We start from the raw sequence: 57,671 nt of genomic DNA on the forward strand, positions 1-57,671 counted from the left end.
TCGTGCGGCTCTTGAGACTTATTGGGCTGACTCCAAGTTCGAGGAAGAAATCGGACGCAAATCCGCCATTCTGGCTGAGGAGCTCAACTTAATCATAGACGATTTCCCCAACCTCGGCCTGAGTGTACGGGGCCGCGGACTGATGTACGGACTCGTATTTCAAAAGCACCACTCATTACCTGTGCAAATCTCGCGGGAAGCTCTTCGTCGCGGCTTGGTGATCGAGACCTGTGGCGAACAGAATGAGGTACTGAAATTCCTTTTTGCTCTCACCATTGCCGAGGCTGACCTGCGCCGCGGTCTGTCAATTGTTCGCGACAGTATCAGCGCGGTGAAGAACACTATGGCGAACGCCTCACCGAAGCGACTCCACGGCATCGAACATCGATAGCTAGCAGCGCGACGTGCTGGCGGATCCGACTGAGCGAGTCCTTTAAGAGAGCCATCAACGTAGCGACGTCAGTTTCTGCGTAGAGCATTGTGAGAAATGAGACATGAGCGGGCTCACTCGTCTTCCGCGCCCCAGGAACCGAGATGCAGGTGGGAAGACTATGTTCCGGAACCGTCGCATCGGCCAGCTTTTGGATGGCTCCTCATTCGGCTTCCGGCCGCGCTGCACCAGTAATGCCCACCTCAAAGTCGACGGCGAGGATCGATCCCGCTCGCTTACGAGAGTCGCTGTTCTCGCCGCAACTCGCCTTGGCCGGGAAACTGCCACCCTACCAATACGCGTGGGGGATTTTAGCCAAAATACGCGATATACACTGTGTCGCTGTTCGACGCGCATCTCAGATGGGCACCTCGAACCGTCAGCGACCCCGAGCTGAATCGCCGTACCGGTGTTTGCGCAAAGCCGGCAGTTCGGCACGGCTGAGCTCTGGGACATGCTCATACCTTAGGGGGGAGGCGAGCCCTTAAACCAGTGAGTATATACTCATCCTAGATCGACCTAAACACATCTACAATGGCTCGCAACGTGGTAGGCAATTCACAATTGGTCAAAACTCGATGGATATGCGGAGATTGGACAGCTATTCTTGGAAACCACGAACGGATCGAACCTCCGGCCGGTGCGGTCGAAGTAGAGGCCGAGCTCTCCTGGATGAGCTTCTCCATTCCCCGAGTGGACTAAAGATCCTGCTAGAGCCCCGTGCCGCCCAACCCTTTTGGTTTGAGCGAAAGCCACGGTCTGAAGCGCGGATTAGTTCCTGAGTCACCCACTCGGCTTGCCACGTGGCCAGTTGTATTAGCGATCACATGAAGTCGCCGAACACACGCGCGGCCTGACACTTCTCCAGGGCGCAGAAAACGGGGGACCGTCTTTGTTATTCGATTATATAATTGTGGGTGGAGGTTCTTCCGGATGCGTCATGGCGAACAGGCTATCGGCTAATGGAACTCGGGTCCTGCTCATTGAGGCTGGTCCTGACTTTTGCCCCGATGCTATCCCTGATGATATCCTCGATGGCGACCCTACGAGGGCTTACTACAACCCGCGTTATCAGTGGCCCTCGCTCAGCGCAACCATAGTGCAGGATGTCAGCAGGCGTACACACTATGAGCAAGCCCGGGTCATGGGCGGGGGCTCTAGCATTAATGCTCAAGTAGCTAATCGGGGAGCCCCCGGAGACTATGACGAATGGGCGTCTTGCGGTGCGACGGGCTGGGACTGGGAAGGTGTCCTGCCATATTTCCGCCGACTAGAGTGCGATCTGGATTTTAATAATGAATTTCATGGCAACGACGGTCCATTGCCGATTAGACGCGTGAGCAAAGCAGAATGGTCCGGATTTATTCGCGCCGCTTCGAACGCTTTGGAAGATAACGGGATACCCTTTCGACCAGACTTTAATGGCGAGTTTGGAGATGGTCACTCAGTTGTTCCATTGACGAACCTCAACCGTCATCGCGTCTCAGCTGCAATGGCTTACTTGTCGCAGAGCGTCCGAGCTCGACCCAATCTGACAATCCTGCCCCGGACGACGGTGGTACGTTTAACCTGTTCAGGACGTCAAATAACTGGCGTCGAGACCGAAAGTGAGACCGGGAAGCCCTCATTTAGCGCGTCAACGGTTATCCTATGTGCCGGCGCCATCCATTCGCCGGCCTTGATGATGCGATCCGGGATCGGCCCAGCTGAACAGCTGTTAAACGTCGGCATCCCGGTCGTCGCAGATATAAAGGGTGTCGGGAAAAATCTTCAAGAGCACCCGGGCGTCGCCATCTCGGCGTATTTGAGGCAGGACGATCGCATGGCGCCTGTCGCGACCGGCTACATTCAGATGCATGCTCGTTACTCGTCAGGTTTCGAGGGCTGCCCGTCGAGCGATATGGCTATCTCAGCCCTCGCCAAGTCCGCGTGGCATCCGATCGGTAAACGCCTCGGCACCTTGGCTTTTTGGGTCAACCGCGCCTACTCGACGGGAACGGTTTCGCTCAAGAATTCTTCTCATGCTACTGAGCCGGAGGTGAACTTCAATATGTTGAGCGACAAGCGGGATGCTGAGCGGTTGAAGGAGGCGTTTCGGTTCGTAGCACAGCTGCTTCAGCACAAGGCGCTGGTGGCGCTCGCACTTGACCCATTTCCTTCTACCTGGACTGGGCGAGCAAAGCGGATTAGCAAGTACAATCGCCTTAATTTCGGGCTCACTTCCATTGTCGCCACGCTTATGGATAGTACCTCGTGGTTGCGTCGAAGCCTCATAAGATCTGTAATCACCGATGGTCATAGCGTATCAGACCTCCTCGAGAGCGACGGGCTTCTCGACCACTTTATACGCCAGAATGCCTTTGGAAACTTCCATCCGACTTCGACCTGTCGAATGGGACCTGCTCTGGAGCCAACTAGTGTCACGGATCCGTCTGGGCGCGTTCACCGAGTGTCGGGCTTAAGAGTCGCCGACGCGTCGGTGATGCCATTCTGCCCTAGAGCAAATACGAACATCCCAACAATTATGGTCGCTGAAAAGATCTCTCACGCCATACTGAATGAGCGCTAATCGAGACGTGAATGCCGTAAGGGATAGCATTATTCGGCGGAGCATTCCCAGACGTTCTGGCGCCTATCCATTGGCTCGGCGTCAGTCGGCCCTGCTCGGGACAAGTCTATATACCGCTGTGCCTAGGCCTTCATGTTCGCGATCTGTATCGCGGCACGGTAGTCGTCAGCTCTGACAAATTGCGGGGCGGGTTACTAACCCCTGCGATGCTTCGGGCAAGCAGCAGCCCTCCTGTATCAGGGATTGGAAGAGATGAATGACCTGAAGCTTCTAGCAGAAATGGAGGTGTCGGCAATTCGTCGGTCTGCCGATCGCGAACGGAAGGATCGTGGAGGGCTCAGGTTCAAGTGAACCAAGAGGCACTCCGCAACTCCGTCAGCCTTGGGCAATAGAGGTGATCGGATTAGCCCGCTGTCACAATGATTGGTTGGGCGACTTCGGGTTCGTGCTCATGGGAATCCGACACGTGAAGGAGCGCTCGAGGCGATACCGGTCAAGATGGATCGCCAGAATGCAGATACGTTGGCTTCGCGTATACGCTAATAGGGCACAAGTCTCTCAGGTTGGCCAAAGGTCATGCAGAACTCTCGGAGTTGCAGCCTTGGCCTCTTCGATCTCTGCTGCAGACAAACGGTCCGCCAATTGGCCTAGGACGGAGCGGGCGACCTCTTCCGGATCCACTGCCGGGTCGCGGTGGACGCCGTCGTGGATCCGATCGAGAAACGAATTCCGGTTTCTGGCTATGGCCCGTCGGCCGGGGTGCCAACCCTCGTAATAAAAGCCGCGCAGTAAGGCTGGCAGCTGCGCACCCATGTACACGGCCTCGTCCCGACCCAGGCAGTCGCGCAGGGCGTGCAGCGTTGCAATCAAAGCTAGGAAAACCCGCTCGCGATCATGCCAACGAAGTCTCCACGCCAGATCGCTGACCCAATTCTGGGTCGCCTGCAATGCATAGGTGAGATCATGACTCACGAACATGAGTATCTTTCTGTTCTTGAAGGTTGTCTAAGGGCTGCAAGGACCATGACTAGACGGCTTCCGTCCGCCCGCCGCCGCGCTATACGCGCGACGCGGGATTTTGCGTGAGTTCTCCCAGCGTGTCACCCCGAGGTGGTCGTCGCATGAGTTTAGGCAGCCTGAGGACACCGGACACTTTACTGCAACTCTCGGGCGCGCCCGGCGCCATTCCCTGTCTCGACTGACTCGTAATTGCGCAGCATCATTTCCGCGACACTGAAGGTGTGGCGCCCTTCCCGCGAAGTCAGGCGCGCGTCGACGTCGGGATAGATAAAGAAGGGAAGCGAAATTCGGTCGGTCAGACCATTGTGCGCGACCTGATGCGGCGTACTCTTGAAGCGGTCGTCGCTCAAAGCCTGAAGCATATCGCCCAAATTGACTACGAGACTGTCGGGCAGGCTCGGCACTGGCATCCAGCGCCCGCGCAACCACACCTGCAACGACCGGGTGGGGAGTTCCTCCTGCAGCAGCAGCGTGAAGAAGCCACCATCGGTGTGCTTGGCGCACGTGCCGCCGCGAGCTGGATACCGAATTACGCGTTGCTCGAGCGTCGGCGGGCTGAAATACCGTTGGAACCAGCCCTGTTCCAAACCGATCACGTCGGCAAGCGCGGTTCCGAGCTGCGGGACGACTTCGCGGAGCACGGTAGCCTGCAAGGCAAGCAGGCTTCGCGCGAAACCAGGAGCCAAAGCCTCATCCGGAAACAGTGTGCTCCCCGCAAACGGACGCCGATCGCCTTCGTTGTCGATTCCGAGATCGAACACTTCCTTTGGATCGCGGCCGGCCTCAGGATGCAGGATTTCGCCGTACAGCGGACTGTATCCACGTGCGATAGTGGGGTACACGTTTTGTGCGGCGTGACCGAAGCGTTCCTTTGTAGCCAGTGGCAACGCGAAGAACCGCCGGGACGCGTCGATGGCATCCGCGATCTGTTCCTTCGGGATTCCGTGCTCGATAAGGTAGAAGAACCCGGACACCTCGCATGCATTGCCTAAGCGCTGTTGCTCTTCATGTCGCGTCGCATCGGCAGACAGTTTCGCCAATGAGATTTGCGGTAGCGTGGTCATAGTCATCCTCCGTCTGTATCGGCGCCCCCTGTTGGGCTCCTGGAAAATCTCGCAACTCAGTTTCTGCCTAAGTAAAATAAAAGAATGAGACCCCCTGATCCAGTTAACTTATGGGATCAATATCACGTTATTGGGGGCCAATTCAACAAATTATATATTAAAAATATAATACAATTTCGTTATCATGTTTTGAAACAACATCAATATTGTAGGTGATTTTCGCCTACTTTTACCTCCGGGGTAGCGCCAAGTACATTTCCTGGTATGCGAAGCTTATCACGGCCATGGACTTCTGTTTCAAGAGCCAACCGGACAGGAACTGACGTTTGAGTTTTCCCGCCGTAAGACAGACTGGCAATTGCTCGCGAGGTATTCGGCCTCTCCTCTGCGGGGCGACCAGGAGTCAGGCCAGCTTTCACTCAGTCGGAGCGACCTTTCGAGAAATCCTTCAAAAACTGAGAATCTAAGATTGTTTCGTTATATTGAGCCATCTTTAAAGTGTGTCGATGGTGCCTTCCACCCAAGCCGTCAGCCGCGGATAGCGAGGCAACCATTTGGCAAGTCACGCGGGGAGATCGGTCTTGGCACGGCGAGATCGATAGTGCGTTCGACGGGAGGTGGCGCGCCATGATGCATGAGAATATTCCGGCCCAATCTCTACCGTGCTGACTTACCAGGGCAGACGCTTTACGCACGCGACGGGGCCGGAGGCGAGGGATCCAAGGCGTTCATCTCAGTGGGATGGTCAATGGCTTTTCAACCGGTCAAAGCTATGACGCCGCAGTCGTCGCGGATCGCAAGAAAGAATTCGTGCGACGATCCACATGTTTCTTTCCCTGCTTCGGAGGCCGGCCCCTTGCAAGCAACGATGTCCTCGTTGGAACTCACGCCACGAGTGATCTTCTTTCTACATCAATTAGGATGGACTCTAATTGCAGCTAGAGGAAATCACCCGTGGCAAGTCCCCCGTGACGAAGGATGCTCACGCTTTAACTGCCGGCTAAATCCGGTCGGTCGCTGCGACATTCCTATTTCAGGTCCACCAGAGAACAAGATCAGGCCGGGCAAATCCGAAAAAGCAATTCAGCAGCACGCGACGCTTTCCGTTGCCTGATTGACCGGTAACCCCGTGAACGAAGCCGCCATCGATTAGGGCGATATCCCCGGTTTTGAGCTCGAACTCGCGGCAAGGGACGGCCTCCAGATAGGCTGCCGAATAGGGATATCCAGTGGTCTCCACACCTTGCGATAGCCGGTCCGCAACCGTCGGCTTGTGGCTCCAGAGCTTCAGATTGCCGCCTTCCTCAGGCATGCTGGGATAGAAGTTGAGTGCTGCGACAGTGTTGTGCGCCACCGAAGAAAGCTCGTAATCATCGCCAGCACGTAGGACTTGAGCGACATCGTCGTGTGGATCCAAGGAAAACGTGCCTGAGCCCGACCAACTGAGAGCGCGACAAACATTGGCCTGGCCGTGTTCGGAACGGGCCAGCCGCAATTCGATGCCCTGGTTGTGAAGCTCTCGCTTCAACGCCCCGAATACTGCTCGAACCGGGTCAACCAAACTCTTAAAAAGGGCATCGACGTACGGCCGCGCGTTTTCGGCGTCTGCGAAATAGGTGGCTGCATCCTTCCTGTAGTGAGATGCGCCGACATATTGTCCGGGCACACCATCTTTACGCTCTCTGAGACCGGAGCTTCCAATAAAGTTCGTAGTGATCTCCTCGGCTACTTCGGTGCTGAAAGCTTGCTTGATGTGCAGAGCGGTGAGCTCACCTTTCAGGACCGAGATGATCTCCGCCGTGTTGATCGACCCGGTCCGTTCTTTGATCGAAACCGGCGAGATGGCTGGCACTTGAGATATCTGACTAGGCATTGTCTTGCTCCTGTAGTGCGTGTTCAAGGATGGTGATGCCACGATCGAGTTCGGCATCGGTGATGGTTATCGGCGGGAGGACTTTGATAACGTCGCGATTTGGCCCCGAGGATTCGATAAGAAGGCCATTTTCGAATGCGACATCGTGCACGCGGCCGACCACTGCCGGTGAACGGCATTTCAGGCCGGCCATCAGACCGCGGCCGCGCTTCTGTTCGATGTATCTTGGAAATTTCGCAACGAGGCGGGCGAGGTGCGTTTGCAGCCTGACGGCTGTCCGCTCGACACCTGCGGTAAATCGTTTATCCGACCACATTTTGCACATGGCTCCTGCCGTTACGAAGGCGAAATTGTTGCCTCTGAAGGTCCCGCTATGTTCTCCGGGCTTCCATATGTCCAAGTCGGGTCGAATCAGAACGATGGACAGCGGGCTACCTGAACCGCTTAGGGACTTGGAAAGACACACAATGTCCGGTTCGATTTTTGCGGACTCGAATGAAAAGAAATCGCCAGTTCGGCCGGCACCCGCCTGAATATCGTCGACGATAAAAACAATGCCGTGAGTACGGCAAATGCGCTGAATTTCCGTGAGCCAAGCTGCAGATGCGGCGTTCATGCCGCCTTCCGCCTGGATCGTCTCCAGAATGATTGCGGCAGGCTTTTCTATACCGCTCCCCGCGTCGCTCAAAACGTGGTCGATGTAACTGGCGGAATCGAAAGCTTGGCTCGGATAGCCGTCATAGGGAACACGGATCACATCGTGGCGAGCAACGCCTCCCAGTTCCCTGGTTGAGGCCGAGCCCGACACCGCCAGAGAGCCGAGCGACATGCCGTGGAACGCATTCGTAAAGGCCATGACGCTCGAGCGGCCGGTGTATTTTCGCGCCAGCGCCAGCGCCGCTTCGTTGGCGTTCGTGCCGGTCGGCCCGGGAAACTGAATCTTGTACGAAAGGCCTCTGGGTTTCAGGATCCAATCGACGAACCCTTCAATGAAGTCACGCTTTGCCGCCGTATGCATATCAAGCGACAGAAGAATGTTCTCACCGAAGAGATATTCAATCGCTGGCGCCATAATATCCGGATTGTTGTGCCCGTAATTGAGCGCCCCGGACCCAACGAGGAAGTCGATATATGCTTTACCGGTCTCGTCCCAGATGGTGGCCCCAAGTGCCCTCGCAAAGACCGCGGGGAACGCCCGGCAATAACGACGAACGTTAGATTCATGGGCCGTGAAAGCGTCGGTGTTCATATTGATTCCTCTGCACATAGTCGTTCAAAGAAGAGAGCTGTTTAATGGCTAGTGGTTTGCGGCCGATGTTCGTCGTTTAACATTGCAGCAGAATACCAGAGGAAGCTTTGGTTGGTCTGGTGATGCCGCGATCATCATCGTTGGTTGCGTTGCCCTCCATTCGGGTGCCTTCGGAGAATTTGCTCCAACAAGATGGCTTCTATAGCTTCCGCGAAAGCACCGATACTACGATATCGGGTAGTTGACGTATGCCATCGCCTACCCATAGCGTCTCCGGACAATGAATGAGTCCAAGGACGATTAGCAGGGTCGCGTCGCCAGAGGTTGTGTAGCTCGGCGGCAGCGAAGCCGCTCGCGAGCGCGCTCCTCAATAGCGCCGTAGCGAGCGAGCGGCTTTGCGGCGGTCATCAATATTCGCCGTTCAACCTCGGGCTGCGGACACCAACCTGATTCATTTGATGACCGATGACACAGCGAAAGCCGCGCTCTCTTAGAGAAGACTGCGGATTCCGATCTCTTGCGCGAGATGATTGGCCCGAGCCGCCGGATCAAGAGGGCGGGGCCGTGGGCGCCCTTGACGGAAAGCCCGTTCGTAGGCCAGGCGGAAGCAACCGGGAGAGGCGCGGGCGAAGGGCCGCATCGGTGTCGAGAACGTCCACTACCGCGACGGCAACCATCCCCGGCCGCCGCTGGGGCTGCTGCCTTCAGGCGAGTCGAAAAGGAGATCGTCTGGGAGGGTGAAGGCGTTGGTTGACGAGGTGGCCGTGAGTAGGCAATCCAGCGCTGATCGGGATCGACGAACGCTGTGTCCGTCCGACCCGAGGTTGACCAGTGAGCGGGGTTACCTCAAGGCAGGCAGGCCGACAAGCTCGGTTGGAAGGCGAAAACCACTTTCGATGAGCTCGTCTTCGAAATGCTCGAGGCCGACTGCCGCGCCTACGGGATCATGCGCGCGTCACGCGAAAACACGATGGCGTCGCGGGCAGGTGCATTTGTCGTGGGGCCATCCACATTGCCAGGCACGCCCTCTCGGCCGGCATCCACTCAGGTCCGGTCGTTAGGGTCGGCGAATTCACACATCCTGCAAAGCAGAAAACCATCCGCTCCATTCATCCGATCGACGATTTCGCGAAAAACTGGCTTTTCAAACAGCGCGGAATAACCCTCATATAGAAGGTTGCCCAATACGTGACGCCGCTCAAAATCCATGGAGCACAGGGTAACGTCGCCGTTTGGAAGAAGAACATTCCGATACTGTCGTTCGTCCACGCAGGTTAGGGCTCCGACCACTGACTGGCGTGGTGCAACGATCTTAGGGTCGACGCTTCCACCCCTACTGCTCATGGGCCGCGCTTTTAACAGTGCTTCGGTTGGAATAATGTCGGCTATATCTGGGTGGGGCTCGCCCAAAGCCACGAACCGGATCAAGGGGATATCCGCGTCGACGAGTTGACGAACCAGATCGCGATACTTGTCTCCGACCAGGCGGCTGTTCATGTAGGTGCCATCATCGAAAACATGAACCACGAATACGCCTAAGCGCAAGGCTTGCAATCGTTGCAGGTCCTGCCCGTTCATTCCCACCAGCGTCGTAAAAATCCTGATGCCATGGCCTTTGGCGAAGGCGTGCTCCACCATTTCGGTGCAGTCCGGTTTGAGCCAAGGTTCGGAGTATCCCGCAAAACCAATGTCGACGGAAGTCGGTACGCGGGCCACACCGCTTGAAATCTTCAAGACCCAGATGACTCGCATGAGACACTTTTCTTTGCCGGACCGCGAACTTGTCCTGGGGACAATATGAACATCCTACGATGCATCCCGTGGTCGTCGTTATCTCCAAAACCCTGCCGGCTGTGTTTGCTAAGCGAAGTTCCGGCAAAATCACTGGTGACGACTCCCATCTACTTACGTCGAAGCGCCACGATGGTGTGCCTTTGGCTTTCTGGCACCGCCTGCTGATCTACTGAGGCAACGCGGCCATCTACCCTTTTGGCAGCCTACGCCGCCCGGTTCGCCGATTTGCCGGGCCGACTCTTCACAAACTTCGAGCGCGTCGGACCAGAGACAGCATTGCATCTTTCGAGGCATCACTCGCTCCGGAGATGTAGCCTCAACCGTTGATCGCTGGCCCGCCGCCGAGATGCGCGCACAGCACGCTCGAACCCGCCGGAAAGAAGCTTTCTGGATGAGGTCGATCATCCCTTTCATCGAGCGAGTTCCGTGTTCTCATGCGGGTCAGCCCGCAATAGTGCCGCAGCTCAACCAGCAAAGGCCGTGCCAGTGCGCCTGGCGCGCAGTTACTGCGTGATAGGCTTCGAAAAGCCCGACAGGCTAAGACGTTCCGCTGTTTTGAACCCGACATGTTTTCTGACGGCTGTCAGATTTTGGACACACATCACTCATGCGTCAGTCGCTTAAGACGGAATGGTGTGCTGAGTTCTGCAAATTCGCTGAGAGTGGGCAGTCATGACAAGGTGGTGTTCAACGTCACCGATTCCCTGGAAGGAACGCCGCCATGATCAAGACAGAAAGTAAGACCGGCAGCGCTGCCGTCAAAGACATTCTGCTTTGGAACCGGGATAGATTGAACGAGGTGATCCGCGCGGTGATGCAGGTGCTCGAGGCCGAGATGGACGAGGCGCTGGGTGCTTCGAAAGAGCGAGCGCACGCCGGAGCGTCTCGGCTATCACTCGCGCTACTACGGGCGGAGAACTACCTGCGCACCTATTGCGGTTCGATAATCCCAAGTTTCGACGCCTTTACAGCAGCTAATGTTCTGCTGGTCGAATCCAACTTCCGCATCACGTTTTTTAGATGGAAATCTACGGTATATCGCGATATCCCTAAAATAGTTCCGATGTCCCATGACGATTTTCCTTGTGACACCAAATCAATGCACTGTATTTCTCTCGGAGACAGGTTATGAACTTGCTCCGACGCAGTCGTAGTGTCGAACTTCGTAACCATCAGATGAAACCGTAGCGCGGCCATTTGCAGGTAAGTGATCGCTCTATTTTGCAATTCGCAGTCCGAGGATTGAGCAAAACTCATAAACCTAAAGCTGTCAGCAGGGCCATGTAATGGGACGGTAACGCCTGACCTCAAGCCGAATGTTGCTGCTTCGTCCAAGACGCGGCGTCCATCTTCAGTTATGCTTTCATCGGTATACACCTCGCTCCATCGAAAGGCCCCTGCCTCCTTTCGACCTTTCTTGATGAGTGGGTCTATTTTGGCATAGCCCATTCTCAAGTAGCGCTCCTGCCATTCAGCAGGATAATTCCACATCACCACAGAATCCTGTCGGTTCGGCTTGAAAACCCTCTGTTTTGATGCGAGCGGGCCATAGGCAATCCACGGGCAATCGAACTTCAGCGCAAACGCGGACAACAGTTCGAACAACTGTTCGGATTGAGCGATATCATCAGTCATGTCGAGGAATAGACCAAACTCGAGCTCAATCCGCGGCACGATCTCTCCTTCAGTTGCTTTCTCATTGGTGCACAGCTCCAGCCCAGCATCGCAACATGCGTAGTGCGCAGGAATCGACAGCCGGAGTTTCTTCCGCACCTAAAGACGTACCCTCAAGAGTCGTGCCACCTTGCGAGCGGAGCTTTCTTCAGGTTGTAAACCGACTGGAGCAAGGTACCCAGGAGGCGAACCGAACAGCACTGTGTCGGGGAGCGCACAATCCGACAGTCGAGCATTCGATTGACGGAATATGGGCAGGAAAGTATTCGCGGCGCGTTTTTGAAATCAGCACCTAAGCCCCGAGCACTTGAGAAAGCTGCGTTGCAATTGTACTTATTTGATCGAGGCAACGTGATGCACCACGTGATTACCGGCACACGCTCCGCTTATTGGGTAGAGAAAGAACAAGTTCAACATTCAATCGATACATCGGCCCTTCTTTTCCAATCTTCCCCGAGTTGGGGAAGCCATAGCAATCGTATTCGACTGGATCGCGGCTGACTTTCTCCAGGCTCGGTAACCTGCTGAATTTGTCCTTCGGCTGTTCCCGCTCAGTTGGCACGACTTTTGAACCCCACCGTCGTGAGGCGGCAGGAGCTGCCCGCCAAAATTGATGCTGTTGTGGGGGAGGTCGAAAATTCCAGTTTTGTCATTTAACTTCTTTGGGACCGAGCGTGTCGATGCGCCCGCTTGGAAACTATGAAACGTTTCCCCGTCCATGGGCGCGACGCCACTTGTCGCGACGTTTTCGCCTTTACTGTCCGCCACTGGAGCCGGCAGCCGGTGCGGCTCGCGATCATCATGGCCGCGGTGCTTGCCTCCACGCTCGTCGACGTGCTGTTGCCGGTCTATTCTGGCCGTCTCATCGACGCTGTTTCTCGTGCTGCTAACGCGGCAGCACCAGCCCGGGATTCAGCTGTTGCAGCATTCTCTGTACCGATTGCGCTAGCGCTCGCTGCCATTGCCATGCGCCACATCGCCTTCATTGGCATTAACGACCTTTTGCTGAAGATGATGTCCGATGTCGCGAACGAAGCTTTCCATCATGTCCAGCGCTTTTCGACAGACTGGCATGCGAACAGCTTCGCCGGCTCGACAGTGCGCAAAATAACGCGCGGCATGTCGGCGCTCGACCTCCTAAACAGCACTATACTAGTCGCGCTGTTCCCGTCGTTTGTCATCTTGATCGGCTCGACGGTGCTGCTCGGCTGGCACTGGCTGGTCATGGGCGTGATCTTTACATGCGGCTCTCTGATCTATCTTGCATTCTCGATTTCGCTGTCGCTCAGCTATGTCGCGCCGGCGGCGAGCCTTGCTAACAGATGGGACACAAGGCTAGGCGGCGCGCTAGCGGACGCGGTCAGTTGCAACGCTGTGGTCAAAGCCTTCGGTGCAGAGATCCGCGAAGACGAGCGCCTTGCAAATATCATGACCAAATGGCGGCACCGCACGCGCCGGAGTTGGGTGCGGGTAACGATCATCGGCTCAACCCAAGGCGTCACTTTGGTTGCGCTCAGGGTGGCGGTGATCGGATACGCCTTGCTTCTGTGGTCGCATGGACAGGCAACGCCGGGCGAGATAGCATATGTTCTCACGTCCTTCATCGTCTTACAGGGCTATCTGCGTGATGCTGGCCTGCATGTACGCAACGTGCAGCGCTCGGTTAATGAACTGGAAGAACTGGTGGCCATCCACAATCAGCAGCTGGATGTTGCGGATCGACCAGAGGCCAAGCCGATCCGGATCACGAAGGGCCGTATCGATTTCGAGAACGTCCACTTCCGCTACGCCAACCATCCCCTGCCGATCTATAGCGAATGTTCGCTGTCGATTGAAGCTGGCGAAAGGGTTGGGTTGGTTGGACCCTCCGGTTCCGGCAAGACAACATTCGTGAAGCTCATCCAGAGACTCTACGACCTGAGCGGCGGCCGGATCCTGATAGACGGCCAGGACGTCTCCGAGGTGACCCAAGAGTCGCTCCGTTCGCAGATCGCGATAGTGCAGCAGGAGCCTATCCTGTTTCACAGGTCGCTTGCCGAGAACATCGCCTATGGCCGGCCTGGCGCGAGCCAGGCCGAGATCGAGCAAGCGGCACGGCTGGCCAGTGCGCACGACTTCATCGCGCCCCTGCCGAAGGGCTATGGGACATTGGTCGGCGAAAGGGGTTTGAAGCTCTCCGGCGGCGAGCGCCAGCGCGTGGCGATCGCGCGCGCCTTCCTCGCGAACGCGCCGATCCTTATCCTGGATGAGGCCACATCGAGCCTCGATTCGGAATCCGAGGTGCTCATTCAACAAGCGGTGGATCGGTTGATGGTGGGTCGAACCACACTCGTCATCGCACACCGGCTGTCGACAGTCCGCTCGCTCGATCGGCTGCTCGTCTTCGATCGTGGCCGCATCATGGAGGACGGCGATCATGCCGCGCTGATCGATCTCGATGGTGGCATTTACCGCCGCCTCTTCGAACGGCAGGCGTTGGAACTAGCGAAGGGCCTGGCCTGAGCGCCAACCGGGTTGCGCGATGCGCCGAGCCGTTGCCGGAGAGGCGTGTGGCAGTGAGGCCTTACCGACGAGCGGCGGGCGTTACGGCCGGCAAAACCAGCACGGCCGGAACTGTCCGCCAAGCGGGCGGGCGGGAATGCACCACGTCTAAGCTTCGGCGAATGCGCGCAGTTACACCCGGGCACCGAATTGTCGCGCCTCACGGCGAACGCACCAAAAGGGCGGGAATCTCGACGGTCATTTGGGTCCGGGAAGTTGTGCGGACCTCGCCGTTACCCACATTTCGCCAAAGGAAGCGAAGTCAACGCACATTGAAGAGGGCGGTGCTTCCGGCCGGCTGGGAGCCCTGTCGCTGGCCCACCTGCCGCACACGCCGGCCACGTCAACGCATCAAACTCCCTTCGGTTCGCAAAGTCGTCCCTCGGAGACCCGGAAGCGCAGGAGCTCCGACCGCAGTCCTCGCTCAACTCTCGCCATCTGCTCCGGGGGATTGGATTCCGTTCCCTTGCTAACAGAGTGGCAGCTGAGCACGAACTCGCCGGCCTCGTGTCTTTCTACGGCCAACGGCATAGGAAGAGATTGGATTCGCCGGCCCTCTGCGGAGCGAATGAACAGTTCTACAGATCATCGACGTCCGCGAAATTGACCTCGGCCTTTCCGGCCCAGCGCTGAACAGTGCTATGCACGTCCGGTACGGCAGGACGGCGGAATCGTAGTCTGCCGAACGTTAGCCGTTGCGAAAGGTGTAGCCGTACCCGTTGATCGCCGGGGCGCCACCGAGATGTGCGTAGAGGACCCTCGATCCATCTGGAAAGAAGCCCCTCTGGACGAGATCCATCATCCCTTGCATCGATTTGCCCTCGTAAACGGGATCGGTAATCATGCCCTCGAGCCGCGCGCACAGACGGATTGCCTCTTTGGTTTCCTCCGATGGAACGCCATAACGCGGATACGCGTAGTCCTCGAGCAATACCACGTCTTCCTCCACAAGTTCCGTCCCGAGATCGACGAGCATCGCTGTATGTTGGGCTATGCCAAGCACCTGCGCCTTGGTCTTGGCGGGGGTGGCAGAGGCATCGATACCGATCACGTTGCGATGTCGACCGTCCTTGGCGAACCCGACGAGCATGCCGCCGTGGGTTGAACCAGTCACCGTACAGACGACGATATAGTCGAAGGCAAACCCAAGCTGCTTTTCCTGGGCGCGCACCTCCTCAGCGAACCCCACATAGCCCAGGCCGCCGTATTTGTGGACAGAGGCGCCGGCCGGTATCGCATAGGGCCTGCCGCCCCTTGCCTTGACCTCATAAAGTGCCTTTTCCCAGCTGCGGCGGATGCCGATGTCAAAGCCCTCGTCAACCAGGCGCACCTCTGCCCCCATGATGCGGCTCAAGAGGATATTGCCGACCCGGTCGTAGACGGCATCATCATGTGGGACCCAGCTCTCCTGGACCAGGAGGCATTTCATGCCGATCTTGGCGGCGACCGCAGCGACCATGCGCGTATGGTTGGACTGCACGCCACCGATTGTGACGAGCGTATCGGCATCTGACGCGATCGCGTCGGGCACAATGTATTCGAGCTTGCGCAGCTTGTTTCCGCCGAACGCGAGACCGGAGTTGCAGTCCTCGCGTTTGGCGTAGATTTCCACCTTGTCGCCCAGATGCTTGCCGAGGCGGTCGAGCCTCTCGATCGGCGTGGGCCCAAAGGTGAGCGGATAACGTTCGAATTTTTCCAGCATCCTCTCTCCAGCAAAAAAGTACCTGAACCGGCTACGCACCGGTCAGCCCAAGGGTGCGTGTGATCAAAGCCACCCGTCTTTCGAAGCGGGTGCAGAAGACGTTCATCGTTATTGCAGCACCGAGTTTGTCATTGCGACAAGCAGACCGCATCCAGCGTGCTGCGATGACTCTTATGTGCCTAATCGACCAACCACCCGCATCTCCCGGCCTAAGGGCAAACCGAATGTGGTCGCGTCTTAGCCGAACACAGATTCCCTATACGATCAACTCAGTCATCAGAGGGTGACCAAAATTGGTGTGGGTCTGAGCACTGATCCTGTCATCCGCGCATCAAAGCAGCAGCACATGCTGGGCATTCGACCATAAGCCGGGACAACAGCTGAAAATTTCATTCCGCAGCTGATCAGAGTCAGGCGACTGATACCGAGCTTCCCTGGAACCATTGACATGCTGGCCCATGTGGCGAGTTCCACGAGCTCGGCTAGACCGCCAGATCAGAAAGAGCACGGTGTCGAGATAGCCGGCCTGAAGCAGCAGCGAACAGGCCAGCGTCGTGACGACTGCCACATGGGTCCAATGCGAAGCGAAGTAAACCATCGACGCATTGCTGCACAGGACCAGCCCCACGAGCCGACAAAAGATATGAAGTGCAACGCCGTTCTCCTGGTTTTTCGCCAGATCATGTTGCGAGCTCGTCGGCCGCAACATGCGTCTGGCAGTTCTTGGGGCAGACGCGGGCGCAGGCTCCGCAGCCGATGCAGCGGCCGGCATTGTCAACAACCATGATCATGCGATTGAGCTCGCCATCGAAATCGTCATCCTCGTCATTGCAGGGGCCGAGGATTTCACCCGCGTCATCGACGCCGTGAAGATGCATGACATCGCGCGAGCAGACCTTGAAACAACGGCCGCAGCCGATGCAGGTCTTGCTATCGATGAAGGTCAGGTACGACGGCATCCAAATGGAGCCGTCACGGGTGGTGAATGTGCGCATCATCCTAAATTCTTCATTGAAGCGAGTTCTCTCTTGGCAACGTCCAACTCGGCATAAACGGCGTGGGTTTTCTCGGCGACATCCTGTATGTCGGCCCACTTTTTCGGCAGACCCTCGACAAGGTCCTGCAATGCCATCTTGGCAATAGCTGCACGCAACTGGAGCTTTCGGACTTTCTTCCTCATCTTATCTAGGTCTGACATAGATCCTTCCTGGAACAATGGTTTTCTTGATGCGCGCCATCTCGGGCTAGGCTTCAGTGGCTGCAGTCGCATCGTCGACCAGTTTCGTACCGGCCTCAGCCAGTTTGCGGAAAGTCTCGAAGCCGAACCGGTGGACGTCTCGATAGAACGACCAACCGCCGGAAGCCCCCAGGGGTTTCATTCCAATTATTGGCGACGTCGACGCGCCGGAGCGCTCCTCAATCGCAAGCGCCACGGCGGTGTAAAACATGTCGAGCCTCCACAGCGCGTCAGGATCGGGATCGCCGCCAAAGGGTATCGCACATTGCTGTTGCTTGGTGATGATGAACTCGCCCAGCAGCTCGGCGTCCGAATTGCCTTCCCATAAGCCGAAGGAATCCTGAGTACGGATCAGCCGCAGAAGGCATTTGACAAACGGGGAAGCAAGGGCCTCGTCGTCCTTGTTGACAGCAGGGCCACCCGGTGCATGAGGCATTTCGTTGTTCCTCATTTCAGTCTTCGTCTTCGAGAGACGATTTCCCTTTCCTGCGATGCCCACTCCGGGCCCACTTGCGTGGCCGACGAATGGCTTGGGCGGGCCAACCCCACCCAAGAATGCCCCGTGGCCGACCTCGACATGTCCACGAGTGCGAGACCTACGGCGCGAATTCGCGGCGCACATCGTCTGCGCCGCGATCCGACCGGTGGTCAACGCAATTGAAATCCAACCTGCCCCAAGCCGCCTGCCCTTGCTGCATCGACATACTTGCTGCGAAGCGAGCCTCGATGGGCGGATTGGGCAGTGTTCAGTTCCAATTGTCATCCCCTTCGCGATATTTGCTCAGGAAGTGACTGCGTTTTGAGTTTCGGATGCCTTGTTTTGCGGAGCCACACAAAGATCCGCGTGACAGGCAGGCTCACCCGTGTAGTTGGCCAGTGCTTGGAGCAATGGGGTGAGGTAGTACTGTTTGGTATGGTCCGGCATTGGCTCCGGGTGGTCCAGCGATTTGATTGCCACCTCGATCAACTCGATCGCGCGATCCTTGTTGCCGCTCTCGTAATAATACTGAGCGACCGGGATGTACCAACGGAATTTAAGGGGCCCGTCGCCTTGCGGAGGATTAAGTTCCAGGATCTGTTCTGAGAGCTCGTTGCCCATCGCAAAGCGATCATCATGCGGAAGATGGGAGTTGTCGATCGTGGGATCGAAGAGTTGGTTCAGCGCCATGACCATCCAAGACACCGCTTCGAACTTTTTGTCGATCGCGTCCTCGACCAATTCTCGCATGACCGGCATGCCGGTCTTGATGTCGCGCAGCTTGTGAAGCAGAAGATCCGCATGAATCTGCCGGAACTCATAAGAGTCTGGCATCAAGGCGAGGCCTTCTTCGATGGCCAAGAGCGCCGCCGTCCAATCCTCGGCCTGCATCGCCGGCGTAAGTTTGGCGTATATCGGCCGGGTAAGCGACATTTCGCGCGCTGCAAGTTGGTTATGCGCGATGCGCTTTGCATCGGCGGCTTTCGCTTCATAGCTGCTGCGCCAGCTGCCGTTAAGGACTTTCGGCAAAACGTCATCGAGTTCCGCCGGGTGGCCAATAAAAGCGATGTGGCCGTCGCGGTCGACCACGAACGAGGTGGGAATCCCAATCGAAGAGCTGGGATCCATCCAGAGCTTGTTCATTTCGCCAATGTAATCGAACCCGATACGATAATTCAGATTCGGGAACTTCTCGGTCAGCCAGGCATCCACGTTGGTCCGCGCCTCGTCCGCGGTTGCAGCCTGTTCGCAAGCTGCGACTCCGATAATCTCAAATCCGCTGTCTTTATATTTCTCCTGCAGTTCAATCAAATGGGGCATGGCGTCGACACATGGTCCGCACCAAGTCGCCCAAAATTCAACGAGGTAGACCTTGCCGGGCTTAAAGTTCGTGACGGGCTCGCCACGCAGCCAGTTCTCCACTTTGATCGGAGGAGCCGGGGACCCCATACGCAGTTCCATGATGTTCTTATCCAAAGCTACCCACACCTTTCGTGGCTTTTATGCGTAGTTGGTTTCTCTGTCAGAATCGCAACACACGGATCAGGAGGCCATCGCTCGTCTTGCGCGTTTGCATGCGATTCAGCCCTCTCACAGTGTTGCCGCCCATCAAGCAGCAATGGGCGTGCCAACCCCTCTCAGCTCCGGTAAGCGGCGGGGAATGCTTTGAAAATTCTCCACGAGCCCAAACACGGCCGATTGTCGTGGACCTGACATGTCTTCTGCCGCTGTCGGGTTTCGCCCTCTTGAGCCAGCCGCTTTAGGACAGGTGAGAGCTTGGATGGCTCGCCTGTCATTAGACTGGCCGGCGTCCTCGAGCAGTGGCACTTTGGCGCCGGGTCGAAAGTGCGGGGCGGCTTGGTCCTCGTGCCGCCACCGCCGCGTGTGGATCCTTGCCTCGTGGACATAAATCACCACGCGGCTGGCAAGTCGGCGGCATTGGGCTCAATCAGCGCGGCGTTGAGCCCCGACAGCACGTAATGCTGCACCAATGTATCGGATGCCCTTCGCTGCCTCCACTTCTGCAGCCAGGCGTCGAGCGACGCTACCTGCCCACGTTCGAGCGCGACTGCAGTAATCTGCGCCGCAGGATAGCCAGCCGCCATTAGAAGGTACTTGGGTCGGATAGGCGTTCTGCCAGCAAATGAGGTCCGCTGTATTTCCTCGCGATGGATCACAGGCGTTCTCGGGTGATCGGGCACTATGCAAGGCGCGTCACGCTGACTAGCGCCTCGAACCACACCGGTAAAGACGGCGAGGCTAACACGACGGATATCGCAAGATCCCTTGAAATGTCTCGTTCCCCCGGCGGAGCGCGTCCAGCTCACCTTGCGGGCGTACCAGCGCCGAATGGGTACGCACGACGTCAACCTGCCTTTGGGCCCAGAGCCTCCTTGCCCTAGCCGCATGGCCCCGGCTGGTCGAGAATTTCTGGTCGTCGAGCAGTAGAACTCTTTCACATGATGGCGAATGCGCGGCGTCCAGTGGGAGAACACCTCGGCATAAAGAGCGTTACTTCCCGGGCCGACGGTGGTGAAGCATAGCGCCCCGGTCGGAGCTATTTGCCTGAGGGGCGGAGGTCCTCTTGCGCAAAAGACACGTCCTCCCAATCCGCAAGCGGTCCTGTTCGGCGCTATCCGATGTCCGACAACGTCGGAGGCGTAACGTAGCTGAGCAAGATCTATCGCTTTGCCTCGAACGATTCTCATTTGGCATGGCGCGTGCGCGTTGATCCGCAAACCCCGCCATGAGGCGAAATCGGAGCTGGCCGCCACTCCACTTCCTCCTACCACGAGAGCAGACGGGAAGCAGCGCCTTCAAATGAGGAACAAAATCACTTTACCTCGAATCTTGCCTCTCGACTACAACCGGACCCATGGAACCGCGTCCGCGACCATACAATGAGTGCGCCCCGAGGCAATGGCCCAGCGCAAAATGGCTACGCGCGATCACGCCATGCATCCAGGCTAACGAAGGCACCTCGGAGAGCCTCGCCGCCATCATCGAGACCTATCTAAGCCCACTTGAGCCAGCACAAAGGAATTTCAAACATGCACCAAGATACCGTCCGTGGGAGAGCTTTCGCCATGCCCCTGACCAGCCCGGCCTACCCACCCGGCCCATATCGCTTCAGCAACCGGGAGTATCTGATCATCACATATCGCACCGATCCGCAAAAACTGCGCGACCTTGTGCCGGAGCCGCTTCAGGTGTGCGAGCCTCTGGTCAAATTCGAGTTCATTCGCATGCCGGACTCGACGGGCTTCGGCGACTACACGGAAAGCGGACAGGTCATCCCTGTCTCCTTCTGCGGCCGCATGGGGAGCTACACCCACTGCATGTTTCTCGACGACCATCCGCCGACAGCGGGCGGACGCGAGTTGTGGGGCTTTCCCAAGAAGCTCGCCAGCCCAACGCTCCGAACAGAGACGGACACGCTTGTTGGCACGCTGGACTACGGCCCGGTCCGCGTCGCGACGGGTACGATGGGCTACAAGCACCGGGCCGCGGACCTTGCGAGCGTTAAGGCCTCGCTCGCCGACCCGAACTTCCTCCTCAAAATCATCCCGCATGTCGACGGCACGCCGCGCATCTGCGAACTCGTGGAATACCACCTGGAGGACATCGATCTGAGAGGCGCCTGGACCGGCCCGGCAGCCCTGAACCTCTGGTCGCATGCGCTTGCCCCCGTCGCCGAACTGCCGGTGCTGGAAGTAGTCTCGGCCGTACACCTCGTCGCCGATCTCACGCTCGCGCTCGGGAAGGTCGTCCACGACTATCTCGCGGAAGCCGAGCCTCGCCATCGGAAAGGAAGAAACCATGAACTTTCACAATGATATTTTATTGAACCAGCGCGACGGGGAGCCGGTGGCCGGCTTATCGACAAGGTGGCGGTGATCGCCGAAGCCGCGAGCGGGGTCGGCAAGGAAAGCGCGGTTCGCCCGCGAGGGAGCAAGAGTGGTCCGCGGATCTTGATCACAGCGAAGTCCAACAACGGCGTCCGGGATCGATCGATTGACGAAAAATGGTTGCCAGGGTGAGAGGCAGGTGGAACGCGGCTGATGCAGGCAATCGAAACCTTCGGGCGCCTCGATGTCCTGTCAGCAACGCCGGCGTCCAGAACGTAGCGCCGCTTGTCGAGTTCTGCCACAAGGCGCTTCCCGCCCGTGATAGGCTCCATCTCACGGGTGTCGGCGAACTCAATGTCACCAAAATCAGTGTAAGGCTCGGCCTGCTGTTCGGCGTCTGCCTCAGAGGCAGACGCTCGCCCCTGTCGCCGATATCGCCGTAAAGACTCGGCCGGCAGGGGAGGTGGACTACGACCTACCTTGAACTTTGCTTTTTACCGTCGTCAGATGAAGCGAGCCGAAATGTTGCGCCGCGGTGCTGATGACAAAAATTCTCGGCGGCTCGAACTTTACCTCTCGCGCCTCTACGAGGAGGTTGCACGAAAAGCGCGGCCTTGCCCCCTCGTCATCACAAGAGCGACACGGGCCGACATGGCGGCCGAAACGCTCACCTCATGCGCAACCTGGTTAAGAAGCTGGCGCAAACGGGGCCGAGCGAGGCGGAACTCGAGCGGACGAGGATGAAACGCCCAAATCCTCAAAGAGACGGCCCGCATCGAGAAAAGCCGTGCCTGCCGAGATCGGGCAAGGGCGGGTAGCCAACGCTACCCAGCCGTAGGGAAACCCGTGATCACGCTTTAGGCACCCAATAACGATAATGGAAAAATCTGCGCGAAACGGTCGCACCGGTATTGACATTAATTGACACACCCCGCGAACACTTGCATAAGCCACATAGCGGTAGTGACTAGGTGCATGCCGCACCCAATTTTTTCCCTAGGGCGAGGTCAGATCTATGGCGGCACTGGCAAAATTCAGACCAGTTGATTCCAGCCAACACGACAAGGACGAACTCCGCGAAATCGTCCGTGAGCGCTCTTTTCGATCCGGACGCTACACGCTCTCGTCGGGCATAGAGAGCGACATCTATTTCAATATGAAGCCTACCATGATGATGGCGCGAGGCGCGCAACTTGCCGCTCTTGAGTTCCTAAAAATCGCTGAGCAAGTGAAAGCAGAGTACGTCGGCGGCCTTGAAATGGGAGCGGTCCCCGTAATCGGATCGATGGCAGCTGTCAGCTCGGCGATGAACAAACCCATAAACACGATCTTCGTTCGCAAGACTCCAAAGCCTCATGGCACAAGGGACGTGATTGAAGGTCTTGGGCCCAAAGAAGATCTCGAGGGAAAAGTCGTCCTGATCGTTGACGACGTTGCCACAAGCGGCAAGTCGATATTGAAGGCGATTGAAGAGGTTCGCCGCGCCGGGGGCATTGTAGGTGACGCTGCTTGCCTCGTGGACCGCGACGAGGGAGCTACGGCGCTGCTAGCCCAACATGGGGTCACGCTGCATTCCGTTCTGCATGCGAGCGAATTTGTGGAACGCCACTGACAATCTCATACAACGGCTTTCCGGCGACCTAGCCTTAGAGGACATTCCGCCGCTTTGCAGCGAGTGCAGGCGCCTCGCGAGTAAGAGCGACTGCCCTTGCCCATCCTCACTGCTTTTGGTGCAACATATGCTGGCTGCCGTTCACCAGCCGCTTGACGCCATTGACCACCTTTCTGAGCAAGGCGCCATCAGACTGAAGGCTTTTACCGATTATCTGGCGACGGTCGTTCGAATGGCTTCAGAGCGCGGAGACGCGGCACCCTGGATCGATCTAGCCAGCCGGTTTAGCGCCCTTTTCGGTCCCGACGAGGTTGCCCACTAATCTAGTGCTTATCGCTTTCCATGAACTAGCAGCCTCGGCGGCATCGCGTCATGGATCGCCAGCGGCATGCCGGCCCATGATGCGAGCGTAAAAGCGCCGAGCAGCCGGTGCTGAATCTCGGACGTGACGACGCCGATTGGCGCGATGCGCGTTGGCACGGGCCCTCGTGCCCAAGCATGATGCGTTCCCATTCCGCGGCATCATGCTCGCGATCCCGTCTGTGCCGTGCTCAAGCAAGCGAGCCCGAGCGAACCGCCCTGGGTAGCGGATTTAGACAATCGTTGGTGGAGTTGGCTGGCGAATTGGCGAGTTCGGCCTTTGGTTGGAAGACCGGCTTGCGGCGGGCCAACCAAACGGGATTGGCGACACTGGAGTATGCCTTCACTGGGGTCGCGTCCTTACGCTGTAACGCGGCGGTCAGCGAAGCCGCGCGAGCGCCCCCTCGATAGCGCTGAGCGGGCGAGCGGCTTCGGGGCGGGCGCAGGGGCTGGGTAGACCGGGCCGGACTCACCTAACTCACCGGGTCCAGCCACGACATGCATCGCCAAAGGCAAGGACCCTCCCCGCTGAGCGCGGGCTCAGCCATGGCCGCTGAGGCTACCGCACTCTTTCGAGTGAACGTAAGGTCTTAACGAGCGTAGGGGAAACGTCCGCAGAATATACGATGTGCCTCAGGGCCCGAGTGCTTATTCGGTCAAGATGATCTGGGCTAAGGCTCCCGCGTTCGCCGCAACGAAGGCGTACATCATTCCCTGGATGCCACCGCCAATGAACAATAGTAGACCAGTTATATCCCGCTGCCCATTTCTTCGGCTACGAGGTCGGGCCGGCGCTCGATCAACGTACGGCTGATGAAGCCCAGATGCTCGGGATTGGTGCATGGCGGGCGCCCCAGAAGGCTGTCCAGGATGCGGCGCGCTCGCCAGGCCAGCAGGCCAAAGTTCGGATCAGCCAGCCCGCGCTGTCCAAGGCAGGCGTTCTGAACGAAAAGGCGTCTGTCTCGCGGTCCGTCCCAGTACACAGAAAAATCCTCGCCGGTGGCGAGCTCATTGCCGATCTGCTCGAGGCGATCTGCGATCGGTTCCAGGAAGTCCGGCAGCGCGTTCTCGTACCCCGTGGCCAGGATGACGATGTCCGCGGTTACTTCTCCGATGTTATCCATGCCGCGCTGCAGCGTGAGCCTGTGCCCCGCCCCTGCGTTGATGCAGCGCGACACGTTGCAACTTGGCCGCAGTGTGATGTCGCATTGGTGTGGCTCGAGAAAGGCGTGGTGGTAGAGCGCCTGATAGACCGCGCGCAACGTGCTTTCTGAAATCCCGTCGGAGGCAAGCGCGAAACGCCGCAGGAACAGCTGGCGATGCACCTCGCTCATGGCCGCAAAACGATCCGAAAAGCAAGGCGTGAACAGCTCGTTTGTGAACGGGTGGTCGTCGAAAGGCATCCCGCGCGTCAAGACCCAAGTGACCGCCGCGGGCCGCCGTTCTTTCGGCCGGCCGACAAGGTGCAGCAGCAGCTCGGCTCCCGACTGTCCGCCGCCAACCACGCAGACATGCTTTTTGTGCACCTCAGGATGGATATGCGCTAGGTCTGATGAGTGGAACAGGTTGGGTCCAGTCCAGCCATGAAACTGAGGCGGAATTTGCGCCTGCTTGCCTATGTCGATGACGAGGTTTCTCGCATCAAGGACCGCGTTGTCCGTCCGCACGCGAAACTCGCCTTCAAAGCGGATTTCGCGAACGGCCTCGCCGCCACGGACAAGCGGATTCTTCTGGAACGCCCAGTTGAGATATTGAGCGAACTCGGCTCTGAGCACCCCGTGAAATTGCGCATTGAGGAAATGGTAAAGACGCCCGTTCTCGTGGAGGTAGTTTACGAATGTGTAGGCTGATCGCGGATTGACCAGAGTAACCAGATCCTGGAAGTGGCCGACCTGGAGCTCCGCGCAATCGAAAGCGCTGCCTGGATGTCCGCGGAAATCGACCTGCCGGTCCAGGAACAGTGCCCCTTGCGCAATCTCTTCCTGTGTCTGACACGCAAGGCTCAAATTAGACGGCCCAGCACCGATACCAATGCAAAAGAGGTCCACTTATCCTTGCTCCTCTAGGAGTGTTTTCCAACTCAGCGGGATGTGCGCGGCGACCGCCAGGCATTGAGCATTGCGAACCTCACAGGCATCCTTGAGCCGCGGTCCCGAGTGCGAGGACGGCAAAAGCGTGTGCCGCCTTCCAGGTCTTGGACTCAATGTCGGCGGCATCGACAGCGGCGCGGCATGATCCGAACCCAAGAGCGGAAGGAAAGCGTGTGATGCTGTCGCGCGGCTCTTCCGGATCTTACGGCGGCATCTAGCGCCGGCCTCCACCCCAGGATTGGCTGTTTCCCAGCCACGACGGAAGCGGCGCTTTCTTTCGAGGGCGTAACCATGGATAACGGCTCTTAATGCGTTCGGAGACTCCCATGCATGCAGCGTGCCGGATAAAGAAAACGTCAAACCAACGAGTTCTCGTAATTCCAGCTCGTCTGGAACCCGACATTGTCGCACGCCCGACGATCGGGCAGAGGAAGCTCCGCGGCAGCGGCCCTTGCACACCGCAGGCCTGACAGGGGGCAGCCGCCGATTTGACCCGCGTCCGGGTACTGATCAGGGGCCTTCCAACAGGGTTCGCGCCCCGAGGCGGGGGTCCCCTGGTACACCCGCCCTGTGGCTTGGCTGCGGCCTGCTGCAGCCGTTCGTCTTTACTGCCCGTTACAGACGATCTCGCACGAGTTGGATGCACGAGAGCGTCCTGAAGCAGTCGAGGCGTCCGGTTTGGCTCTGACAAGCATCGCACGATGTTCGCGGATCCAGCCATGTCTCCGCAATCCGACCGGTAACCGACGACGACTTCGGACTGGTTGGCGGTCCTACGACCTGATCGGTGTTCCTACGGAACTGATCAGCGAGCCAAAAACAGCGGCAATGTGGTCTTCTCAAAGCTCCAGCTCGGCGGACCGCCGAAAATCCGCTCACGCAGCCGACGGCTGCCATAAGCACCCATGACTATCATGTCAGCACAGATGTCGTTCGCGTGCTGAGTCAGCACTGTGCCCGCCGATTTGCCGGCGCTCTTAAGCAGGTCAACGGAGACCCGAGCACCGTGCCGAGTAAGATAGGCAGCGATGTCTGCTCCAGACTGCGCACCTTTCCCGTTGTTTTGCGCCTTCGGATCGACCATAGCGACACAAACTTCCTCAGCAGCGGATAGGAGACTAAGAGCTTCCCGAACCGCACGCGAGGCCTCTACGCGCGAATCCCAGCCGACCAGCACGCGTCGAGGCGACAGGGTCGCCTTAGCGCCCTTCGGCACGATGAGCACCGGCTTTCCGCTATCGAACAAGCAGCCGTTGACAACAGGAGGTCCGAGAGTCTCATCGTTGAGGAGGTCCGCTCCAACGATCGTCAGGTCAGCGCAGAGCGCCCGCTGTCGCGCCACTTCACCGAGGCTAGCCGGATCGCAATAGTCGGTGTCAACGTCACAGGAAAGCGACATAGCTTTCAGCCGTTTGAGGATATCCGCGGACCGTCTTTCCATTCTGGTCACGTCCTGTGAAAATTTCTCGATTTGCTGAAATCGATAATTCGGTACTGCAATTGCCTGTGCACGTCCCGTACCCCACTCGAGGGGCGGAGACGACATCAAGAGCAATGGAGGCGGTATAATCAGTACGGATAGGTGCGCGCCGACCTCGCCACACAGTCCGGCAGCTGTTGTGAGGTCCTCATCAGAATGATCAGCACCCGTCACACAGAATATGCTTTTAAATTCCATTTGCCTGCTTCTCTTGGTCTTCGTTAGGAGCGTCTGCGGCAACCCGCTCTCAGCGGAGGAAGAGAGAGCGGCACCACATTCGACCACCGATTTCAGTCGTCCGGCTTCTCGAGCGAGTAGCCGGCCGACCTGACGGTGCGAATGACGCTGCCGAGCAAGGCCGTTTTCAGCGCCCTCCTGATTCGGCTGATATGGACATCGACGGTGCGTGCACCGACATGAATGTTGGGCGGCCAGGCCGCCCCGATAAGCTCGTCCCGGCTGAAGACCTTGCCGGGGGCCTCAATCATAAGCCGCAGCACGTTGAACTCGATCCGTCCGAGATGGATGTCGTGGCCATTACCGCGAACCCGACGGGCATCGAGCTTCATCTCCAGGCCTCCACAACAAATCCAACTGTCGTTTTCAACCCCGTTCGAACCACGCTTGGTCAGCCCGAGCCTCGCCCGCAGGCAGTCGAGCAGCTTGGCCGGAGCCACCGGCCGCACAAAGCTCTCAACGCCTGCCTTCAAGAGATCGAGGTGCTGGTGCTCGGCGCCAGGCGCGATCAGGGCGATGATGGGCAGGTCGGTGGTGCGCGGTTCCCGCTTGAGGTGGGCGCAAATTGCGGACCCGTTTATGCTGGCTGGGTCGCAATCCAGCACTACGGCCTGAAGCTCCCGTTGTTCGGCCAAGGCCAGCGCAGCCTTCGCGCCGTCTGCCGTCTCACTGCTGAAACCGTCCACCTCCAGTATGTGACTGTAGAGCAGATAGAACTCGGCATCTTGCGAGCAGATCAGGACCAGCGGCTTCTTCATCAGCGATACCCCAACAACCTGGTCGGCCTCGAGCCCCTGGATCGAGGGGACTGGCCAACAAAGTTTCTCGGGTCCGTCATGGTGGCCTTTCTCGAAAATCGCGCCCATCATGCCAGCGCCACGTGGGGAAAGGTTTCGATGACTGAAATCGCATCGTCGACCAGCTTCGTACCAGCCGTGGCGAGCTTCAGGAGCGTCTCGAAGCCAAACCGGTGGACATCGCGCAGCGTTTTGGACAAAACGACCAGCCGTCCGGTCGTGAAAAGCACCCGACCAAAACCCTCATGGCTCACCTGGATCATCGGCGATGCCATAAGGCCGCAGCGCTCCTCGATCGCAAGCCCGATGGCGGCGTAGTACTTGTCGAGCCTCCACAGCACGTCCGGATCGGGATCTCCGATGATCGGGATCGCTCGGCGCTGTTCCTTGGTAATGATGAAGTCGCCCAGCAGCTCGGCGTCCGCTTTGCGTTCCCACGAGCCATAGGAATCCTGAGCACGGATCAGCCGCACGAGGCATTTGACGAACGGGGTGCAAAGAGCCGCCTCGTCTTCGGTGACAGCTGGGGGGATTGCGGGGTCAGACATTTGGCGTCCTCCTATCAGTCCTCGTCCTCGAAGGACGGTTTCGTTTCGGCAACGCCCGCTTGCGCCAGCACCTTGCGCAGCCAGGGCGGAGGACACGTCCTGAGCATCATCTGCGTGCGCAACAGCACCTCTTGGATGGATTGGGGCTCCGCCACTTTGATCGGGTGGATTTTTGCCGCGACAACCTTGGCTGCCGAAGGTCCGCCAATCGCCAGACAAAACAGCAGATGACAGCCTTTCAGCGCATCCACCTTGGGCGTGATGCGGTCATCGCCCTCGGCCCGATGCTCCCCGCTTTCATCCGAAACGTCATCGAAGGCCACGGCTTCGACGAGATTCCATTCCTCGCGCGTCACGTCGTAGACAGCAAAGCGCTTGGCCGACCCGAAATGGGCATTGAGGTTCTGCATGTCCTGAGTGGCGATCGCAACGCGCAATGCGCCCGCACGTCGTTCAGGCATCGGGGCGAAAACCTCATTACTGACCAGCGAGAGGCGGCGAACAGCGTTCATGTGATATTTCTCGATTACGGAGTGGATCAAGCGCCTCAGGAGTGGGCGCGTGTTGGTTGGCCTGGAAGATGTTGGCGACCTCGAAGATCAGGTCGCGGGTGCCCTGATAGAGAATTGCGAGCTTGTGCTGGCTGCCTAGTCGATCGAAGACCGGGAACCCGATGCGCATGAGCGGAATTCGGAGCCGCTCCGATGCTTGGCGCCCGTGCGAATGCGTGACAAGCAGGTCAGCACCGACGGCAAGACTTTCCAGATCGCCGAGATCGCCGATCTGAACCGAAACCGCCGGGACTTTCTTGAGAATTTTAGACCTGTCGGTCGTTGTGACGGCCGCGGCTATCTCGGAGCCGAGGCCAGCAAAGAAGGTTGCAAGTTGGAACAGCTGGTCTGGTTCGGCAGCGATGGCAATTTTCTTGCCGCCGAAATGGAAATGTCCGTCGAGCATCGCGTCCTGCAATTGCGCCCGGCGCCGGCGCACGCGGGCCGGTACCGCCGCGCCCGAAATCGAAGACAGCAGCGACACGAAGCGGTCCGTGTCCTGCAGCCCAGTCAGTGACTGGAACAACACGTAAGGCACGCCGGTCAACCCGAGCAGCGCTTTCGCCGGGCGGCGCATGTGCTCACCGATGGCGATGCATTGCATGGCCGTGCCCAACTCGCGAATGTCCTCGACGCTGGTGCCGCCGTATGTGGTCGCTACCCAGCGGTCAGGAACCGTACCGTCGAGCGAGCCTGAGATGTCGGGCAGAATAACCGGCTTGAGCCCAAAGCTTTCAACCATGTCCCGCATATGCTCGACGTCGGCGACAGTGAGGTTGCATCCGGGCAGGATTGCGATCTTCTTCGGGTGCCGCGCCCGTTCGCCCGAGCGTGTAATCCCTTCGATCATTGCGGTGACTGCCCTGGCCCAGCCCTCTTCGATCGCGCCGTCAAAATCCGGCGTGTTGGCCAGCACGACCTCCGTACCCGCAAGCTCTTGCGTGTGCTTCAGCTTGACGTTGGCAATATCACCCGCGCAATCTTCGCCACGCGTCTCCACGAGCGCGGTCGTGCACACCCCGATCAGCTTTGGCTTCGTGCGGTTCTTGAGGTTGAGGATCGCCTCTTCCAGATGGTCGGCTGCGCCGAGGATGGTCGCCACCTCATCCATCGCCGTAGTCTGCAAGGGAATCGCTTCTTTGAAGTGCCGCACGAAGAGAACGAGCGCAAAGCTTGTGCATCCCTGGCTGCCGTGGAACAGCGGCATCGCACCGTCGACGCCAAGAAAGGCAAAGGCGGCACCCAGCGGCTGCGACGACTTCAGCGGGTTGACCGCAGCCGATTTGCTCTGGAGAAGGATGCGGGCCATCGGTCGCCTCAACACTCGTGTGCCGTCGCGCAGGCGAATTCATCAAACAGGTACGCGGTCTCGTTCCTCGTGCACGGCAATTCGCCTATCAGATCAGGCTGGCAATCCCACGGGGCCGGCTGGCGCACCTGAGACCAGATCGGATTGTGAATGGCGAGGTCGATCTGGCGTACGAGTTCCACCATGCCGTCATAGCCGGCATAAGGATGCTGGCGCTCCTGGTTGATATCGAGCCAGGGCGTCTTGGCCTTGAGCGCAATGAATTGCGTGCGACCGCCCGACAGCATGATATCGGCCCTGTGTTCAGAGAGCATGGCGTACAGCTCGCGCGCAGCCATGGATTCGAACATGTGCTTGTCGTGCTTGAGAACTTGTTTGATGCGCTCCTTGTCCTGCACCGTAGATTTCTTGACCGAGGTGCCGACGATCTCGATTCCGATCTCCATCAGCGCATGGACAACCGACCAGGACTTCACACCGCCTGTGTTGAGCAGCACGCGCTTGCCTTGGAGCCTTTGCCGGTAGGATTCGAGTTTCTTCCACGCGATCGCCTCCTGCTGCGCGATCAGCGTCTCTGTGCGCTCGAGGATCTCCGGATCGGCGCCCTTCCTCACCAGCAGCCTGACAAGGTTGCGAAGAGCTTGCGATGTGTCGGAGATGCCATAGAAGGAGCCCTCGAAGAACGGGATGTCCCAGCGCTCCTCCATCTTGCGGGCAAGACTGATCAGCGCGGTCGAGCACACCATCATTGCCGCCCGGGCGCGGTGCGCGGAAGCAATGTCGCGGTAACGCGCATCGCCGGGAATGCAGGCGCGCACCCGGATCCCGAGCCGATCGAGGAGCGGCTTTACAAGCCAGAATTCGCCCGAGAGGTTGAATTCGCCAAGGATGTTGATGTCGTAGGGCCCAGGGTCGTCGGGTTCGACCGTGCCGATGACATGATCGAGCAACGCCTCGGCGGCGAGCTTGTTGCCGAGGTTCTTGGAGCCTGCCAGGCCAGGCGCATTGATCGGCACCACGGCCAAACCGAACTTTTCCGTGGCGCGTTTGCACACGGCCTCGATGTCGTCACCGATCAGCGCCGTTACGCAAGTCGAGTAGACGAAGATCGCCGGCGGCGCGTATGTGTGCTTGATCTCGCGGATCGCCTTGAAGAGTTTCCGCTCGCCCTGCCCCATCACCAGGTCGAGTTCGGTGAGGTCGGTCGTGAAGCTTGTCCGCCACAAGGTCGGCCCTGACGAAACCGCACCACGGTTGTCCCAAGAATTGCCCTCGCAGGCAAGCGGCGCATGGACCAGATGCGCAACGTCGGTGATCGGCTGCAGGACGATCTTGGCTCCGTCAAAGGCGCAGCCGCCGGCTGCCGCCCCTGGTGTCAGCGACTTCGAGCAGCCCTCCTTGCGCGCCTTGGCATCTTTGCCACGGTTCTTATCGCAGGCGGGCTCATCGAAGGCGTCCTTGATTTTGGCGCTGAGGGAGGACATTGCTCAGCCTCCCCAGTCCATTGGGCAAGGAATGGCCTCGGCGAAAAGCCGGCCACGGCTCTTAGCGCGTGAGGTCATAGGAATAATCCGTCACACCCGTCTCGCTCGTCTCGCGATCGAGTTTGTCGAAGATCTTGTCGAGGATCGTCGTAAGCACGCGCAACGCGCCCTGGTAGCCAAAGAGCGCAAAGCGGTGATGATGGTGCCGATCGAAGATCGGAAACATCAGCCGGATCAGCGGCGTTCCGGTGTCGCGCTCCAGGTACTTGCCGTAGGAATTGCCGATCAAAAGGTCCACCGGCTCGGTAAAGAGCAGTGAGCGCAGCGCCCACAGGTCCTTGCCCGCCCAAACCTGGGCAGCCTTGCCGAAAGGCGAGGATGCTAGCAGCTTCTTCAAATCGGCTTCCCATGCCGAGGTGCCATTGGTGGCGAGGCAATGGGTTGGCTCGCCGCCGGTCTCCATGACAAAGCGGGCCATCGCGTGAACGAAGTCGGGATCGCCGTAGATGGCGTATTTCTTACCATGCAACCAGGATTGGCTGTCCGCCATGGCGTCTACCAGTCGGCCGCGCTCGAGGCGAATTGCCTCGGGGATCTCCTTGCCGGAAATCGCCGCGACCTCCATCAGGAATTCGTCGGTCGCCTGAACGCCGAGCGGATAGTGGAACGAGGCCGTCGCCTGCCCGACCTCCTCGCAATAGCCCAGCGTCTTTCGGGTGTTGTGATGCTGCAGCGAAAGCGTTGCCTCGGCGTTGAGGGCCTTCTTCACCTCGTTGATCTTCGTGCCCCCGTCATACATGCGGTATTCACCGTCCGAAGGCGTATCGAACTGGTCAGAGGCATCCTGGATGAATGTGTAGGACACGCCCATTACATCGAGCAGGCGCTTGAGCTCCCGGTTGTTGCCGACGCAGAAGCCGTCGAAGCCCGGAATGATGTTGATGGCTCCTTCGACTTGCGTACGCTCCTGGCCTTTCCAGAAGTGCTCCAAAATGCCTTTGACCATGTTGTCATAGCCGTCGACATGACTGCCAACGAAGGCCGGCGTGTGGGCAAAGGGCACGTCGAAGTCGCGCGGGACTGAATCTTCGTCCTTGGCGTTCTGGATGAAGCTGTGCAGGTCGTCGCCAATGACCTCTGCCATACAGGTCGTCGACACGGCAATCATCTTCGGGTCGTAGAGCTGGTAGGTGTTGGCGAGCCCGTCGACCATGTTCTTCAGGCCGCCAAACACCGCCGCATCCTCGGTCATTGAGGAGGAGACCGCCGCGGCAGGCTCCTTGAAATGGCGCGACAGGTGCGAGCGGTAATAGGCGACGCAACCTTGGCTGCCGTGGACGAAGGACATGGTTCGTTCGAAGCCGGCGGCAGCGAATACCGCACCCAGCGGCTGGCAGGCCTTGGCCGGGTTCACGACAAGCGCTTTGCGGGCGAGGTTCTTTTCGCGGTATTCCCACGTCTGGGTGAAATCGCGCTGATCGGAAACGATCTCATCGGGGTGCGGACATTCGAAGTTTAGCTTCTTCTCAGCGAGCATCTTTCTGTATTCCGGCTCGCGGAACAGGGGAGCGTGATCGAGAATTTTTTCAGCCGACTGCGGCATGATGATTACCTCTTTTGCATCTGGCTGCGCGGTACGGCAGCTCAGGACGTCAAGACGTTCCAGGCTCCGGCGGATCAGAGGCCGCGGGAGTTCACCGTCTCAGTGGGAGACTGGGGCTAAAGCAGATGTTTATTCGGCAGCCATCGCCCGCTCATCGCCCCGGCTTCTTTTCCAAGGCGCGTGGAATAGGTCCCAGACCGGGTTGTTGATGGCGAGATCCACATCACGTGCGAAAATGGCAAAGCCATCGTAGCCGTGATACGGGCCTGAATAATCCCAGGAATGCATCTGGCGGAACGGTATGCCCATCTTCTGCACCGGGTATTTTTCTTTGATTCCCGAGCCGACCAGATTTGGGCGAATCCCTTCGATGAATTTCTCCAACTCATAGCCGGTCACGTCATCATAGATCAGCGTGCCGTTCTTCACGTAGTGGCCGGTGCGCTGATAGTCGTCGCTGTGGGCGAATTCATAGCCGGTGCCCACGATGACCATGCCGAGGTCCTCGTAGGCCGTGACGACGTGGCGGGGGCGCAGGCCGCCGACATAGAGCATCACGGTATTTCCTTCCAGGCGCGACAGGTACTTGGCGATGACCGTATCAACAAGCGGCCTGTACTTGGCAATGACCTTTTCGGTCTTCTCCTCGATTTCCGGCCCAAAATGCTTGGCTATGTTGCGCAGAGAGGCTTCGATCTGGGAGGGACCGAAGAAATTGTACTCCATCCAAGCGACGCCATACTTTTCCTCCATATGCCGACAGATGTAGTTCATCGACCGGTAGCAGTGGATAAGATTGAGCTTAGCCTTCGGGGCGCGCTCGATCTCTGCGAGTGTGGCGTCACCCGACCAGTTGCCGACCACGCGCAGCCCTATCTCCTCAAGCAGTATGCGCGAGGCCCAGGCATCGCCGCCGATATTGTAGTCGCCGATGACGTTGACGTCGTAGGGGCCGGCCTCGAACTTGACATCCTTTTTGTCGAAGACCCAATCCCGGATCGCATCATTGGCGATGTGGTGGCCAAGCGACTGCGAGACGCCGCGGAAACCCTCGCAGCGTACCGGCACGATCGTCTTGTCATACTCCTTGGTCTTTTTGCGAGAAACCGCCTCGGTGTCATCGCCAATCAGGCCGATAGGGCATTCGGATTGCACGGTGATGCCGTTGTTGAGCGGAAACAAGACTTCAATCTCGTCAATGATCTGTTCCAGCTTCTTGTCGCCGCCGAAGACGATGTCCTTCTCCTGGAAATCGGAGGTGAACTGCATTGTCCCGAACGTGTCGACGCCCGTCGTACCGACGTAGTAGTTGCGGCGCTGCGACCAAGAGTATTGGCCGCAGCCGACCGGGCCGTGCGAGATATGGACCATATCCTTGACTGGCCCCCACACCACGCCTTTCGAACCCGCATATGCACAGCCGCGAATCGTCATCACCCCGGGAATGGACTTGATGTTCGATTTGACGTCGCATTCGGAAAGGACCTCGCTTTCCCCGCCAGCCTCGTTGCCGCTCTTTGCGACGTTGAGGTGCTTCTTGCGGCGCTTCGCCGCCTTGTCGGGATAATGCGACAGCACCTCTTCGATAAGCTTCGCATGAAGAGCACCGTCATTCTCGTATTCCCGGCTCATGAGTCCCCTTTCAAGGTTGGGTGACGCCTCAACGAATAGGCGCCGTTCTCTGCAAGGCGCGCCGATTCATGGCAGCGCTAATGTCACTACTGGGCCGCCGCCTTCGCCGCTTCCTTGGAGTGAAGCTCGGCAAGCATCTGCTCGTCGGTCTTCATGATGCCGAAGTCGAGCAGCATCTCCTCCAGCTCCTCCATGGTGATCGGCGTCGGGATCGTACCCTGGCCCGAATTGGCGTGGATCTTCTCGGCCAGAGCGCGGTATTCCCCTGCCTGCTTGGAGTCCGGCGCGTACTGGATCACCGACATCTTCCTGAGTTCGGCATGCTGGACGATGTTGTCGCGGGGCACGAAGTGGATGAGCTTGGAATTCAATCGGCCAGCCAGTGCTTCGGCCAGATCGAGTTCACGGTCGGTTTGACGTTCATTGCAGATCAGCCCGCCCAGCCGCACACCGCCCGAATGGGCATATTTGAGGATGCCCTTGGCGATGTTATTGGCGGCATAGAGCGCCATCATCTCGCCGGACATGACGATGTAGATCTCCTGGGCCTTGCCTTCGCGGATCGGCATGGCGAAGCCGCCGCATACCACGTCGCCGAGGACGTCATAGGAGACATAATCGACATCGTCATAAGCGCCATTCTCCTCGAGGAAATTGATCGAGGTGATGACGCCGCGGCCGGCGCAACCGACACCCGGCTCGGGGCCGCCGGACTCCACGCACTTGATGCCTCTGTAGCCGACCTTGAGCACGTCCTGGAGTTCGAGGTCTTCCACCGAACCTTCCTGTGCGGCGAGATCCAGGACGGTATCCTGAGCTTTCGAATTCAGGATCAAGCGTGTGGAATCGGCTTTGGGGTCGCATCCTACGATGAGGATTCTCTGCCCGAGGTCGACAAGGGCGGCGAGCGTATTTTGGGAGGTGGTGGACTTGCCGATGCCGCCTTTGCCGTAAAAGGCGATCTGACGCAGACCTGACATAATAGCTTTCCTTCCTTCGTTCTAATCATCGCGACTGCCCGCGACACAAGTGCCGATAGGCAGCTCGTGCCGCCTCACACCAAGCATCGCAAAAAGCGTACCAGCGTGATCGGCCGATCCGAGAAGAAACTTTGTTATTAAATTCCAGCCACTTAGACGGCGGCAAAACGCGCGAGCGGGCCTTTCAGGCGTCTGTCACGGACACGACAAAGCCGACACAGATTGTCGTGCGCCATCGAAACCGCCCTGTGTCGAGCTCGAAGCGGGATAATGGGGAGCTAGCCCAAAGCTGATGGCGAGACCATCGGAAGACGTCGGCTATTGTCTTTCCAGCCTGCGGTCGCTGGATGAGCAGGAGCCTGGGGCTTGACCGCCGCGCGGAATAGTTCAGGCAGGCTTGCGGAGCGGGAACGCCGGCGGCCGATAGACATCCGCGCTTAACCTTTCATAGCCCGTCTACGAGTTGGTTCCGCCGACGCGCTATATCGAAGGCAAATAATTCAGTACCTTAGCACGAGATCATTGATATTTTCAAAAAGATACGTATTATACGGATATAACGGATTATCGGGACAATTCTATGTCGGTCATTAGCTCGGTTGAATTTCAGCGCAACTTTGGGCTGTATCAGGACAAGGCGCTAGCGGAACCCGTGATCATCAGCAAGAATGGCCGCGAACGGCTTGTGCTGCTTTCGGTCGATGAATACCAGCGCCTAAAGGCGCATCGTGACGGCACTAGCGCGGGGCCTGAGAACGCAGCCCCCCCTGCTTTGCAGAGCACGGCGCACTTTTCACTTAAGAACCAAATACCAACCGAGCCACTAAGGGAATTGCTGTCGCACTTTCATTCGATCAAATCTGCCTTCGTGTACGGTTCAGTCGCCAAAGGCACGGACACAGAACGCAGCGATATCGATTTGATGGTGGTCGGCGATAACCTGAACCTCTCTGAACTTTATTCAGCCGCACAAAACGCGGAACTGAGACTAGGCCGAAAGGTCAGTCCGACATTTCTGTCGCCGGAGGAATGGCAACGAAAGGCGTCGCAGAAAGGGTCGTTTGTCCGCAAGGTAAGTACCCTTCCAAAGATTTTCCTCATCGGCTCGGAGAAAGATTTACAAGCGTGGGCAAGCAAGAACTAGACAACCTCGTAAAGATTGGGCTGATGAAAAGTGAGCCCCCATCGCTGTCCGAATATGACGGCATGCTGGGTGGCGCGCGCAAGAATTTAACTGACGCACAGAAAGGTCTCGACCCCGACAGCCAATTCACTCTCTTATATGGAGCTGCGCATCGGCTTGCCCTGGCAGCCCTACGCCGCGAAGGCTATCGCTCGGACAATCGCACTTCGGTGTTTCAAGCGCTCGTTCATACCGTCGGAACCGACAAGGCTGACATTCAGATTTTTCTAAAGGCGCACAACGAGCGAAACCTCTCCGAGTACGAGGGGCACACAGACATTGATGCCAAATTGCTAGCTAACCTTATTGAGTGCACCACGAGGCTAGAGGTTTCGGTTGGCAAACTAGAACCGCCAGAAGATGACGAGTGAGCGGCAATCGAACACGCGCGGGCAAAGGGTCCGACGGTGCGGGTAGCGTATGCCCCGACCGGAACGAAGCCGAGCCGAGTTGCGCCGTAATCTCGGACGGCTTCACCTGTTGCGTGAACAAATCCGTGAGATCGTTGGGCCAGTGAGGAAATCGATCTTCTTTATGGAAGGCATTTAAGCAACGGATGCATTCCCATGCACATCGCCGTTCTGTTTAGCAGCTGCCGTTGACCGGCGGGCCAGCCCCTTTGGCGTTCTGGTGTCTGACAGTCGAGCGTCAGGCCGGACCATGAGATACATCGATAAGGGCTGGACAAGGATGGGAGGGATGACGTGCTTGCGACGGAGGAAACAGTCAAGCAGCTGGGGCGAGAAGGCCAGTTCTTGCGGATTTCAACTTTGCGTGACGACCGCTCATCGGAGTCAAGGTAACACACGCCGGCAGCGGGTGTCCGGGCGGTTTCCAGCCGCACAATGCGAGACCGCTGGCGCGAACAAAGCTCGGCTGTACTCGGCACGCTAAGAGAGCCTGCCAAGCCGTCGGAGCCCGGCCTTCCGGTGCGACGCAAGCCGCAGACTAGACCGCCCTCTTGTTACCCCAAAGCAGAACGTGCAGCTGCGGCAACACGCGGGCTTCGAACCACCTGTCGCTGGTCACCCTTTCGACAAGCCATTCCATTCGCATCATTATTCCGTCCAAGTCGACAGAGGTGTCTTCACTGCCAGGGTGCGGCGGCGTGTGATTGCCGGGTTGCAGATAGATCGGAAGGTGCGGATATCGCGCCGCGACTTCTTTGGCGTAGGCATAGTCACTCTCGTCGAAAACGACGAGCTTGAGCACGATTTGCGGCTTCTCTTGCGCCGCTTCGAGGCACGCCTCAAACGCAGCCCAACGGGTCGTCATTTCGCTGGACGGCGGCTTTGGGCTAAGGGTCAGCACGTCAAGATCCGCAAACCACTCCCTCACCACGGAACCCTGCGTTTCCAGTGCAAAACGATAGCCCTCGCGATGGCCTCGTTCTATGAGGGGACCGAACGGCTGAATGGCCGGGTTGCCGCCTGACAAGGAGACCATAACCGGCCTGCCGCCGGAAAGCGCATGGACGGTTTGCCACACGGCATCGATCGGCATCGGTAGCCATTCATGGCGATACTGATTGTCCACCGCGTGAAGGCTGTCGCACCATGAACAGCGATAATCACATCCGCCGGTTCTGATGAACACCGTCGGCAAGCCGATGAGCACGCCCTCGCCCTGGATCGTCGGCCCGAATATCTCGCTCACACGGATTACGGGATGCATGTCGGTCACGGACGGTATTCCGCCCAAGTTTTCGGTGTTTCGCTAACGCGCACGGCCGCGGTCTGCGGCAGACGTGCCTTGCACCATTCATAGAAATGTCTGGCCAGGCATTCCGCCGTGACCTTCTCATGTCCCAGCACGTCGTTGAGGTGCCGATGGTCGAAGCTCTCGTCAATGTAGCGTTTGAGCGGCGCCAGATCGTGATAGTCGCGCACGAAGCCGTGGGCGTCCAGTTCCTTGGCCGACAGCTCCACTACGACGACATAGTTATGCCCGTGCAGGCGCGCACATTGATGGTTGGGAGGCAAGGAGGTGAGCTGATGCGAGGCCGAGAAGTGGAATTCCTTGCTGATGTGGAACATTACGCGCGCCTCCTGCGCAGCGCCTCGAGCCAGAAATCGGCGTCCTCGTAGTCGGTGGGATCAGCGTGCCCGGCGAGATGGAACGCTTCGCGCCGCTCGACGCAGGTCCCGCATCGTCCGCAGTGACGCACGCCGCCCTTGTAACAGGACCAGGTCTCGGCAAACGGGGTGCCGTATCTTGCGCCATCCGCAACAATGTCAGCTTTTCCGAGATTCACATACGGTGCATAGAGGCGTATCTGCGCATAGCCGTCGAGCGCGCGGTCTTGCATTGTCTGGAAAGCTTCAATGAAGGCCGGACGGCAATCGGGATAGATGAAGTGGTCCCCACCATGCATGGCCGCCGCCACCGCTTCGGCGTTGTGGGCGGCGGCGAGACCGAAGGCGATTGCCAACATGATGGCATTGCGGTTCGGCACCACCGTAATCTTCATCGTGTCTTCGGCGTAGTGGCCGTCCGGCACGTCGACACTGTCGGTCAGCGCTGAGCCGGAAAGGCCACGGCCGATTTCGCCGATGTCGATGATCTGGTGCGGGACCTTCAGTCGCTGCGCGCAAAGAGCGGCGAAGCCCAATTCCTTCCTGTGCCGTTGGCCATAGTCGAAAGATAGAAGGCCGGTGAGTTCGTGCTCCGCTGCCACCATGTGAGCAAGGGAAACGGAGTCCAATCCGCCAGAGCAGACGGCGAGAGTCTTCATCATTGGTATCCTTGTTTTGACCGGGTAAGGCTGCGACCGGAGATTTCTCTGCGCCCCCACTACTCCAGCGACTCAATTTTGTGAACCGGGAGAATTTCCGCACAGCCCGATTGGAGCGAGCATGGGTCGCAAGGAGCGATCTTGCCGGTGATCTCGAAAACCTGATCTCCTCCGGCACGCAGGCCAAGGACCCGATCCGCCTCTCGACCGAATCCGCCAAAGCTGACCGCGCGCATTTCCTCAACTTGTTGCGGGAAAACGAATACGCCCGCACCAATGCCGCAGCGGAACTCGACCGTGCCAAGCGACTGCTTTCGGCTTCTGCAGCGCCCGCGAAAACTGTTGAAGAAAAGACTTTCGCCCTCCACAACATTGAGCTCCAGGGCGAGATCCTGGCCCGGCGAAAAATCGCCGAATGAAACCAGCAACTCTTCGACATCAACCTGCGCCTCAAGGAGCTCACGGCCACTTTGCATGAGCTCGAGAACGAGCGGGATCTGACTCATATTCGAGCCCCAGTACTCTTGAGCAATTCTCAGGCCTCACTTCCGGCAGCTACGTACAGGCCGGGCAAAACGTCGGTTGGGTTTCGCCGGTACCGAACTGGTGGTGGAAATCTACGTTCCCCCCAAAGACATCGCTTTTGTGCACCCGGGCCAGTCGGTGCATATCCAAATCGATGCCTACAAACTACAATCAATGGGGTGTCACTGACGCCAAGGTGCTCAACGTGGCGCAGGACTCCATTCTCCACGGCGGGAGCCCTTCTTCAAGGTCCCCCTTGCGCTGTCTCGCAACCAACTCGTCCTTAAGAACGGGGGCATCGCTCACCTGAAGAAAGGCATTACCGTTTGGGCACGCTTTCTCGTTGCAGGCCGCACTTTGCTGCAACTCCTCTATGATAAAGTCGACGATTAGCTCAATCCGCTCTACGCGGGCGACTAATCTTCAATTTCCAGACAGTCAGCGAGCCGCCATGTCAAGCAAGGTCAGCAAGTTTAAGCAGCGCGATATCACCGATTGCGGGGCGACCAGTCTTGCTTGTGTCGCTGCCTTCTATGGCCACAAGCTGCTTTTGTCGCGCATTCGCCAGCATGCCTCGACCGACCACTCTGGCACCACTGTGCTCGGTCTCTTGGAAGCTGAAGAAGGCTTGGTTTCTTAGCCAAGGGCGTGAGGGGTGGCTTCGACCGCCTCGACAAAATCCCCAAGCCCGCTATCGCGCACGTCGTCATCAAATTTGCGTTTGGACTTGGCGTCATACAGTGCCGCTGGATAGAGCCCGCCGCCCTGATCTCCGGCGGGTCTAATCAGAGCCCCCAGCTCCGCTGATGAGCCAGGCGCGGGTGCCTCGGGGCTTCCTAGCCTGCACAGCCTTCATGGGACATGGTCAGGATACCTGTTAGATGAACTCCGATTAGTCTGGACATTCTGCGCGTTCGGATACGCGGCAACGTGAACTTTCCACCCTGCACGCATCCCGACTCGCCCCCTCAGTCACCGGTATGTTTCGTGATCCACTCGCGATAATACGACACGCGCGTATACACACCGTATGTCCTTCCGCAACCGGCCCCACTCGAGACAATTCCAACCAAGATAGGGTTTTTGCCATGGGCTTTGGTCAGAGGACCTCCACTGTCCCCTTGGCAAGGATCGGTCCCGCCGCTTTCGGTTCCGGCGCACATCATCCCAGGAAAGATCTCCTCCCCATATTTGCGGCTGCACGTTTTGTTGTCGACGTATGGGACCTTGCCCTCTCGGAGCTCTTCTGATTCCTCTCCACCATGTCGTGTAACTCCCTTACCCGTCACGGTAAGGAGCTCGCCATTAGGAATGTCCATCCGGGGGGTAGCAAGGGGAATGGCCACTGCGGGTAGCGTACTGCGCACCCGCACGAGCGCCAGATCATGTTTGAATGTCTTCGCGACATATTCTTCGTGAACAATAAAGTCCGTTACATCTAACGAAACGCCATTCTTCACAAAGGCCTCGACCTTGGTTGCACCCGCTAAACAGTGTGCCGCTGTGAGGATCCATTGGTCTCCGATCACCACTCCACCGCATAGATAAGATTTATCCTCTCTGACAATTTTATCCTCTGTGACAATATTGAGTTCGACGTACCAAGGATGCTCTTTAGACGTGGTCCGCTTGCCGCGGACGATATCGAGCCCGCCTTGTACAGAAGTTTGAGCATGGGCGTGTTTTCCACCAAAAAGGGCTGCGAGCGCGCAGAGGGCATGACGACGGGTGATGGGGGGCATCGGTTTCCTCGTACTATTTGCATTACATCGTGCGGCCGTGTGCCGTTGGCGCGCCACCCTGCCTGCCCACCCATTAGCTGGCAACCCTCGTCTCGGATGTGATTCAGAATGCCGCAGGCAAACATGCTTTGTCCTCGATAGGACGCTCTGGTTGCCGTGGGCGGACGACTTCTTCGGAAAGCGCGACGACGGCACGGGGTCCGTTATAGGCAGGCTCTCCATGCTGATGCAGCTCGAGACCCTCAGGGTTACTCGCCGCGCCGATGGCTCTCATGGCCAAGGCCGACGGCTCACGAAAATATGTCGGGGCCGCGGTGATCGGTCTGAACCGCGCCATGAAGGAACGGCTCTACGAGCGCGTCGCCGGATGCCCGGCCGGGCGCGCAAAGGAATTCCGATCAAGAAGCCGAACGCGCAGTGGATCAAGCCCGGCCTGGTCGGCCACATCAGCTTCCTGAAAGGCGAGGGCGGGCTGCGCCATGCCACTCTGACCGATGTTCGAGAGGACTAGTCGGCCCCGCAGATCGGTTCACCGGAAGGCATCCGAGCTGGCGCTCGGCGTTTTTTTAGCGCTTTGGCTGTTCGGGGTCGTCTGAGACAAACGACCCCGATGACCACGTCCATAACAGCTTCCAAGAGCGGCTTGCTGTCTTCGTCGCGGGCTTCAACGGTAAGGCGGCGGCAAATGACGGTGGGGGTGACTTCCCGCGCATAGTCTGTCAGCGCGGCGAAAGCCTCGAGCCTGACGGAATCCATGCCGCCGGCTAACCATGTCCCTTCAGTGTCGGAAAAGAGCCGATCATTGTTGCGTACGTCAAAATAATTAAGGGAAAGGGCGGCCATGTGATCTCCTATGGGCTCACTGCTGTCGAGGGTCCCTACAGCCTTCAGCGGAGTGGACTGCTACCGATAAGCCTTTCGTACTCGGCTTCCGGTGGGCCATAGCTGCCATCGGCCAGTTTGATCAGTCCTTCCCAATCACGGATGACGATCTTGCCGCACGTGGCGCGGATCAAGCCATTGCCTTCCAGGACCTCGATGGCGACGGTTACGCCCGGCCGCCTCACGCCGAGCATGATCGACAGGAATTCGCGCGTGAGTTTCAGCTCGGGGCCAGCGCGATCCTCACACAACAGCAGCCATCGGACGAGACGGCTTTCGAGCCCCTGGCGGGCGTTCGCGTGAGAGCGGTGTAGCTGGTCTGCACCATCAGGCATTGCACGAAGCGCAGAAGAAACAGCCGCAGGGTGGGACTTTGCTCGAGTGCCTCATGAAAGGGGGCTATCGGAATGCGCATCGCCTCTCCGGCGAGCTGGACGACGCAATCATGCGGCGCCAGATTGTCGCCGAGGACGACAACCGTTCCTGTCATGCCTTTGTGGCCCAGAATGCCGGCTTCGGCATCCCGGCCGGGCGCCATTTTGGCGATGATAGAGCCGAAGCCCTCCTCTATGAAGTACACGAAGTTGATCGGCCTGCCTTGCTGTTCAAGGCGATCGCTCAGTGCCAGTTCGACGTGCTCCAGATCCGGCGAGAGCAGGGACCCATCCTGCTGGTCGAGCAGGCCAAGAAGTCTGTTTCTGTATGGGGAATTTGCGGAGTGCGGCACTGCAACCGTCGCGGCAGGAATGTCATCGGGACTGAAATGGGCGAGGGCTGCAGTATCGCGGTCGGCGACCAAGCACCGGCCTAGTGTTTACGCCTGACACAAGAGTCCGGCCCCCACAACCGTTTCGGAATGAGCAGCAGCGCTGCCGCTGCTCCTCCAATCACACAACGGATTCACGATGCGGCAACTCGAGCCATGATTTCGGATCGAATGGTCGATGCGGTGTATAGCGAGGCATCCAGCGGCAAATCCCCAAATGCCAGTTGACACAGAAGATAATTAGCACCTGCCTCTTCCAGCTGATCAAGGAGAGCTTTTCGGACAGAAGCTGCCGTTCCCACGACGCACAATTCACTTTCAATTGCTGCATCGAAGTTCAAAGGCAAGTTTGGTGGAGTGGGAATGGCATTTAGTTCGTATAGAAATTTGAAGCTCTTGAGCCATCGTTCATAGGCAGGTGCTGCGAGCAAATACGCATCTGTTTCAGAACGCCCTATCACCACCATTCGGAGCAATCCAAGAAATGGCGCTTGGTGGCCAATGTCAGCATCGTGAATTCGGGCGGCGCGGAACGCGTCGGTAACGCTGCGAACAGAAGTGGAAGGTCCGACGCAGGCGATGTTTGCCCCATTCGCGGCGGCCCAGCTAGCCGGCTCGGGTCGATTGGTGGCGATCCATGTCGGCGGCTGGGGATATTGGTGAGGTCTCAACGTCAGCGGAACGTCTTTCAACTCAAAGTGGCGGCCCTCATAAGAAAGCGTCCCGCCTTTCATCGCATTGATGAGAATCTCGCTGGCCTCCGTGTACTGTTCTGGTGCTGCTTCTACAGCAACCCCGAAGTATCCCAATTCAGTCGGAGCAGAGCCGCGCCCTATGCCGAGTTCAAGCCTGCCGCCGCTCAACTGATCAAGCATGCAGATCTCCTCGAAGGCACGCAGCGGATGATAGAGCGCAAGTAGCATTACCATGGGACCAACACGAAGACTGCGGGTTCGCTGGGCGACGCTCGCTAAGAACAAATTCGGTGATGGACCTCTGCCATGTGGCGTACAGTGGTGCTCTGCGAGATGATACGCATAAAAGCCATAGCCATCGCACGCTTCTGCTAGGCTCAGCCGATCTGCATATTGTTGGGCGATGTCATCGCCGTTTTCGTCCAGATGATCGAAGATGCCGAAGGTTAGGCCCGAAGCGAAAATTTTCGTCAATTAATTATTCTCCAAATTACCTATGATTTATCCACTATTGGAAACATCATAACTTATAACACATCGACACTTATTACTTAATACATTTCCAATGCAATGTGAATTGACTTCATGCTTGCGCACACCGCGATTCCTCTTAAAGTTCATACAGACGTGTTTGGCGGCAGCAAGGAATTTGTCCATCTGCTCTGTGCTACCAATGCTGACGCGAATGCAGTTCTTCAAATCTATGTCAGGAAAGCTGGCGATGAGGATCTTCTGCTCTTTCAACGCGGCTTGCCAGCATGAGCCCTCCTGTCCCGCCGGCACACGGGCCAGCAAAAAGTTTGCGTGGGAGGGTGTTACGGAAAAGCCAAGTTGCAACAGCGCCAGGGTCACTCGCTGTCGTTCATGCTTGATGTGCCTGTGGTTCTCTTCGTAGGCGTGGCGATGCGCAAGAATGCTTTTCCCGACCGCCTGCCCGATCACGTTCATGTTGAAGACATTCTGGATGTTGCGCAGCCTGCCAATGATTTCTGGGTGACCGAAACCGAAGCCGACTCGCACGCCAGCGGCAGCATAGCTCTTTGAAAAAGTCCTCAAGATCAAAAGATTCGGATGTCTATTGACGAGGCGCAGGGCATGGTCGGGTGCGAAGTCAACGTAGGCCTCATCCAAGACGATCAAGCGATCTGCTTGCTCCACAAGGCGTTCGATTTCGGCCACCGGCACGAATGTTCCGGTCGGATTGTTCGGATTAGCCAACAGAATGAACTTCGCGTCTTTTGCGGGGCCGGACAGAAGTTTTTCTATCGGCAGGGGATGAGCTTCGCTCGATGCGATTTCGAGAAACTCGGCACCCTGTAACATGGCAAGTTTACGGTTGAACGAAAATCCGGGCGACAGCATCGCCACTGTATCTCCTGGGGCGAGGAAAGCTCTGTAGATGAGTCCGAGCAGTTCCGACGAACCGTTGCCGGCAATCACCTGATCTTTGGAAAATCCGTAAGCGTCGGAGGCAGCTGCCCTTAAGCTGAGATTGTCGTCTTCCGGATAAAGATAATGGTGTTCGATCGCAGCAATTGCACTTTGCATTACGCTCTTCGGCAACGGAAACGGGTTCTCGTTCGTATTTAGCTTAACGTAATTTGCATCCGTCGCTGGTCCGTTGGACGAGAGAGCATCTAATTTGCTGGCCACCGGCGAGAAGAGCGAAAGCACGGTCTTCAGTTTTGCATCGCACATGTTCTTCTCCGTTTTTCAGTCCCGCAGGGCATGTGACATGAGGCAATCGTTGATCGTGACTTGATCGACGTTCGGCTATGTCAGCGCTGCCTTCCCACCTTGGTGGGATCGCCGACCACGGTTTGGATTTGACACCGGGAAGCTGTCGAGAACCTGATGACGACCCAACGTGTGGCCGACGGCCGATTCGGCGCAACAGACGGTGTTTCAACATCGCATCGTCGTCAAAGCCGCATGCAGGGCCAGCACGACAGCCCGCCTCCAGCGCCCGCAGAAATAGGTGGAAACCGAGGTCTTGCCGAACCTCAGTTGCTCTGCCACCTCGCCCACCGGACTGCCCTGTTTACGGGTCAGGCGCAGGATCGTCCGGGTATCTTTGACGCTCGTTCGTCTTGCTTGCTTCCGTCTTGGCATGGGCTCTCTCGGTTCGCTGATGAGAGAGCCAAATACCGGCTCATCTGAGCATGAGACGCGGGCCTGACGATATGGAGCGTCTCTGGTGGCGCGCGTAGCCAAGAGGGTTCGCCTCGCTGGCGGGGCATGCAAGACGGCGCACCTCCTTGGCTATCCTGTCCCATCGTCTCAACGACTTCGCAGAGGTTGATATTCTGCAGTGACTTTCGTCTCGCTGCTGCACGGCATTGACGCTGGGAGCCATGCTCGCGTGGCGCAATTGTGCTGAAGAACGGTGCCCACGGCAACGTTTCTTAACCCGCCCCAGGTCCTGGCGTTTGGCTAATTTCCGACATTCGTGTCCGGCTTCGGACAAAGGCCGGGTTTGCCGAACGGAGTCCCACCCAATTTCCAGTGCTGCTTGAGCAATAATATCGACCGGCATTACTGCACAACACGAAAGTTGCTGCAAAAACCGAAGTGAACCCAAGGCATGGGGTCAATTGGCATGGCGCTTGCGACTCGGTCGCTAGAACGCAGTCAAAACCACGGTTGGAGACCATGCCTACCTCTCAAAGCTCGATAAAGCACGCGAGCAAACATTCCCCGTCCCCGCGGAAAACTGGAAGCTCGTCGCCGTTAAACGTCCCTGCTCGGGGGCGGTCTTGCACAAGACTGGTCCGAGGCAACCACGCCAGGGCGAAAGGCTGCCGGAACTGTCCACCGAAGTCGATGCCGCTTCAGTTTAACCGAAAAATGCACCGTACCACTTTGGCCTGGGAGCAAATCAATGACCGATAGAAAGAACGTTCCTCTCGTGACCTTTCGCACGCGTGTTCGCGATGAGTCGATCGGGGGGCCAAATCCTTATCGGTGGGAGAACAAGACCTCCGACGATTATTTCGGGGGCAAGCGCGTTATCCTGTTCTCGCTGCCTGGCGCCTTCACCCCGACCTGCTCGACCTTCCAACTGCCCGATTTCGAAAAACTCTATGATCAATTTCTGGAACTGCGAATTGACGCGATCTACTGCGTCTCAGTCAACGATGCTTTCGTCATGAATGCGTGGGGAAAGTCCTTGGGGCTGCAGAAGATCGAGCTGATCCCAGACGGGTCGGGCGAGTTCACGCGCAAGATGGGCATGCTGGTCGCGAAGGACAATCTGGGCTTTGGCATGCGCTCCTGGCGATACGCCGCTCTGATCGACGATGGCGTGGTGGAGCAGTGGTTCGAGGAGGAAGGCTTCTGTGACAACTGCGAGACGGACCCCTATGGCGTTTCATCCCCGCAAAACGTTCTCGACAAACTGAAGGCGGCGGCATGACCCAGAAGTGGCAAGTCTCACACAACCCCAGCACACACTAGAGCCTCCTCGGCAGATTACCGGTTCAACATGCATCTCTCAGCAAGCCTGCTTCAACGCCAGAAGCAACGTATGGTCTTATCGCCTCAAGCCATTGAAGCTATTCGCTTGCTGCGATTGACGCATACTGAACTCCATCAGCTCGTGGAGCAGGCACTCGAGAAGAACCCCGTTTTGAAGCCTGACCCGTTTGACGACGTTTCGCCGCTGTCAGGGGTGGATCAGCGGAGCAGTCAAAGCAGAAGCGAAATCGGCGAATCGCCCATTGGCGGGCCGTCTGGCGGGCGCGGGCAATGGAAGTCGCAACGCAGTAGCGGCAACGATCGACCTGCCGTCGAGGAGTTTACCGCCCACACCGAAACATTGCACGACCATGTCGCCCGCCAGGTCGCCCTCACCCCGTTCACCCCGCAGGAGCGGCTGATTGCCGGACAGCTCGCCGCCCATCTGGAGGACACTGGCTATCTTCAGGTAAACCTTTTCGATCTGGCCGGGAGGTTAAACGTTCGGCAAGCTGATGTGGAACGGGTCATCGGAATCTTGCAGCAATTTGATCCGCCGGGGATTTTTGCGCGAACTCTCAGCGAATGCCTGGAGATTCAGCTGCGCCAGCAAGACCGGTTCGACCCGGCTATGGCAGCTTTGGTCGCCAATCTCGAGATGCTTGCACGGGGGGATTTTCAGGGATTGAAGCAGCGTTGCGGAGTCGACGAGGAGGATCTCCTCGACATGAGGAACGAAATCCGCGCGCTCGATCCCAAGCCTGGAGACCGGTTCCAGTCCGGGACGCCGGAAACCATCGTACCGGACGTCTGGGTAATGCCCAAGTCCGAAGGTGGATGGCGGGTGGAGCTTGATCCGGCCACGCTGCCCAAAGTGTTGATCAACCACACCTATGTCGCCGAAATCTCGCAGCTGACCAATCAAAATCCGGAAGGCAAAGCGTTTCTCGACCATTGCCAGGAAAAAGGGAACTGGCTGATCAGCTGTCTCGAGCAGCGCGCTAAGACGATCCTTAAGGTTGCGACCGAAATCGTGCGCCAGCAGGATGCCTTTTTTACACACGGCGTCGCCCATCTGCGGCCTCTCTGTCTCAAAAATGTCGCTGACGGGATCAAAATGCACCAGTCGACGGTAAGCCGGGTGGCTTCGAACAGGTACATGTTAACTCCGCGCGGGGTGTTCGAGCTGAAGTATTTTTTCACAGCGACAATCGCATCCTGCGAGGGCGGCGACGCGCACTCCGCCAAATCTGTCCGCCATCGGATCAAGGCAATCATCGCCGAAGAATCGCTCGACAAGGTACTTTCCGACGAAGACATCGTTGCTCAGCTCAAGCAGACCGGCATCAATGTCGCTCGCCGTACCGTCACCAAATATCGCGAGGCGATGAACATCCCTTCCTCCATACTACGGCGCCGTGATAAGCGGTTGTCCGCAGCTGCGATCAAGCGAAGTGACTAACCGGCATTCCTGGTCGGCGAGAGGCGACTCTCAACTTCCTCCGGGCCGAAGCAGCTTTCGAAGTCATGGCATTCCCGACAACTGGGTGCAGTGCATGACGAAAAGCCTTCGGCCTCACACAGCTTGCGGTAAAAGTACTTTTTCCATTTCATGTTTCTGTGTTGCCTGCCGCCAGCGCGGGAAAATGTCTGGCAAGCAGGCGGCTGAGCTCAGCGCGATTTGAGAGGCCAAGATCCCGCCAAAGATGGTCCGTGCGCATCGCACGCCGGGCGATGATCTTGGCCAAGCGGGCGCTCGCCGGGTCGCCCGGCGCAGCATGCGCTAGCAGCAGCCGGCGCAGCAGCTCCTCTTCCAGTTCCGGCTCGGGCTCGCTCAACTCCTCCAAAGCGAATACGCTGCTGGAGGTAGACGGGAAAGTTGCGGCCAAGACATCACGCAATTCGACAGACGAAAGGCCTGTCCCCTCCGTCGCCAACACCTCGCCCGCCTGGACCTCCTCAAGCGAACGCGAAAGCACGCAGGGCAGCACATGCTGATCGAAGCTCCTCCCTAGCTCGGACCCACGCCATTGCGCGCGTGGATAGGCAGCCATCATCGTAACGGCCGGCTTCAGCTTCCGGCATGACAAAGCGCCTTGTTGACCGCAGGGATGATCTTGTCGCCCCAGAGCTCGATCTGGCGCAGCATCGTCTTTTGGTCGAAGTCGCCCAATTGAGTCTGAACTGCGATCTGGTCCGGTTTCAAGACATCGATCTCTTCCAGCAGGCGATCAATCACGCGATTTACGCTGCCAATCGGCAAATTTTTGCGCATGGTCTCGAAGGACAGATCCTGCTGGGTCGGTGTCTCCTGCAGCAGGTAGCCATCGTGGCTCTGTTGGCGGCGCTGATGCAGGGCTTCAGAAAGCCGGCGCTGGAAGCGGGCATTGTCGAGATAGCTGTTGATCTCCAACTCGTCGTGGCTGGCATAGCAGCAGCGCAGCAGCGATATCTTGACGTCGGTGACGTTCTTTTCCTCGGATGCCGCCGCCCTCTCGACTGATTCACGCAGTGTGGTCAAAGTCTCTAAGCCGTCGTGGAAGGCTGTGACAAAAAAATTGTGCCCCTCGCGGTAGGCCCGAGCCATCCGTGCGGCTCCGCCAGCGATCCAGATAGGCGGCGTCGGCTGCTGGACTGTGCGGACCGAAATCGCTGTTGGGGGGATCTTCTCATACTGGCCGTCGTGTTCGAAGACGTTTTGGTTGAGGCCCTTGAGAATGATGTCCAGGTATTCCGAAAAGACGGCCGGCGCCTCATCGATGTCCACGCCGAACCGTTCGAACTCGAACTGCTGGTATCCCAAGCCTACGCCGAGCTCGAGACGGCCGTTCGCAACGATGTCGGCGAAGCCGATCTCGGACAGCAGGCGCTGCGGTTGGTAAAGCGGCAGCACGCAGACGGCAGTGCCCAGGCGAATCGTGCTTGTCAAGCCGGCGCAGTGCGCCACCATCATCAGCGGGGATGGTATGAGGCTGTAATTGTTGAAGTGGTGCTCAGCAAACCACGCGGTGTTGAACCCAGCCTGCTCCGAAGCGACGGCCTGTTCGATGGAGTTGCGGATGACGCTTTCTGAGGATTGGTGATAGCCACGCTGGGCGGCCAGAATGAAAGTGGCAAATTCCATGATTTCTCCTCGTTATAGACACGTCAGCCGACCGGGAATGTGCTCGGCATGCGCATGCTTGGATCTCAAGCACCTCGGGTGCGTCGTGGAGCCGAGGCTTCATAATGCTCGGCCGGTCGCCCTGCGAATGCCTGGCAATTAACCTGCGGCCTCCGCAAAACATTCGTCATAGAGTTCGCTGGCGTTTCCCGCATCACCGAACGAGGTCCAGCCGCCGTCCACGTAGAGGATCGAGCCGTTGATGTATGAGGCGTCAGACGAAGCAAGGAAGAACGATGCATCTGCGACGTCTTCTGGCCGTCCCATCCTGCCCATGGGGATGCGTCGTCCGATTGCTGCCAGGTCGATGCGGCCGGCTTTGGCCAACTGAGCAAGTGCGGGCGTGCGGATGTGGCCAGGAGCGACGGTGGCTGTCCGAATTCCGACCGGGCCGAGTTCGGCCGCCATGCAACGGGTCAGCATATCCATCCCCGCCTTGGAGGCGCCGTAGGCATGGCGCGGCGCGAACGGCAGAAAGCTGTCGATCGACCCGAGATTGAGGATCACGCCGCCCGGGCGCATAGCCTTGATCGCTTCGCGCGCGCAGGTGAAGGCGCCGGTAAGGTTGACATCCAGGACGTGTTCGAGCTGTTTCGACAGTTGCTCGATCGCAGGCACAATCCTGTCGGCGGTATCAGCACTATTGACCAGAACATCGATATACCCGAAGCGTCGCCTCAGCTCTTCGAACATCGACACCACATCGCTCTCGACGGCCACGTCCAGCGATTTCGCCAGATGCTTGCCGGGGAGCGATGTAGCCAGCTCTGCCGCTGCAGTGCCATCTTTATCAGCAATCACGACGGTGTCGCCGTTCGCGGCAAAGCGGCGAGCGACGGCCGCGCCAATGCTTTTTGCGCCACCGGTGACGAGCACGATTCGCGCATCTGTGCATTCGGCCGGACAGGAGAGCTCGGCTTGGAGCGCACTATCCACCGGCGGGTGAGCATCCCCCGGCTGGTTGAATGACATCCAGCCTCCGTCGACTGCCAGCACCGAGCCGGTGATGTAGCGCGCCTGCGTGCTGCTCAGAAAACGCACGACCCTGGCGATCTCGTCGGGGCGAGCCAAGCGCCCCATCGGCACGCGGCGGCGTATCGCCGCGAGGTCCATTTTGCCAGCGCGTGCCAGTTCTGTGACCATTGGGGTGCGGACGGAGCCCGGCGCCACCGCCGTGACGCGGATTCCTCGCATAGCCCACTCGCACGCAAGGGACTTTGTCAACGAGATCACGCCAGCTTTCGAGGCTGCGTAGGCGTTGCGCCTGGGATTGCCGACCACGCCCGCCATCGAAGCCACATTGACGATCGCACCGCCCGGCCTCATGCGCCGCGCCGCTTCCCGGGCCATAACGAATGGCCCAATAAGGTTCACTGTCACGCCGCGTCGGAAGGTATCGACAGCGGTGTCGATGATCCTATCCATCGTGGGTCCAACCGCCGCATTGTTGATGAGGACATCGATTTGCGCGAACCGTGCTTCGACCTGGCCGAAAAGTGAGAGCATGTCCTTCTCTCGCGACACATCGCACTCCAGACCGACGTGCGGCGACCCGAGATCCCGAGCCAGTTCAACCACACCACTGCCCGGAAGGTCCACCGCAACTACAGTGTCTCCGTCCGCGGCAAGGATATCGACCAGGGCACGGCCGATCCCGCCCGCGGCGCCTGTGATGATTACGGTGCGTGCTGCCAGTTTCACGAGAGCTTCTCCACGATGACCGCTTGTGATCTCAGCCCATCGACCTTGGGCGGAATGAAGGGTCGAGCCAAATCGTTGCAGTGACCGCCAGTTGCGGCCCCACACAGATCTCAATCCCGCAAGGCGCTCATCCTCCATTTCTACCCACTTATGCAGCTCCCAGTTGGGGACCCTCGACGCCATCTTGGTCGGTGGGGATGTGACGCTTGAGCAGCTGGTAGATGGGATCGTCTGGATGTGGTGCTCCAATCGGCTGTCGCCGGCCGAACCTATCTGCCTCAAGAATCGCTGGCGGGATTTGCTCCTCAACCCAATCGTAGACGACTGTCCGTTCCGCAATTCGCCACTCGTCCTGCCTCTTCTGAAACAGATCGCAGTAACGGCCGCAAAGCAGCGTCTGACGTATTTCTTGGTCTGTATCCGGTCCGCGTTGCAGCGCGGTGAAATAGCTCTCGACCGCGGCCTCTGCTGAACTGATGAAGTCGATCAGGCTGTTCGTGATTTGATGGATGTTACGCTGCCCCGGCAGACCGAGAGCAAATTGGATGAAGTCCTCTGCCGGTCCGCAATAGGGACCGTGCCTGTCATACGCTTCGGGCCAGTATGCGCTACGCAGCGCCGCCTCATCGGCGCGGTCTATCCCGCGGCAGTACCGATACAGGCAGTTGCGGATCGCCTCTCGGTCACGCAGTTCGGTAATTTTCGCGTGGTCGACAGGTTCTGTCGCGAATTGTATGATTGTTTTGTCCTTCCCGACGCCAGTCTGCACTTTGCGTGTGTCTCTCTCTACAATTGAGTTAGCGGGGGGCTCGTCAACTTCCAGAGCTTGTTCGGGGCAGGCTCTTACCCCTTGTGAGGCAAGCAGTTGCTCCCCATCGGCAACATCAATATCACCGGGCAAGATGTAGCCGTCGTCATCAAGCTTGAAGACTCTCGGCGCCCGCGCCAAGCAGCGCGCATGACCCTGGCATCTGGCTTTGTGTACGATGACACGCATAGCGAACTCCAATGTCGTTGGCGGAAACTTCAGGACCAGTCCAGGATCAGATTCTCGATCCCGAACACATGGCCGCCGAAGGTGATGGGTTCAGTCCCTGTCTTGATCCGAAAGGCTGGGATGCGCGCCAGCCACTCCTCCAGGCCAATGACAATCTCCCGCCGGGCAAGGTGTGAGCCAAGACAACGATGGGGACCATAGCCAAAGGCAGCGTGCCGGTTGTCCTCGCGCGCCAGATCGATCTCATTCGGGTATTCGAATTCCGCCGGGTCACGATTGGCAATCATCGTGGCACAGGAAACATAGTCTCCCTTGCGGATCGGCGCGCCTTTGAAGTCGACATCCTTCGTTGCCACTCGGATCATCTGAATGGTCGAATAGGCGCGCAGCAATTCTTCCGCGGCGACGGCAATCCGGTCCGGTTCGCTTCGTAGCAATTCCTGATCTTTGGGGTTGCGCGCGAGATGGGCCAAGTCGAAGCATATGGCTGCTGAGACCGTGTCGAGCCCCGCGACGAACACAAGCACGCCGATGCCACGGACTTCTTCGTCACTGAGCAGACGGCCCTCGACCTTTGCCTTCACGATGAAGGTCATGAAATCATCGACCGGCTCCTTGCGGCGCTCGGTGGCAAGTTCGTCGATGAAGGCCACGATCGTCCGGGCTGCGGGTGGTCGTTGCTCCTTATCGCCGTGGAGCAGATCTCTAGCCCAGCCGACAAATGTTTCTAGTCCGTCGTCCGAAAGCCCAATAAAGCGAAGGAAGATATTGACCGCGAACGGAACTGCAAAATCCTTCATGATGTCGCAGCTCGTGCCTGATGCGGCGATCCTGTCGATCAGCTTGATCGCTCGTTCCCGGACAGCCGGCTCCAATGCCATTACCCGCTTTGGCGAAAGCAGCGGATTGAGCAGTGAGCGAAAAACACCGTGGAATGGCGGATCGAGCTCAAGCGGGATCATCGGCCAGCTCTCGCCGAGCACAGAGGCGAAGATGCTGCGATGGCTGGAAAACGTTTCGGTGTCCTGCAGCACCCGGCGCTGGTCGCTCGCGCGAGTGATGACCCAGGTACCCCGACCGTCGCGCGTGTTGCTGGTTGAATAAAAGATCGGAGGCCCGGCATGAACGCAAGCAACCGCTGCATGCGGATCCCCGTTGGCCGTCGGCAACATGCCGGGCGACGTAAACAGGCTGAAGTCCCTCACCATTTCGGGCGGGACATGATCTGGAACCGGCCGCGATTTAACCGCGCCAGAATCGAGAGACCGTTCATGAGATGCTGTCGGCATTTGCATGCAATCGTTGGTGCAAGCTCCGTGCCGAATTCGTCTTTCGATAATCCTTGCCGTTTGCTGGGCAACAGGTGGCGCCTGTGCTGACTTACTGGTCGGGATTGCAACATTCTTGTCCAGCGTCGGACACAGAATGTAGAAAGCTAGACACCGACTTGGAGCAACTCAATTGGTGGGATCGCTAGCCGATCATGTGCCCGGGGAGCATCCAGTTCGAAAGGTTGCGCTAAGCGGTTTGGTGACTTGGCCGAGGTCACCCAGGTGGAAATGACCAACACTTGTTCGTGAGCCTAGTGGCGCTCCCCTCGATGATGTCTGGCGGGGTGGTTAGCCGCCTCCGTGGGACAAGGTCAGTCTACAAGAATGGGCTATAGCCTCTCCTCGCCTGCCTCATTGGCCCTCCTTCAGAGCCGGCCACACGAGCTTTCGTCTTTCAGCACGGCGTTTTCTCGCCAGCTACCAGAGCCACACCGATGCCGTTAATGAGCGTCCAGTCGAGGGGTTGTGTGGCCCTGTCCATCTTGCCCAGCACCTTGGCTTCGCATTTGCCGGTGCGGCGGAAAGCCTTCAAGACGCAGTTCTTGACCTTCTCCAGATCAGCCTCGGACGGATATCGGCAAGGGTTCAGCTCGTCCTTTTGAACTTGCGCATCTTCGTGTTGGCGAACCCCAGGCCGCCCGACATATTTGCGGCCTATCCGGCACCTCAACTTCGAACAACCTTGCGGCAAGCTCTTGGGATAGCCCACGCTCGTGCCTCCACCACCCGCTCAGCAGAGCCAGATTTGTCGTTGATGGCACGGTACTTGCGCAGTCATTCGCAGACGCGTCACGGACCGAGAGTGTCGTCCCATGAATTCAATCACCAAAAAGGCCGCCCGACGTTGCTGGGACCGCCTGCAATTACCTTATCCCAGAATTGGGAGCAACGGCTTCAAAAGGGATAACTCATCACCTCAATTCTGTCGATCGCGCGGCCATCGAACCGCAGCCATCGATCAGACTTCCGCCTCGTTGCACTCATTGCGACCGCCTTGGTGCTTGCGACGACCGCTCAATTCTGGCTGCCAGGATAACCGCATATGGCGACGGAACTTCCTGCTTCAAAGCAATATAGAGATCGTCGATCATCCCCCCATCAAGGCCTCGATCGAGGACACCGCGTTCGGCTTGCTTGGTTCGCAGTGAACAGGCCGCACTTCGACGGATGCGATCGATGCGACCGCGCCGAGAACTCTCCCGCATTGTCGACGGTTGTGTCCGTCGGCCCTCCGATGAGGCCTCGGATGCGTGGGCGCCGAGGCCTCGACTGAGGCCGACTGGCCGCCGCCGGAAGGTCTAGCGGCTTTGATCCCCGGCGATATAGCCACCCCTGCTGCAACAGCTCCTAGCTGGAGAACTCATTCATGACCGAATCGGCGACAGATTTAGTGGACGCGGCTCTGTTCGACCGAGATCGGCTTGACCCAGAAAGTCCCTATCAACGGTCTGGCCCCGCATGGGGTGCGATCATTTCGCTTTCCTTCGGCACCTTCGGGCTTGTGACGGCAGAGTTTCTGCCCGCCAGCGTTCTGACACCGCTCGCGCATGATCTCGGTATCAGCACGGGCACGGCTGGACAGGCGCTAACAGCGACCGCAATCGTCGCGGCGATCTCGGCACCGACAATGGCCATCGTGACAAAGCGTCTGGACCGCAGGGTCGTCATCTGGGCGATGACGCTGCTGCTGATCCTGTCGAACGTTCTGGCGGAGGTTGCGGGGTCGCTGCCGGTGTTGCTGGCGGCACGCGTCGTCCTCGGCATATCGCTCGGTGGTTTTTGGTCAATTTCGGCAGCGTTGGCAATGCGGCTGGTTCCAAGTCACCTCATGCCGCGCGCCATGTCGATCATCCTCACCGGCGTTTCTGTCGCCTCCGTCTGCGCGGCTCCAATCGGCGCTTATGTCGGTGACATTTGGGGATGGCGAGCCTCGTTCAAGGTCGCCGCAATCGTGAGTGCCGTTGCGCTGCTCGTGCAACTCGTAACCATTCCGCCACTGCCTCCGATCGAAGTGCGCAGATTCCGCAGTCCGCTGGATGTCGCGAAGAATCCGACGATGAAGGTTGCGGTCCTAGTCGTGCTATTGGTCGCTTCCGGCCATTTTGCCAGCTTCGCCTACATCCGCGACTTTCTCGAGAGCGTTCCTCCGCTCGACAAGAAGTCGATCCCGCTCGTGTTCCTTGCTTCTGGCACGGCCGGCGTCTTCGGCAATTTAGCGGGCGCATTCCTCACCAAACACAGTCTCAAGGCAGTCGCGGCCCTGCCGCCCCTGCTCATTGCCGTAGCCGCTGTCTCGCTCCTGACTATGGGAGCATCGGCCTTGACCTCGGCAAT

48 protein-coding genes and 6 pseudogenes (1 of these 54 running past the window's edge) are annotated in these 57,671 nt (G+C 58.3%); 14 read left to right on the forward strand and 40 right to left on the reverse strand.

Annotated elements, in window-relative coordinates; all coding sequences use genetic code 11:
* Both BLT09_RS28140 and BLT09_RS28145 read left to right on the forward strand, forming a co-directional pair.
* Positions 1–391, forward strand: a 391-nt coding sequence (locus BLT09_RS28140) for an aminotransferase class III-fold pyridoxal phosphate-dependent enzyme (RefSeq protein ID WP_139172701.1), incomplete at its 5' end; no start/stop codon positions are given.
* A gap of 931 nt (positions 392–1,322) precedes the next feature.
* Positions 1,323–2,999, forward strand: coding sequence for a GMC family oxidoreductase (locus BLT09_RS28145; RefSeq protein ID WP_091599432.1), 1,677 nt, complete (start codon positions 1,323–1,325; stop codon positions 2,997–2,999).
* Between the two features lie 558 nt (positions 3,000–3,557).
* On the opposite strand, the gene BLT09_RS28150 is transcribed toward BLT09_RS28145, so the two are convergent.
* The 6 genes and pseudogenes from BLT09_RS28150 to BLT09_RS33980 all read right to left on the reverse strand — a co-directional run.
* A complete protein-coding gene (locus tag BLT09_RS28150) occupies positions 3,558–3,977 on the reverse strand; it encodes a DUF2267 domain-containing protein (RefSeq protein ID WP_091599435.1) in 420 nt (139 codons plus the stop codon).
* A gap of 176 nt (positions 3,978–4,153) precedes the next feature.
* Positions 4,154–5,083 carry a 2-oxoglutarate and iron-dependent oxygenase domain-containing protein gene (locus BLT09_RS28155; RefSeq protein WP_091599567.1) on the reverse strand — a complete coding sequence of 310 codons (930 nt, stop codon included), beginning with the start codon at positions 5,081–5,083 and terminating at the stop codon, positions 4,154–4,156.
* 1,033 nt (positions 5,084–6,116) lie between these two features.
* Complete coding sequence (locus BLT09_RS28160; protein ID WP_091599437.1) at positions 6,117–6,956, reverse strand: 2OG-Fe(II)-dependent halogenase WelO5 family protein; 840 nt, start codon at positions 6,954–6,956, stop codon at positions 6,117–6,119.
* Entirely contained in the window at positions 6,949–8,205 is a 1,257-nt protein-coding gene (gene ectB / locus BLT09_RS28165) for a diaminobutyrate--2-oxoglutarate transaminase (RefSeq protein ID WP_091599440.1), read from the reverse strand. Before ectB ends, BLT09_RS28160 begins: the two co-directional genes overlap by 8 nt.
* A gap of 1,044 nt (positions 8,206–9,249) precedes the next feature.
* The gene (locus BLT09_RS28170; RefSeq protein WP_236473424.1) at positions 9,250–9,957 is read right to left on the reverse strand and encodes a radical SAM/SPASM domain-containing protein; all 708 of its coding nucleotides are present in this window, start codon (positions 9,955–9,957) and stop codon (positions 9,250–9,252) included.
* Between the two features lie 358 nt (positions 9,958–10,315).
* Positions 10,316–10,419, reverse strand: a pseudogene (locus BLT09_RS33980) (1-aminocyclopropane-1-carboxylate deaminase); the annotation flags it as partial.
* A gap of 301 nt (positions 10,420–10,720) precedes the next feature.
* Between BLT09_RS33980 and BLT09_RS28175 the strand changes: the two are divergent.
* A pseudogene (locus BLT09_RS28175) lies at positions 10,721–10,913 on the forward strand (transposase); the annotation flags it as partial.
* A gap of 16 nt (positions 10,914–10,929) precedes the next feature.
* Here BLT09_RS28175 and BLT09_RS28180 read toward each other — a convergent pair.
* Positions 10,930–11,772 (reverse strand): LuxR family transcriptional regulator, encoded by an 843-nt coding sequence (locus tag BLT09_RS28180; protein ID WP_236473425.1) that lies wholly within the window; start codon positions 11,770–11,772, stop codon positions 10,930–10,932.
* Between the two features lie 600 nt (positions 11,773–12,372).
* Between BLT09_RS28180 and BLT09_RS28185 the strand changes: the two genes are divergently transcribed.
* Positions 12,373–14,175 (forward strand): ABC transporter ATP-binding protein, encoded by a 1,803-nt coding sequence (locus BLT09_RS28185; protein ID WP_091599443.1) that lies wholly within the window; start codon positions 12,373–12,375, stop codon positions 14,173–14,175.
* Positions 14,176–14,902: 727 nt separating this feature from the next.
* On the opposite strand, the gene BLT09_RS28190 is transcribed toward BLT09_RS28185, so the two are convergent.
* From BLT09_RS28190 to BLT09_RS28220, 7 genes are all read right to left on the reverse strand, one after another.
* Positions 14,903–15,916, reverse strand: a complete 1,014-nt coding sequence (locus BLT09_RS28190) for a 1-aminocyclopropane-1-carboxylate deaminase (RefSeq protein WP_091599447.1) — start codon at positions 15,914–15,916, stop codon at positions 14,903–14,905.
* Between the two features lie 331 nt (positions 15,917–16,247).
* Positions 16,248–16,625: an exopolysaccharide production repressor protein gene (locus tag BLT09_RS28195; RefSeq protein ID WP_091599450.1), complete on the reverse strand. Its 378-nt coding sequence runs from the start codon at positions 16,623–16,625 to the stop codon at positions 16,248–16,250.
* A complete protein-coding gene (fdxB, locus tag BLT09_RS28200) occupies positions 16,597–16,914 on the reverse strand; it encodes a ferredoxin III, nif-specific (RefSeq protein WP_029356496.1) in 318 nt (105 codons plus the stop codon). Before fdxB ends, BLT09_RS28195 begins: the two co-directional genes overlap by 29 nt.
* Positions 16,911–17,114, reverse strand: coding sequence for a CCE_0567 family metalloprotein (locus BLT09_RS28205; protein ID WP_091599454.1), 204 nt, complete (start codon positions 17,112–17,114; stop codon positions 16,911–16,913). Before BLT09_RS28205 ends, fdxB begins: the two co-directional genes overlap by 4 nt.
* A 46-nt stretch (positions 17,115–17,160) precedes the next feature.
* Positions 17,161–17,604 carry a DUF269 domain-containing protein gene (locus BLT09_RS28210; RefSeq protein ID WP_236473426.1) on the reverse strand — a complete coding sequence of 148 codons (444 nt, stop codon included), beginning with the start codon at positions 17,602–17,604 and terminating at the stop codon, positions 17,161–17,163.
* A 330-nt stretch (positions 17,605–17,934) separates the two neighbouring features.
* Entirely contained in the window at positions 17,935–19,092 is a 1,158-nt protein-coding gene (locus BLT09_RS28215) for a TlpA disulfide reductase family protein (protein WP_091599457.1), read from the reverse strand.
* A gap of 449 nt (positions 19,093–19,541) precedes the next feature.
* Positions 19,542–19,736, reverse strand: coding sequence for a hypothetical protein (locus BLT09_RS28220; protein WP_029356503.1), 195 nt, complete (start codon positions 19,734–19,736; stop codon positions 19,542–19,544).
* 945 nt (positions 19,737–20,681) lie between these two features.
* Here BLT09_RS28220 and BLT09_RS28225 point away from each other — a divergent pair.
* Together BLT09_RS28225 and pyrE are read left to right on the forward strand one after the other, a co-directional pair.
* Positions 20,682–21,467: an acetoacetate decarboxylase gene (locus BLT09_RS28225; RefSeq protein WP_029356505.1), complete on the forward strand. Its 786-nt coding sequence runs from the start codon at positions 20,682–20,684 to the stop codon at positions 21,465–21,467.
* Between the two features lie 1,027 nt (positions 21,468–22,494).
* Positions 22,495–23,091, forward strand: a complete 597-nt coding sequence (gene pyrE / locus BLT09_RS28230; protein WP_029356507.1) for an orotate phosphoribosyltransferase — start codon at positions 22,495–22,497, stop codon at positions 23,089–23,091.
* Between the two features lie 1,109 nt (positions 23,092–24,200).
* On the opposite strand, the gene BLT09_RS28240 is transcribed toward pyrE, so the two are convergent.
* The 10 genes from BLT09_RS28240 to nifH form a co-directional block, all read right to left on the reverse strand.
* Entirely contained in the window at positions 24,201–25,499 is a 1,299-nt protein-coding gene (locus BLT09_RS28240) for a lysine N(6)-hydroxylase/L-ornithine N(5)-oxygenase family protein (RefSeq protein WP_091599464.1), read from the reverse strand.
* An 847-nt stretch (positions 25,500–26,346) separates the two neighbouring features.
* Positions 26,347–27,219, reverse strand: a complete 873-nt coding sequence (locus BLT09_RS28245) for a universal stress protein (RefSeq protein ID WP_091599578.1) — start codon at positions 27,217–27,219, stop codon at positions 26,347–26,349.
* Between the two features lie 92 nt (positions 27,220–27,311).
* Positions 27,312–28,016 (reverse strand): response regulator transcription factor, encoded by a 705-nt coding sequence (locus BLT09_RS28250; protein ID WP_236473427.1) that lies wholly within the window; start codon positions 28,014–28,016, stop codon positions 27,312–27,314.
* 107 nt (positions 28,017–28,123) lie between these two features.
* On the reverse strand, positions 28,124–28,603 hold the full coding sequence (locus BLT09_RS28255; protein ID WP_029356518.1) for a NifX-associated nitrogen fixation protein: 480 nt from the start codon (positions 28,601–28,603) through the stop codon (positions 28,124–28,126).
* A gap of 14 nt (positions 28,604–28,617) precedes the next feature.
* A complete protein-coding gene (nifX, locus tag BLT09_RS28260) occupies positions 28,618–29,115 on the reverse strand; it encodes a nitrogen fixation protein NifX (protein ID WP_091599467.1) in 498 nt (165 codons plus the stop codon).
* On the reverse strand, positions 29,081–30,463 hold the full coding sequence (gene nifN / locus BLT09_RS28265; protein WP_091599470.1) for a nitrogenase iron-molybdenum cofactor biosynthesis protein NifN: 1,383 nt from the start codon (positions 30,461–30,463) through the stop codon (positions 29,081–29,083). The genes nifX and nifN overlap by 35 nt, the downstream gene beginning before the upstream one ends.
* 8 nt (positions 30,464–30,471) lie before the next feature.
* Complete coding sequence (gene nifE, locus BLT09_RS28270; protein WP_029356524.1) at positions 30,472–31,947, reverse strand: nitrogenase iron-molybdenum cofactor biosynthesis protein NifE; 1,476 nt, start codon at positions 31,945–31,947, stop codon at positions 30,472–30,474.
* 61 nt (positions 31,948–32,008) lie between these two features.
* Positions 32,009–33,550: a nitrogenase molybdenum-iron protein subunit beta gene (gene nifK / locus BLT09_RS28275; protein ID WP_029356526.1), complete on the reverse strand. Its 1,542-nt coding sequence runs from the start codon at positions 33,548–33,550 to the stop codon at positions 32,009–32,011.
* A 129-nt stretch (positions 33,551–33,679) separates the two neighbouring features.
* Entirely contained in the window at positions 33,680–35,182 is a 1,503-nt protein-coding gene (nifD, locus tag BLT09_RS28280; protein WP_091599473.1) for a nitrogenase molybdenum-iron protein alpha chain, read from the reverse strand.
* An 86-nt stretch (positions 35,183–35,268) separates the two neighbouring features.
* The gene (gene nifH / locus BLT09_RS28285) at positions 35,269–36,162 is read right to left on the reverse strand and encodes a nitrogenase iron protein (RefSeq protein ID WP_024505261.1); all 894 of its coding nucleotides are present in this window, start codon (positions 36,160–36,162) and stop codon (positions 35,269–35,271) included.
* A gap of 580 nt (positions 36,163–36,742) precedes the next feature.
* Between nifH and BLT09_RS28290 the strand changes: the two genes are divergently transcribed.
* Positions 36,743–37,306, forward strand: coding sequence for a type II toxin-antitoxin system prevent-host-death family antitoxin (locus tag BLT09_RS28290; protein WP_236378831.1), 564 nt, complete (start codon positions 36,743–36,745; stop codon positions 37,304–37,306).
* A complete protein-coding gene (locus tag BLT09_RS28295; RefSeq protein ID WP_029356531.1) occupies positions 37,288–37,716 on the forward strand; it encodes a hypothetical protein in 429 nt (142 codons plus the stop codon). The genes BLT09_RS28290 and BLT09_RS28295 overlap by 19 nt, the downstream gene beginning before the upstream one ends.
* A gap of 577 nt (positions 37,717–38,293) precedes the next feature.
* On the opposite strand, the gene queE is transcribed toward BLT09_RS28295, so the two are convergent.
* Genes queE through queC form a run of 3 tightly spaced genes read right to left on the reverse strand, consistent with a single transcriptional unit; the run spans position 38,294 to position 40,079 of the window.
* On the reverse strand, positions 38,294–39,019 hold the full coding sequence (gene queE, locus BLT09_RS28300; protein WP_164891567.1) for a 7-carboxy-7-deazaguanine synthase QueE: 726 nt from the start codon (positions 39,017–39,019) through the stop codon (positions 38,294–38,296).
* 5 nt (positions 39,020–39,024) lie between these two features.
* On the reverse strand, positions 39,025–39,381 hold the full coding sequence (queD, locus tag BLT09_RS28305) for a 6-carboxytetrahydropterin synthase QueD (protein ID WP_063169374.1): 357 nt from the start codon (positions 39,379–39,381) through the stop codon (positions 39,025–39,027).
* Positions 39,381–40,079: a 7-cyano-7-deazaguanine synthase QueC gene (queC, locus tag BLT09_RS28310; RefSeq protein ID WP_091599584.1), complete on the reverse strand. Its 699-nt coding sequence runs from the start codon at positions 40,077–40,079 to the stop codon at positions 39,381–39,383. Before queC ends, queD begins: the two co-directional genes overlap by 1 nt.
* A 128-nt stretch (positions 40,080–40,207) precedes the next feature.
* Here queC and BLT09_RS28315 point away from each other — a divergent pair.
* Together BLT09_RS28315 and BLT09_RS28320 are read left to right on the forward strand one after the other, a co-directional pair.
* Positions 40,208–40,997, forward strand: a pseudogene (locus tag BLT09_RS28315) (beta-barrel domain-containing protein); the annotation flags it as partial.
* 58 nt (positions 40,998–41,055) lie between these two features.
* Positions 41,056–41,312, forward strand: a pseudogene (locus BLT09_RS28320) (cysteine peptidase family C39 domain-containing protein); the annotation flags it as partial.
* 260 nt (positions 41,313–41,572) lie between these two features.
* Here the strand turns inward: BLT09_RS28320 and BLT09_RS28325 are convergent.
* The gene (locus BLT09_RS28325) at positions 41,573–42,346 is read right to left on the reverse strand and encodes a serine protease (protein WP_164747232.1); all 774 of its coding nucleotides are present in this window, start codon (positions 42,344–42,346) and stop codon (positions 41,573–41,575) included.
* Between the two features lie 220 nt (positions 42,347–42,566).
* Between BLT09_RS28325 and BLT09_RS33985 the strand changes: the two genes are divergently transcribed.
* On the forward strand, positions 42,567–42,857 hold the full coding sequence (locus BLT09_RS33985) for a hypothetical protein (RefSeq protein ID WP_126057644.1): 291 nt from the start codon (positions 42,567–42,569) through the stop codon (positions 42,855–42,857).
* Here BLT09_RS33985 and BLT09_RS34700 read toward each other — a convergent pair.
* The 5 genes from BLT09_RS34700 to hisC form a co-directional block, all read right to left on the reverse strand.
* Positions 42,854–43,189, reverse strand: coding sequence for a DUF6894 family protein (locus BLT09_RS34700; RefSeq protein WP_187331497.1), 336 nt, complete (start codon positions 43,187–43,189; stop codon positions 42,854–42,856). The genes BLT09_RS33985 and BLT09_RS34700 overlap by 4 nt on opposite strands.
* 44 nt (positions 43,190–43,233) lie before the next feature.
* Positions 43,234–43,479, reverse strand: a complete 246-nt coding sequence (locus BLT09_RS35260; RefSeq protein ID WP_236473428.1) for a helix-turn-helix domain-containing protein — start codon at positions 43,477–43,479, stop codon at positions 43,234–43,236.
* Positions 43,449–44,027, reverse strand: coding sequence for a Crp/Fnr family transcriptional regulator (locus tag BLT09_RS35265; RefSeq protein WP_236473429.1), 579 nt, complete (start codon positions 44,025–44,027; stop codon positions 43,449–43,451). Before BLT09_RS35265 ends, BLT09_RS35260 begins: the two co-directional genes overlap by 31 nt.
* A 101-nt stretch (positions 44,028–44,128) precedes the next feature.
* Positions 44,129–45,163 (reverse strand): LLM class flavin-dependent oxidoreductase, encoded by a 1,035-nt coding sequence (locus BLT09_RS28340; RefSeq protein ID WP_091599482.1) that lies wholly within the window; start codon positions 45,161–45,163, stop codon positions 44,129–44,131.
* 27 nt (positions 45,164–45,190) lie between these two features.
* Positions 45,191–46,387, reverse strand: coding sequence for a histidinol-phosphate transaminase (gene hisC / locus BLT09_RS28345; protein ID WP_091599485.1), 1,197 nt, complete (start codon positions 46,385–46,387; stop codon positions 45,191–45,193).
* 1,183 nt (positions 46,388–47,570) lie between these two features.
* On the opposite strand from hisC, the gene BLT09_RS28350 reads away from it, so the two are divergent.
* Both BLT09_RS28350 and rpoN read left to right on the forward strand, forming a co-directional pair.
* Entirely contained in the window at positions 47,571–48,104 is a 534-nt protein-coding gene (locus tag BLT09_RS28350) for a peroxiredoxin (protein ID WP_029356553.1), read from the forward strand.
* 69 nt (positions 48,105–48,173) lie between these two features.
* Positions 48,174–49,607 carry an RNA polymerase factor sigma-54 gene (gene rpoN, locus BLT09_RS28355; protein ID WP_091599489.1) on the forward strand — a complete coding sequence of 478 codons (1,434 nt, stop codon included), beginning with the start codon at positions 48,174–48,176 and terminating at the stop codon, positions 49,605–49,607.
* Here rpoN and BLT09_RS28360 read toward each other — a convergent pair.
* From BLT09_RS28360 to BLT09_RS28385, 7 genes and pseudogenes are all read right to left on the reverse strand, one after another.
* Positions 49,604–50,202, reverse strand: a pseudogene (locus BLT09_RS28360) (nitrogen fixation protein NifQ). The gene rpoN and the pseudogene BLT09_RS28360 overlap by 4 nt on opposite strands.
* Positions 50,203–50,216: 14 nt before the next feature.
* Positions 50,217–51,269, reverse strand: coding sequence for an LLM class flavin-dependent oxidoreductase (locus tag BLT09_RS28365; protein ID WP_091599492.1), 1,053 nt, complete (start codon positions 51,267–51,269; stop codon positions 50,217–50,219).
* A gap of 138 nt (positions 51,270–51,407) precedes the next feature.
* Complete coding sequence (locus tag BLT09_RS28370) at positions 51,408–53,009, reverse strand: SDR family oxidoreductase (RefSeq protein ID WP_091599495.1); 1,602 nt, start codon at positions 53,007–53,009, stop codon at positions 51,408–51,410.
* A gap of 148 nt (positions 53,010–53,157) precedes the next feature.
* Positions 53,158–53,745 (reverse strand): nuclear transport factor 2 family protein, encoded by a 588-nt coding sequence (locus tag BLT09_RS28375; protein WP_236378846.1) that lies wholly within the window; start codon positions 53,743–53,745, stop codon positions 53,158–53,160.
* Positions 53,746–53,883: 138 nt separating this feature from the next.
* Positions 53,884–54,006 (reverse strand): annotated as a pseudogene (locus BLT09_RS35270) (ferredoxin); the annotation flags it as partial.
* Positions 54,007–54,035: 29 nt separating this feature from the next.
* Positions 54,036–55,214: a cytochrome P450 gene (locus tag BLT09_RS28380; RefSeq protein WP_164746650.1), complete on the reverse strand. Its 1,179-nt coding sequence runs from the start codon at positions 55,212–55,214 to the stop codon at positions 54,036–54,038.
* 517 nt (positions 55,215–55,731) lie between these two features.
* Positions 55,732–56,046, reverse strand: coding sequence for a hypothetical protein (locus BLT09_RS28385; RefSeq protein WP_091599500.1), 315 nt, complete (start codon positions 56,044–56,046; stop codon positions 55,732–55,734).
* A 657-nt stretch (positions 56,047–56,703) separates the two neighbouring features.
* On the opposite strand from BLT09_RS28385, the gene BLT09_RS28390 reads away from it, so the two are divergent.
* A protein-coding gene (locus BLT09_RS28390; protein WP_091599502.1) for an MFS transporter crosses the window boundary here: on the forward strand, positions 56,704–57,671 show its 5' portion. Its footprint extends 265 nt past the window's final position; 968 of the gene's 1,233 nt are visible here — the first part of the coding sequence; it begins with the start codon at positions 56,704–56,706; its stop codon lies beyond the right edge, outside the window.

It is taken from the genome of Mesorhizobium muleiense (assembly GCF_900099905.1).
Taxonomy (GTDB): domain Bacteria; phylum Pseudomonadota; class Alphaproteobacteria; order Rhizobiales; family Rhizobiaceae; genus Mesorhizobium; species Mesorhizobium muleiense.

Bases quoted from the DNA above. Each gene is read 5' to 3' on its own strand.
- BLT09_RS28150 (WP_091599435.1), bottom strand. From the start codon at position 3,977: ATGTTCGTGAGTCATGATCTCACCTATGCATTGCAGGCGACCCAGAAT.
- fdxB (WP_029356496.1), bottom strand. From the start codon at position 16,914: ATGATGCGCACATTCACCACCCGTGACGGCTCCATTTGGATGCCGTCG.
- BLT09_RS33985 (WP_126057644.1), top strand. From the start codon at position 42,567: ATGCTGATGCAGCTCGAGACCCTCAGGGTTACTCGCCGCGCCGATGGC.
- queE (WP_164891567.1), bottom strand. From the start codon at position 39,019: ATGCATCCCGTAATCCGTGTGAGCGAGATATTCGGGCCGACGATCCAG.
- BLT09_RS28255 (WP_029356518.1), bottom strand. From the start codon at position 28,603: ATGTCTGACCCCGCAATCCCCCCAGCTGTCACCGAAGACGAGGCGGCT.
- hisC (WP_091599485.1), bottom strand. From the start codon at position 46,387: ATGTGCGATGCAAAACTGAAGACCGTGCTTTCGCTCTTCTCGCCGGTG.
- BLT09_RS28245 (WP_091599578.1), bottom strand. From the start codon at position 27,219: ATGGAATTTAAAAGCATATTCTGTGTGACGGGTGCTGATCATTCTGAT.
- nifD (WP_091599473.1), bottom strand. From the start codon at position 35,182: ATGAGCCGGGAATACGAGAATGACGGTGCTCTTCATGCGAAGCTTATC.
- ectB (WP_091599440.1), bottom strand. From the start codon at position 8,205: ATGAACACCGACGCTTTCACGGCCCATGAATCTAACGTTCGTCGTTAT.
- BLT09_RS28170 (WP_236473424.1), bottom strand. From the start codon at position 9,957: ATGCGAGTCATCTGGGTCTTGAAGATTTCAAGCGGTGTGGCCCGCGTA.
- nifX (WP_091599467.1), bottom strand. From the start codon at position 29,115: ATGAACGCTGTTCGCCGCCTCTCGCTGGTCAGTAATGAGGTTTTCGCC.
- BLT09_RS28215 (WP_091599457.1), bottom strand. From the start codon at position 19,092: ATGGAACTGCGTATGGGGTCCCCGGCTCCTCCGATCAAAGTGGAGAAC.
- BLT09_RS34700 (WP_187331497.1), bottom strand. From the start codon at position 43,189: ATGGCCGCCCTTTCCCTTAATTATTTTGACGTACGCAACAATGATCGG.
- queC (WP_091599584.1), bottom strand. From the start codon at position 40,079: ATGAAGACTCTCGCCGTCTGCTCTGGCGGATTGGACTCCGTTTCCCTT.
- BLT09_RS28380 (WP_164746650.1), bottom strand. From the start codon at position 55,214: ATGGTGAGGGACTTCAGCCTGTTTACGTCGCCCGGCATGTTGCCGACG.
- nifE (WP_029356524.1), bottom strand. From the start codon at position 31,947: ATGTCCTCCCTCAGCGCCAAAATCAAGGACGCCTTCGATGAGCCCGCC.
- BLT09_RS28325 (WP_164747232.1), bottom strand. From the start codon at position 42,346: ATGCCCCCCATCACCCGTCGTCATGCCCTCTGCGCGCTCGCAGCCCTT.
- BLT09_RS28160 (WP_091599437.1), bottom strand. From the start codon at position 6,956: ATGCCTAGTCAGATATCTCAAGTGCCAGCCATCTCGCCGGTTTCGATC.
- rpoN (WP_091599489.1), top strand. From the start codon at position 48,174: ATGCATCTCTCAGCAAGCCTGCTTCAACGCCAGAAGCAACGTATGGTC.
- BLT09_RS28195 (WP_091599450.1), bottom strand. From the start codon at position 16,625: ATGTTGCGGCCGACGAGCTCGCAACATGATCTGGCGAAAAACCAGGAG.
- BLT09_RS28185 (WP_091599443.1), top strand. From the start codon at position 12,373: ATGAAACGTTTCCCCGTCCATGGGCGCGACGCCACTTGTCGCGACGTT.
- BLT09_RS28290 (WP_236378831.1), top strand. From the start codon at position 36,743: ATGTCGGTCATTAGCTCGGTTGAATTTCAGCGCAACTTTGGGCTGTAT.
- BLT09_RS28250 (WP_236473427.1), bottom strand. From the start codon at position 28,016: ATGAAGAAGCCGCTGGTCCTGATCTGCTCGCAAGATGCCGAGTTCTAT.
- pyrE (WP_029356507.1), top strand. From the start codon at position 22,495: ATGGCGGCACTGGCAAAATTCAGACCAGTTGATTCCAGCCAACACGAC.
- BLT09_RS28190 (WP_091599447.1), bottom strand. From the start codon at position 15,916: ATGCTGGAAAAATTCGAACGTTATCCGCTCACCTTTGGGCCCACGCCG.
- BLT09_RS28365 (WP_091599492.1), bottom strand. From the start codon at position 51,269: ATGGAATTTGCCACTTTCATTCTGGCCGCCCAGCGTGGCTATCACCAA.
- BLT09_RS28220 (WP_029356503.1), bottom strand. From the start codon at position 19,736: ATGGCGGCTGGCTATCCTGCGGCGCAGATTACTGCAGTCGCGCTCGAA.
- BLT09_RS28205 (WP_091599454.1), bottom strand. From the start codon at position 17,114: ATGTCAGACCTAGATAAGATGAGGAAGAAAGTCCGAAAGCTCCAGTTG.
- nifH (WP_024505261.1), bottom strand. From the start codon at position 36,162: ATGTCAGGTCTGCGTCAGATCGCCTTTTACGGCAAAGGCGGCATCGGC.
- nifK (WP_029356526.1), bottom strand. From the start codon at position 33,550: ATGCCGCAGTCGGCTGAAAAAATTCTCGATCACGCTCCCCTGTTCCGC.
- queD (WP_063169374.1), bottom strand. From the start codon at position 39,381: ATGTTCCACATCAGCAAGGAATTCCACTTCTCGGCCTCGCATCAGCTC.
- BLT09_RS28155 (WP_091599567.1), bottom strand. From the start codon at position 5,083: ATGACCACGCTACCGCAAATCTCATTGGCGAAACTGTCTGCCGATGCG.
- BLT09_RS28210 (WP_236473426.1), bottom strand. From the start codon at position 17,604: ATGAGGAACAACGAAATGCCTCATGCACCGGGTGGCCCTGCTGTCAAC.
- BLT09_RS28350 (WP_029356553.1), top strand. From the start codon at position 47,571: ATGACCGATAGAAAGAACGTTCCTCTCGTGACCTTTCGCACGCGTGTT.
- BLT09_RS28225 (WP_029356505.1), top strand. From the start codon at position 20,682: ATGCACCAAGATACCGTCCGTGGGAGAGCTTTCGCCATGCCCCTGACC.
- nifN (WP_091599470.1), bottom strand. From the start codon at position 30,463: ATGGCCCGCATCCTTCTCCAGAGCAAATCGGCTGCGGTCAACCCGCTG.